This is a genomic window from Streptomyces cinereospinus, assembly GCF_042430725.1.
GTDB lineage: Bacteria > Actinomycetota > Actinomycetes > Streptomycetales > Streptomycetaceae > Streptomyces > Streptomyces cinereospinus.
Genome location: NZ_JBHMCY010000052.1, coordinates 1 through 54,575, shown reverse-complemented (window position 1 = coordinate 54,575; position 54,575 = coordinate 1). Strand labels below are relative to the sequence as shown.

General features: G+C 73.0%; 48 protein-coding genes and 3 pseudogenes. 15 read left to right on the top strand and 36 right to left on the bottom strand.

The features are described 5' to 3' along the window. Positions 1-377 precede the first annotated feature (377 nt). Both ACFF45_RS24390 and ACFF45_RS24385 read right to left on the bottom strand, forming a co-directional pair. The gene (locus ACFF45_RS24390; RefSeq protein WP_381348587.1) at positions 378-1,100 is read right to left on the bottom strand and encodes an SDR family NAD(P)-dependent oxidoreductase; all 723 of its coding nucleotides are present in this window, start codon (positions 1,098-1,100) and stop codon (positions 378-380) included. Positions 1,101-1,241: 141 nt separating this feature from the next. Beyond that, positions 1,242-2,729, bottom strand: a complete 1,488-nt coding sequence (locus tag ACFF45_RS24385; protein WP_381348586.1) for an aldehyde dehydrogenase family protein — start codon at positions 2,727-2,729, stop codon at positions 1,242-1,244. A gap of 639 nt (positions 2,730-3,368) precedes the next feature. On the opposite strand from ACFF45_RS24385, the pseudogene ACFF45_RS24380 reads away from it, so the two are divergent. Continuing rightward, positions 3,369-3,559, top strand: a pseudogene (locus ACFF45_RS24380) (aldo/keto reductase); the annotation flags it as partial. A 45-nt stretch (positions 3,560-3,604) separates the two neighbouring features. Then, positions 3,605-3,751 (top strand): SRPBCC family protein, encoded by a 147-nt coding sequence (locus tag ACFF45_RS24375; RefSeq protein ID WP_381348585.1) that lies wholly within the window; start codon positions 3,605-3,607, stop codon positions 3,749-3,751. 201 nt (positions 3,752-3,952) lie between these two features. Here the strand turns inward: ACFF45_RS24375 and ACFF45_RS24370 are convergent, their stop codons facing one another. Beyond that, entirely contained in the window at positions 3,953-4,546 is a 594-nt protein-coding gene (locus ACFF45_RS24370) for a dihydrofolate reductase family protein (RefSeq protein ID WP_381348584.1), read from the bottom strand. A gap of 63 nt (positions 4,547-4,609) precedes the next feature. Here ACFF45_RS24370 and ACFF45_RS24365 point away from each other — a divergent pair, with 63 nt between their 5' ends. After that, positions 4,610-4,918, top strand: coding sequence for a hypothetical protein (locus tag ACFF45_RS24365; protein ID WP_381348583.1), 309 nt, complete (start codon positions 4,610-4,612; stop codon positions 4,916-4,918). Between the two features lie 320 nt (positions 4,919-5,238). Continuing rightward, positions 5,239-5,685 carry a hypothetical protein gene (locus tag ACFF45_RS24360; RefSeq protein WP_381348582.1) on the top strand — a complete coding sequence of 149 codons (447 nt, stop codon included), beginning with the start codon at positions 5,239-5,241 and terminating at the stop codon, positions 5,683-5,685. 19 nt (positions 5,686-5,704) lie between these two features. Here the strand turns inward: ACFF45_RS24360 and ACFF45_RS24355 are convergent, their stop codons facing one another. Continuing rightward, a complete protein-coding gene (locus ACFF45_RS24355; RefSeq protein WP_381348581.1) occupies positions 5,705-6,268 on the bottom strand; it encodes a dihydrofolate reductase family protein in 564 nt (187 codons plus the stop codon). A 734-nt stretch (positions 6,269-7,002) separates the two neighbouring features. Between ACFF45_RS24355 and ACFF45_RS24350 the strand changes: the two genes are divergently transcribed. Further along, complete coding sequence (locus tag ACFF45_RS24350; RefSeq protein ID WP_381348580.1) at positions 7,003-8,205, top strand: alpha/beta hydrolase; 1,203 nt, start codon at positions 7,003-7,005, stop codon at positions 8,203-8,205. A gap of 87 nt (positions 8,206-8,292) precedes the next feature. Here ACFF45_RS24350 and ACFF45_RS24345 read toward each other — a convergent pair whose 3' ends face one another. Continuing rightward, a complete protein-coding gene (locus ACFF45_RS24345) occupies positions 8,293-8,925 on the bottom strand; it encodes a response regulator transcription factor (protein WP_381348579.1) in 633 nt (210 codons plus the stop codon). Continuing rightward, complete coding sequence (locus ACFF45_RS24340) at positions 8,925-10,196, bottom strand: sensor histidine kinase (protein WP_381348591.1); 1,272 nt, start codon at positions 10,194-10,196, stop codon at positions 8,925-8,927. Before ACFF45_RS24340 ends, ACFF45_RS24345 begins: the two co-directional genes overlap by 1 nt. A 199-nt stretch (positions 10,197-10,395) precedes the next feature. On the opposite strand from ACFF45_RS24340, the gene ACFF45_RS24335 reads away from it, so the two are divergent. After that, positions 10,396-11,133: an ABC transporter ATP-binding protein gene (locus ACFF45_RS24335; RefSeq protein WP_381348578.1), complete on the top strand. Its 738-nt coding sequence runs from the start codon at positions 10,396-10,398 to the stop codon at positions 11,131-11,133. Beyond that, complete coding sequence (locus tag ACFF45_RS24330) at positions 11,127-13,583, top strand: ABC transporter permease (RefSeq protein ID WP_381348577.1); 2,457 nt, start codon at positions 11,127-11,129, stop codon at positions 13,581-13,583. The genes ACFF45_RS24335 and ACFF45_RS24330 overlap by 7 nt, the downstream gene beginning before the upstream one ends. Positions 13,584-13,793: 210 nt before the next feature. Here the strand turns inward: ACFF45_RS24330 and ACFF45_RS24325 are convergent, their stop codons facing one another. The 4 genes from ACFF45_RS24325 to ACFF45_RS24310 form a co-directional block, all read right to left on the bottom strand. After that, positions 13,794-14,180, bottom strand: coding sequence for an SRPBCC family protein (locus ACFF45_RS24325; RefSeq protein WP_381348576.1), 387 nt, complete (start codon positions 14,178-14,180; stop codon positions 13,794-13,796). A 45-nt stretch (positions 14,181-14,225) separates the two neighbouring features. Then, the gene (locus tag ACFF45_RS24320; protein ID WP_381348575.1) at positions 14,226-14,489 is read right to left on the bottom strand and encodes a hypothetical protein; all 264 of its coding nucleotides are present in this window, start codon (positions 14,487-14,489) and stop codon (positions 14,226-14,228) included. A gap of 98 nt (positions 14,490-14,587) precedes the next feature. Further along, on the bottom strand, positions 14,588-14,941 hold the full coding sequence (locus ACFF45_RS24315; RefSeq protein WP_381348574.1) for a nuclear transport factor 2 family protein: 354 nt from the start codon (positions 14,939-14,941) through the stop codon (positions 14,588-14,590). A gap of 135 nt (positions 14,942-15,076) precedes the next feature. Continuing rightward, complete coding sequence (locus ACFF45_RS24310) at positions 15,077-15,871, bottom strand: SDR family oxidoreductase (protein WP_381348573.1); 795 nt, start codon at positions 15,869-15,871, stop codon at positions 15,077-15,079. Between the two features lie 81 nt (positions 15,872-15,952). Here ACFF45_RS24310 and ACFF45_RS24305 point away from each other — a divergent pair, with 81 nt between their 5' ends. Together ACFF45_RS24305 and ACFF45_RS24300 are read left to right on the top strand one after the other, a co-directional pair. Further along, positions 15,953-16,756: a MerR family transcriptional regulator gene (locus tag ACFF45_RS24305; protein ID WP_381348572.1), complete on the top strand. Its 804-nt coding sequence runs from the start codon at positions 15,953-15,955 to the stop codon at positions 16,754-16,756. A 208-nt stretch (positions 16,757-16,964) separates the two neighbouring features. Next, on the top strand, positions 16,965-19,142 hold the full coding sequence (locus tag ACFF45_RS24300) for a pentapeptide repeat-containing protein (protein ID WP_381348571.1): 2,178 nt from the start codon (positions 16,965-16,967) through the stop codon (positions 19,140-19,142). A 423-nt stretch (positions 19,143-19,565) separates the two neighbouring features. Here ACFF45_RS24300 and ACFF45_RS24295 read toward each other — a convergent pair whose 3' ends face one another. The 5 genes from ACFF45_RS24295 to ACFF45_RS24275 form a co-directional block, all read right to left on the bottom strand. Next, positions 19,566-21,020, bottom strand: a complete 1,455-nt coding sequence (locus tag ACFF45_RS24295) for a cellulose binding domain-containing protein (RefSeq protein ID WP_381348570.1) — start codon at positions 21,018-21,020, stop codon at positions 19,566-19,568. 35 nt (positions 21,021-21,055) lie between these two features. Next, on the bottom strand, positions 21,056-22,663 hold the full coding sequence (locus ACFF45_RS24290) for a beta-N-acetylhexosaminidase (protein ID WP_381348569.1): 1,608 nt from the start codon (positions 22,661-22,663) through the stop codon (positions 21,056-21,058). 80 nt (positions 22,664-22,743) lie between these two features. Then, complete coding sequence (locus ACFF45_RS24285; protein WP_381348568.1) at positions 22,744-23,679, bottom strand: carbohydrate ABC transporter permease; 936 nt, start codon at positions 23,677-23,679, stop codon at positions 22,744-22,746. After that, complete coding sequence (locus ACFF45_RS24280) at positions 23,676-24,659, bottom strand: carbohydrate ABC transporter permease (RefSeq protein ID WP_381348567.1); 984 nt, start codon at positions 24,657-24,659, stop codon at positions 23,676-23,678. Before ACFF45_RS24280 ends, ACFF45_RS24285 begins: the two co-directional genes overlap by 4 nt. A 29-nt stretch (positions 24,660-24,688) precedes the next feature. Next, positions 24,689-25,957 (bottom strand): extracellular solute-binding protein, encoded by a 1,269-nt coding sequence (locus ACFF45_RS24275; protein ID WP_381348566.1) that lies wholly within the window; start codon positions 25,955-25,957, stop codon positions 24,689-24,691. A gap of 269 nt (positions 25,958-26,226) precedes the next feature. Here ACFF45_RS24275 and ACFF45_RS24270 point away from each other — a divergent pair, with 269 nt between their 5' ends. After that, positions 26,227-27,201, top strand: coding sequence for a GntR family transcriptional regulator (locus ACFF45_RS24270; RefSeq protein WP_381348565.1), 975 nt, complete (start codon positions 26,227-26,229; stop codon positions 27,199-27,201). Between the two features lie 165 nt (positions 27,202-27,366). On the opposite strand, the gene ACFF45_RS24265 is transcribed toward ACFF45_RS24270, so the two are convergent. Continuing rightward, positions 27,367-29,766: an RICIN domain-containing protein gene (locus tag ACFF45_RS24265; RefSeq protein ID WP_381348564.1), complete on the bottom strand. Its 2,400-nt coding sequence runs from the start codon at positions 29,764-29,766 to the stop codon at positions 27,367-27,369. Between the two features lie 423 nt (positions 29,767-30,189). Here ACFF45_RS24265 and ACFF45_RS24260 point away from each other — a divergent pair, with 423 nt between their 5' ends. Together ACFF45_RS24260 and ACFF45_RS24255 are read left to right on the top strand one after the other, a co-directional pair. Then, positions 30,190-31,287, top strand: a complete 1,098-nt coding sequence (locus tag ACFF45_RS24260; RefSeq protein WP_381348563.1) for an alcohol dehydrogenase catalytic domain-containing protein — start codon at positions 30,190-30,192, stop codon at positions 31,285-31,287. Continuing rightward, positions 31,280-31,957 carry a helix-turn-helix domain-containing protein gene (locus tag ACFF45_RS24255; protein ID WP_381348562.1) on the top strand — a complete coding sequence of 226 codons (678 nt, stop codon included), beginning with the start codon at positions 31,280-31,282 and terminating at the stop codon, positions 31,955-31,957. The genes ACFF45_RS24260 and ACFF45_RS24255 overlap by 8 nt, the downstream gene beginning before the upstream one ends. Positions 31,958-32,021: 64 nt before the next feature. Here the strand turns inward: ACFF45_RS24255 and ACFF45_RS24250 are convergent, their stop codons facing one another. Together ACFF45_RS24250 and ACFF45_RS24245 are read right to left on the bottom strand one after the other, a co-directional pair. Continuing rightward, on the bottom strand, positions 32,022-32,594 hold the full coding sequence (locus tag ACFF45_RS24250; RefSeq protein ID WP_381348561.1) for a pyridoxamine 5'-phosphate oxidase family protein: 573 nt from the start codon (positions 32,592-32,594) through the stop codon (positions 32,022-32,024). 338 nt (positions 32,595-32,932) lie between these two features. Continuing rightward, on the bottom strand, positions 32,933-33,358 hold the full coding sequence (locus ACFF45_RS24245; protein WP_381348560.1) for a universal stress protein: 426 nt from the start codon (positions 33,356-33,358) through the stop codon (positions 32,933-32,935). A gap of 53 nt (positions 33,359-33,411) precedes the next feature. Between ACFF45_RS24245 and ACFF45_RS24240 the strand changes: the two genes are divergently transcribed. Next, positions 33,412-34,287: a universal stress protein gene (locus ACFF45_RS24240; RefSeq protein ID WP_381348590.1), complete on the top strand. Its 876-nt coding sequence runs from the start codon at positions 33,412-33,414 to the stop codon at positions 34,285-34,287. A gap of 88 nt (positions 34,288-34,375) precedes the next feature. On the opposite strand, the gene ACFF45_RS24235 is transcribed toward ACFF45_RS24240, so the two are convergent. The 4 genes from ACFF45_RS24235 to ACFF45_RS24220 all read right to left on the bottom strand — a co-directional run bounded on the left by ACFF45_RS24235 (position 34,376) and on the right by ACFF45_RS24220 (position 37,244). After that, positions 34,376-34,792 carry a lasso peptide biosynthesis B2 protein gene (locus ACFF45_RS24235; RefSeq protein ID WP_381348559.1) on the bottom strand — a complete coding sequence of 139 codons (417 nt, stop codon included), beginning with the start codon at positions 34,790-34,792 and terminating at the stop codon, positions 34,376-34,378. A gap of 89 nt (positions 34,793-34,881) precedes the next feature. After that, the gene (locus ACFF45_RS24230) at positions 34,882-35,139 is read right to left on the bottom strand and encodes a lasso peptide biosynthesis PqqD family chaperone (RefSeq protein WP_381348558.1); all 258 of its coding nucleotides are present in this window, start codon (positions 35,137-35,139) and stop codon (positions 34,882-34,884) included. Continuing rightward, entirely contained in the window at positions 35,136-37,007 is a 1,872-nt protein-coding gene (locus ACFF45_RS24225) for an asparagine synthase-related protein (RefSeq protein ID WP_381348557.1), read from the bottom strand. Before ACFF45_RS24225 ends, ACFF45_RS24230 begins: the two co-directional genes overlap by 4 nt. A 129-nt stretch (positions 37,008-37,136) precedes the next feature. Then, positions 37,137-37,244: a keywimysin-related RiPP gene (locus ACFF45_RS24220; protein ID WP_110635242.1), complete on the bottom strand. Its 108-nt coding sequence runs from the start codon at positions 37,242-37,244 to the stop codon at positions 37,137-37,139. An 802-nt stretch (positions 37,245-38,046) separates the two neighbouring features. Here ACFF45_RS24220 and ACFF45_RS24215 point away from each other — a divergent pair. Next, the gene (locus ACFF45_RS24215) at positions 38,047-38,403 is read left to right on the top strand and encodes a hypothetical protein (RefSeq protein WP_381348556.1); all 357 of its coding nucleotides are present in this window, start codon (positions 38,047-38,049) and stop codon (positions 38,401-38,403) included. Between the two features lie 25 nt (positions 38,404-38,428). On the opposite strand, the gene ACFF45_RS24210 is transcribed toward ACFF45_RS24215, so the two are convergent. From ACFF45_RS24210 to ACFF45_RS24160, 11 genes and pseudogenes are all read right to left on the bottom strand, one after another. Next, positions 38,429-38,563 (bottom strand): hypothetical protein, encoded by a 135-nt coding sequence (locus tag ACFF45_RS24210; RefSeq protein ID WP_381348555.1) that lies wholly within the window; start codon positions 38,561-38,563, stop codon positions 38,429-38,431. Between the two features lie 81 nt (positions 38,564-38,644). Next, entirely contained in the window at positions 38,645-38,866 is a 222-nt protein-coding gene (locus ACFF45_RS24205; RefSeq protein WP_381348554.1) for a hypothetical protein, read from the bottom strand. Between the two features lie 20 nt (positions 38,867-38,886). Then, the gene (locus tag ACFF45_RS24200) at positions 38,887-40,143 is read right to left on the bottom strand and encodes an acyltransferase family protein (protein ID WP_381348553.1); all 1,257 of its coding nucleotides are present in this window, start codon (positions 40,141-40,143) and stop codon (positions 38,887-38,889) included. Between the two features lie 201 nt (positions 40,144-40,344). Further along, positions 40,345-42,477 carry a HelD family protein gene (locus ACFF45_RS24195; RefSeq protein ID WP_381348552.1) on the bottom strand — a complete coding sequence of 711 codons (2,133 nt, stop codon included), beginning with the start codon at positions 42,475-42,477 and terminating at the stop codon, positions 40,345-40,347. 53 nt (positions 42,478-42,530) lie between these two features. Continuing rightward, entirely contained in the window at positions 42,531-43,175 is a 645-nt protein-coding gene (locus ACFF45_RS24190; RefSeq protein WP_381348551.1) for a TetR/AcrR family transcriptional regulator, read from the bottom strand. A 186-nt stretch (positions 43,176-43,361) separates the two neighbouring features. Continuing rightward, positions 43,362-44,968, bottom strand: a pseudogene (locus ACFF45_RS24185) (ABC-F family ATP-binding cassette domain-containing protein). 76 nt (positions 44,969-45,044) lie between these two features. Further along, positions 45,045-46,679, bottom strand: coding sequence for a ribosomal protection-like ABC-F family protein (gene abc-f / locus ACFF45_RS24180; RefSeq protein WP_381348550.1), 1,635 nt, complete (start codon positions 46,677-46,679; stop codon positions 45,045-45,047). Between the two features lie 609 nt (positions 46,680-47,288). Then, positions 47,289-47,597, bottom strand: a complete 309-nt coding sequence (locus tag ACFF45_RS24175) for a hypothetical protein (RefSeq protein ID WP_381348549.1) — start codon at positions 47,595-47,597, stop codon at positions 47,289-47,291. 172 nt (positions 47,598-47,769) lie between these two features. Further along, complete coding sequence (locus tag ACFF45_RS24170) at positions 47,770-48,540, bottom strand: GNAT family N-acetyltransferase (RefSeq protein ID WP_381348589.1); 771 nt, start codon at positions 48,538-48,540, stop codon at positions 47,770-47,772. A 114-nt stretch (positions 48,541-48,654) separates the two neighbouring features. Then, positions 48,655-49,572, bottom strand: a complete 918-nt coding sequence (locus tag ACFF45_RS24165; protein ID WP_381348548.1) for an RNA polymerase sigma-70 factor — start codon at positions 49,570-49,572, stop codon at positions 48,655-48,657. 92 nt (positions 49,573-49,664) lie between these two features. Further along, a complete protein-coding gene (locus tag ACFF45_RS24160; RefSeq protein WP_381348547.1) occupies positions 49,665-50,873 on the bottom strand; it encodes an NAD(P)/FAD-dependent oxidoreductase in 1,209 nt (402 codons plus the stop codon). A 429-nt stretch (positions 50,874-51,302) separates the two neighbouring features. Between ACFF45_RS24160 and ACFF45_RS24155 the strand changes: the two genes are divergently transcribed. Then, positions 51,303-51,647 (top strand): thioesterase family protein, encoded by a 345-nt coding sequence (locus tag ACFF45_RS24155; RefSeq protein ID WP_381348546.1) that lies wholly within the window; start codon positions 51,303-51,305, stop codon positions 51,645-51,647. Here the strand turns inward: ACFF45_RS24155 and ACFF45_RS24150 are convergent. The 3 genes and pseudogenes from ACFF45_RS24150 to ACFF45_RS24140 all read right to left on the bottom strand — a co-directional run. After that, a pseudogene (locus ACFF45_RS24150) lies at positions 51,628-53,082 on the bottom strand (aldehyde dehydrogenase family protein). The gene ACFF45_RS24155 and the pseudogene ACFF45_RS24150 sit on opposite strands and share 20 nt — an antisense overlap. 69 nt (positions 53,083-53,151) lie before the next feature. Beyond that, complete coding sequence (locus ACFF45_RS24145) at positions 53,152-54,111, bottom strand: amidohydrolase family protein (RefSeq protein WP_381348545.1); 960 nt, start codon at positions 54,109-54,111, stop codon at positions 53,152-53,154. A 335-nt stretch (positions 54,112-54,446) separates the two neighbouring features. Further along, positions 54,447-54,575, bottom strand: a 129-nt coding sequence (locus ACFF45_RS24140; RefSeq protein WP_381348588.1) for an amidohydrolase family protein, incomplete at its 5' end; no start/stop codon positions are given.

The window sequence follows — 54,575 nt, the reverse complement described above, 5'->3', positions numbered from 1 at the left end:
CGCGCGTCCAGGAACGCCTGGTAGGCAGGGGGAATGACGTGCTGGTGCACATCGATGCGGTGGGTCATCCGGTCTGCTCCTGTCAGAGTCGGGAAAGGGGGGTCGGGCCGGGAGGCGGACGCGGGCCGGCGCGGGGCGTTCCGCGAGGTGGGGCGTGCCGCGCCCCGCGCCGGGCATGCGCCGTTTCGCAGAGGTGTGAGGCACGTGTCCCAGAGGTACGCCAGGCATGTGTCCCACAAGCGCGCCAGGCACATGCCTCACGGACGTACTAGGCGCATGTCTTACAGACGTACTAGGCGCATGTCTTACAGACGTACGAGGCGCATGTCTTACAGACGTACGAGGCGCATGTCTCGCAGACGTACGGGACACGTCTGTCACAGACGGACGAGACCGCCGTCCGTCATGATCGTCTGCCCGGTGATGAAGGAACTGTCATCGCTGGTGAGGAAGGCGACGGTGCCGACGATGTCCTGGGCCACGCCGACGCGTTTGATGGCCTGCATGCCCGCCACGTCCTGGAGCATCGAGTCCCCGATGTTCACCTGCCCCCCCGGCGTACGGGAGGCGGTCGGCGACACCGCGTTGACCGTGATGCCGAAGGGCGCGAGGTCACTGGCCAGGGCCCGTGTCAGGCCGATGACGCCGCCCTTGCTCGCCATGTAGTGCACGAGGCCGGGCACCGCCAGGCCCAGGGAATTGGAGGCGAGATTGACGATCCGGCCCCATCCTCCGTCACGCATCCCGCCCATGACCGCCTTGGCCATGAGGAACTGCGAGTCGAGGTTGATCTCCTGCGTGCGCTTCCACTCGGCGAAGTCCAGCTCGAAGACATCGCGGAAGGGGAAGATGCCGGCGTTGTTCACGAGGATGTCGACCCGGCCGGACAGGGTCGTCATCGGCTGGACCAGCGCGGCGACCTGTTCCGGGTCGGAGACGTCGGCCTTGAGCGCCAGGGCCCGCCGGCCGAGCGATGTCACTTGCGCGACGGTGTCGTCGGCTTCCTTGAGGTCGACGGAGATGATGTCCGCTCCGCGCCGTGCCAGTTCGAGCGCGATGGCCTGGCCGAAGCCACCTGCCGCTCCGGTGACTACAGCCACGCGGCCGTCATGCGAGTTCATGGTGGTCCGTTCCCGGGCTGCGGAGGAAGGGGATTCCTGCCCCGCTGCACGTATGTGCCTGTGCGTGAGTGCCTGTGCGTATGTGTGGCTGCGAGATGATGTGTGGGCCGGGGCGTCCGGTCACAGGGGGAGCTGGCGTGTGCCGGTCTCCACGGTCATCCAGCGCAGCTCGGTGAACTCCTCGATGCCGTTCAGACCCGACCGGCCCCAGCCGCTGTCCTTGACCCCGCCGTTGGGCGACTGGGGTTCGTCGTTGATCGTCGGCGTGTTGACGTGCACGGCCCCGGAGTCGATGCGCCGGCTGATCGCCATGCCCCGGCCGACGTCCGAGGTCAGTACGGAGAAGGACAGGCCGTAGGGGTTCTCGTTGACGAGCCTCACGCCCTCGTCGTCGTCGGCGATCGGGCGCACGACGACGACCGGGCCGAAGGTCTCCTCGCAGGACAGCGACGCGTCGTCGGGGACATCGACCAGGACGGTGGGCTCGAAGACGCGGCCGGTGTGGGCCCCGCCCGTGAGGAGCTTGGCCCCCTGGGCGACCGCGTCGGCCACGGCGGCCTTGGTGCCGTGCAGCGCGGCGTCGTTGATCAGCGGTCCGATCACCGTGGCGGGGTCGGAGGGGTCGCCCAGGGGCAGTGCGCGGGCAGCGTCCACGAGCTTGGCCGTGAAGGCGTCGTAGACGCTGTGGTGGACCAGGATCCGGCGGGCGTTCATGCAGATCTGGCCCTGGTGGAAGAAGGCGCTGAACGCGGCGGTCCGGGCGGCGTGGTCCAGGTCGGCGTCCTCGGTGACGATGATCTGGTTGTAGCCGCCCAGTTCCAGCACGGTCCGCTTGAGGGAGGCGGCGGCGCGCGCGGCCACCACCCTGGCGGTCCTCGCCGAGCCGGTGAAGTACAGACAGCGCACGGCGCGGTTCTCGTACAGCTCCTCGGCGATCTCGGCGGCGCCGCCCGGCGCGTGGGTGACGACGTTCACCGTGCCCGGCGGGAAGCCGGCGTCGTGCAGGACCTCGCCGATCAGCAGCCCGGCCGTGACCGGGGCCTCCTCCGAGGGCTTGACGACGACCGTGTTGCCGGCGGCCAGCGGGGCCACCACCGCACGCCACGCCAGGACGTGCGCTCCGTTCCACGGCGTGAAGCTCGCGACCACGCCCAGCGGCTTGCGCTCCGCGGTGGCGAAGGTGTGCGGGAAGTCGGTGCGGAGCATCTCGCCGTGCGGGTAGTAGACCCAGCCCGCCGCCTGACGCAGCAGGTTGACCGACCACTGCACCTGGAAGTGGGCGAAACCGGCTCCTGAGCCGCTTTCGCGGGCCAGTGCTTCCACCACCTCCGCGGTGCGCTCGTGCAGGAGGTCGGCGGCCCTCAGGAACAGGGACTGCTTGGCCGCCGGGGCAAGGGCCGCCCACTCGGGCTGGGCGGCGGCGGCCGCGGCCACCGCGTGGGCCATGTCGGTGCGGGAACTGGCCGGGACGCGGGCGACGACGGAGTCGTCGTAGGGGCTGGTCACCTCATACGTCGCACCGTCGGCTGCCGCGGCCCACGCTCCGCCGATGATCTGCGTGTGTTCGCGGATTCCCGACGGGGACTCGATGGGCGTGCTGCTGGTCATGTCTCTCCTTGCAAGGTCCGTCGTACGAAAATCTGCGGGAGTCCGCAGGCTGCGGGCGATGTGCCGGATGGATCGGGCCGGGCGGCACGCGAAGCGCTCGTGCCCTGGTCGGCCGTGCCATGCGCATGCGCGGTGCGCCCTGCGCATCGGCGGGTGCCGCGTACCAGCCGCAGGGCGGTGATTCAGATCGCCGCCGGGGCGAGCGCTCCCCGTACGAGCACCGCACCAGCCACATCCGCGGCGCCGGCGGAGTGGGGTGCTTCGGCTGCGCTGGGTCCTGACATCACGACCTCCGACGAGTAGTTCGGTTGCGGCAGAGTGAACTAGGCATCACTCGGCGATGACATGGCTCCGAGGTCCAAAGCTCCGTCCAGTGGCGGGCCCGCGAGCGCTGCCACCGCCCCTGCATGGCTCCGCAGGTCAACGGCTGCCGCAGATGTTGTGCCGGCGGTACCAAACACACCGGGGCGGTGGGCGGCACCGCCTCACGCAGACCGACCTCGCCCTGACGCTGCGTACCGGCCCGGACGTGGCAGCGCCTGGCGGCATCGTGGGTACGGCATCACCGAGGGTGTCACCCCGGACACGCGGGGGGGGGGACGGTGTCCGTCCGGCTCGGTGGCGTACGCGCTCGCCTGCTCGGCCGACGCCACCGTCGGTTCCGTCGAGGACAGCCTCAAGCGGCTGGGGACGGATCCCCGCGACTGCGTGTGGGTGACGCCATCGCGCAGGACTTCTACGGCGACGAGTGGCTCGCCGCCCGCGAAAGCGCCCGGACCGGCACGTTGCGGGTGCCGCAGAGCGTGCGGGACGAAGGCCTCATCCGGGCCTGAGGGCGCGGAGCCGACAGGTCGGGCCGTTGGAGCTGACGCAGCGTGCACGAGGTGTCCGGCGGGCAGAGCCGTGTACGGTGGTCCGGCGTCTTCACGCCCGCCGGGACGAGCGACGAGGAGGCGGTCGCCCTGCTCCGCGGCATCCACGCCGCAGGACCGGCCGCACGGAAGAAGACCCTGGACGGATGAGCCCGGGCCCGGGAGGCTCGGCGGCGCGCCGTCCCTTCGCACGGCGGCGCCGACCGCGGCACGGCATCGCGACGCCGTGCCGGTACGGGCCGCGCGGCCTGGCCGCCGCTGCGACAAGTCCGCCACCGTCCACCGCGCCGGACTCCGCCTCGCCGCCGTCTTCGTCCGGTCGGCGTCATGACCCGATGCGCGACGGCCTGGCTAGTGCCGGACGAGGCGGGTGAGAGTGACCCCGTTGGGGAAGGCGGTGCGCTCGGCCACGTCGAAGACGGTGGGGTCGAAGGCGCCGTCGACCGCTGGGACACCGGTCCCGGCAATGACCGGATAGGTCTTGATCATCAACTCGTCGATCTCGGGCAGCAGGGTGCCCGCGAGTCGACCGCCCCCGCAGAGCCAGATGTCCAGGCCGGTGTCCACCTCGCCCTTGAGCTCGCGGACGAGGGCCAGCGGGTCGCTCGGCACGACGGTGACGGCTGGGTCGGTGTCCGGCTCGAGAGTGCTGGACACCACGTACTGGCGCAGGTGCGCGTACGGGCTGGTGATCCCGTTGTCGAGGGCGGGGCGGTAGGCGCCGAGGCCCATGACGACGGTGTCGAAACGCCGGTTGGGCGCGTCCGCGAGCCCGACGGCGGCGCGGTAAGCGGTCGGGACGGTGTCCGGGTACAGCGCGTTCATCCACGCCGAGTAGGCGGCGGCCTGCTGGTCGTCCCCCTGCGGGAAGAAGTCGAACTCGCCGCCGGGACCGGCGATGCGGCCGTCGAGCGAGACGCCGACGTAGTACACGAGCTTTCGCATGACGATCCCCCACACGTAGTACTCCAAGCGAAGTGGTCTCAACGTAGTACTACATACGGAGTGGTGTCAATCGTGGGACGCGGCGCCCGGTGGCGCTCGGCCCTCGTCCACGCGGCGATCGAGGCGCCGGCCCGAGCAGGCGAACGCGGCCTGGCGTTCCGGGCCGTGGATGCCGAGGGCACGGTTCCGGTCGGCACGGGGAACCACTGCGCCAGCCGCGACGACGTGTGGACCCGGGCGGACGCCCGGGTCCACATGCGACTCCAGCCCGACGAGGCCGCGGTCGTCCGCCGGCAGGCGGGCCACCGCGCCAGAGAGACCGGGGCCTCCGGCCTCCTGGCGACGCCACCGCCGTCAAGCTGCCCATGCTGACGCTGAACTGGCCGCCGACTGGACGACTTGTCCGCGCCGCGCGCTGTCGTCGTCCACCGCGTTCCCGGCCCTCCTGGTCGGCACCTGCTCACCGTCCGCCAACTGGCCGCCTCCTCGGGCCTCCTCGGAGGTTGCTGCGGCGTCCCGAGATGCAGCGGAGGAGATCCGGAGCGAACCTGGTGACAGGGGACTCTCCATGAGGCCCACGCCAGGGGTGCGGGACGTGCACAGCCTGGCTCCCAGCATTGCGAGGCTTCGGCATGCGGTTCGGACGCGCCCTGGCGACTGCCGTGTTGTCGGCTCCCCTGCCCTTCGCCGGCATGACGGAGCCGGCCTCAGCGGCCTTGCAGCACATCATCGTCCTCCAGGGCAAGGTCGGGGCGCGCGACGGGGTCGATGTCTGGGGAGGCGGCTCCGTCCAGAACGAACTCCCGTTCCGCGAGACGTTCGTTCTCACGCACAACGACCGGCAGAAGAAGATGACCTTCAGAGTGTGTGCGGGCGGGGAAGCCAGAGCCGTTCTGTACCTGCGGGCATATCTGCGTGACGACGAGCAGGTGTACGTGCGGCCGAACGTGTGGCTGTATGAGGGCGCGAACTGCGACACCAGTGACCTCGATGCGAATTTCTGGCCCGAGGCTCAAGTGATGCCCGGGGGTCGGGGCAGCCGCTCGTGGCAGATATGGCTGCCTTCCGAGGAGACCAATCTCGGTGGGCGGGACGCGGCCTACGCGACGATCACGTTCACCCACGCCCTGTTCCCGTGACGGCTGTCCAGGACACCCGCTAACGCGTCACGCGGTAGCGGAGGTGGACGACCCCCGGGGCGTACGTGCGGGTCTCCACGAGTGCGAGATCCACCCGGCGCTCGCGGTGGGGGAAGAACGGGATGCCACCGCCCACCAGCACCGGGTAGACCCTGACCCGGTACTCGTCGATCAGACCCGATGCGGCGGCCTCGGCGGCGAGCGTCGCACCGCCGATCGCGATGTCGCCCTCCCCCGGCCCGGCCCGCAACCGCTCGATCTCCTCCGCCAGGCCGCCGCAGGCCAGGCGGGCGTTGCCCTGCACCTCCGACAGCGTGGTGGAGAACACCACCTTCGGCAGCGGCTTCCAGAGTGCGGCCCACTCCAGCTGCGAGTCGTCGAGCGAGGGATCCTGGTCGGCGGTCTCCCAGTACAGCATCGTCTCGTACAGCCGTCGTCCCAGCAGGTGGACGCCGACCTGCCGGATCTCATCGATCCAGGATCGGAAGACCTCCTCGCCCGGCGCCGTCCAGTCGAAGCCGCCGTCCGGCCCGACGATGTAGCCGTCGAGTGAGACGCTCATCGAATAGGTCACGCTGCGCATCAGAAGTCCTCCTCCGTGACGGGTTCGACGATAGGACCGCCGGACGCCGCAGAACTCGTCGCGGCTCGCGCAAGCCCTCGGAGTTGCTCACCTCATCGCCTCATGGGCCCGGCCTTCCCGCGCGTACGGCGGGCAGCCGGCTGCTCACTGGATCAGTCCGGTGTGCGGGTGATCGGGGGAGGCCGGGCAGGCGTGGCGTCGAGCCCGGTGCACCGGCAGCGCGCCAGATTCCTGCCGACGGTCCCCAGCACGAACTACGACACCTCCCCAGGCGTGACCGAAGAGTGCGCGGTTCGTCGTTTCCCGCGCCGGGGAGGTCGGAGCCCGGTCGGCGCCGGCCGTCGCCGTCGCAGGGCCGCCACCGCCGCCGCAGGCTCTGCCGGGACCGGCACGGACAGCGGGGCGGGGAGGTCCCGCCGTTCGCGAGCCGCCGCCAGGCCTGCGTACCTGCCGGGTTCGTACGGGCCCGCCCGCCGACGGGACACCGACGCGTGCGGTGGCCGCCCATGCCGCGCTCGCCGATGCCTCTTCTCCGCGTGCGTGCGCTCTCGCTGAGGAACACAGGAGCGAGGGGAACAGGCCAACGGCACATGCCGCGCCTGCCGAACACCACCCGTGCGGGCGCCACCAGATGGAGTGAAAACGCAGCTCAGTGAGGCGATACGCCTGAAATGTCCCCCATGATGACGTTGTCTCGTCCCCCCCCCCTCTCGCACAGCGCAAGGAGTACGACCATGTCCGAGACGACCGAGCCCAACGTCGGTTCGTTCACCCTCGGCGGTCCGCTGACCGCCGAACCCGCCGTGCCGATCGAGGTGCCGGAGCACGAGGAGTGGCAGCTGCCGAACGGCTTCGCCTGGGTGTTCCCGGGCGAGAACAACCGTGGTCTCGTCCGGCCGGTGATCATGGCGGACGGCTTCAACCTCGGCCGGAGCAGGCTCGACGTGCTGTACCAGGGGCTGGAGAGCGGCTACCCGTTCGTCTCCGAGCTGCGCCGGCGCGACAGGGACGTCATCCTGCTCGGCTTCGAGGAGCGCAGTGCGTCGATCCTGGACAACGCGCAGGCGGCCAAGGCCGCCGTCCAGCGGGCCGTCGCCGAGCGGCTGGGCGGCGCCCCCCTGGTCGTCGGCGGCTTCAGCATGGGCGGCATCGTCACCCGCTACGCACTCGCCGAGCTGGAGACGGAGGGCATCGACCACCAGACCGCGCTGTACTTCTCCTACGACAGCCCTCACCGCGGCGCTTCCATCCCGGTCGGTGTGCAGGCCTTCTCCCACTTCATCCCGCTGCCGAACAACTTCGCCCGGCAGATGAACAGCCCGGCCGCGCGCCAGATGCTGTGGCAGCACTACGACAAGGACACCGGCAAGACCGGCGTCGCGCCGGAACGCACGGAGTTCCTGGCCGCCCTGGACCGGATCGGCCACTGGCCGCGGCGCCCGCGCATCGTCGCCGTGGCCAACGGCCGCGGCGACGGGGTGGGGCTGCCGGAGGTGAAGCCCGGCGAGGTCGCGCTGCGGATCGACCAGATCTACCCGGGCACCACCTTCTACGTCCAGGCCCAGGGCGACGACGTGACGGCCGCCTACCTGAACCGCAGGTTCCCGAAGGCCGAGAAGACCATCACGACCAGTGGCTTCCCCGAGCTGGACGGCGCGCCGGGCGGCACTCTGCACACCTACGGGATCCTCGCCGAGGCGATGGAAAAACTCGGCGGCCGCGTGGACCTGCGGCACGAGGACGTGTGCTTCGTCCCCTCGGTCAGCGCGGTCGCGGTCCGCGACATCGCCGAGCAGGCCGATCTCTACGTCGACATCGACGAGCTGAGCCCGGAGGAGAGCGAACTGGACGACTTCCTCTGCTCGTCCACGACCACCGCTCACACGGCCATCACCGAAGAGCTGTGCGGCTGGCTCATGGACCGGCTCCCCGACTGAGCCCCTCCCCCACCGTCCGGGTACGCCGTCCGCATCACACCGCGGACGGCGGCCCCTTGGTGACGTCGGGACGCCGCCCGCTCGGGGTCAGGCCCGCAGGTAAGTGAGGACGGCCAGGACCCGGCGGTGGGTCTGGTCGGCCGGTGGCAGGTCCAGCTTGGTGAGGATGTTGCCGATGTGCTTGCCGATCGCGGCTTCCGAGACCACCAGATCCTGGGCGATCGCGCCGTTGGACTTGCCTTCGGCGATCAGTGCGAGCACCTCCCGTTCGCGCGGGGTGAGCCGCTCCAGCGGATCGCGGCGGCGGCGCAGCAACTGGCGTACCACCTCGGGGTCGACCACCGTCCCGCCGTCCGCCACCCTGTGCAGCGCCTCCACGAACTCCTCGACCTGGCCGACCCGGTCCTTGAGCAGATAGCCGACGCCTGACCCGTCACCGGAGTCGAGGAGTTCGGCGGCGTACGTCCGCTGCACGTACTGACTGAGGACCAGGACCGGGAGAGCGGGGTGCTGCTCGCGCAGCCGCACCGCCGCGTGCAGGCCCTCGTCCTGGAAGCCGGGCGGCATGCGGACGTCCGTCACCACGATGTCGGGGGCGTGCTCCGCGACGGCGGCGATCAGCGCCTCGGCGTCGCCGACCGCCGACACCACCTGGTGGCCGCAGCGGCCGAGCAGGCCGACGAGCCCTTCTCGCAGCAGCACGCTGTCTTCGGCCAGCACTACGCGCAGCGATCGGCCGCCTCGGTCAACTCGCAAGGAAACTCCACACGCAACAGAGTCGGCCCACCCGGCGGACTGGTCAGGGCAAGTCTGCCATCCAGGACCGACACCCGGTCAGCGAGTCCGGTGAGGCCGCTGCCCGCGGAGGGGTCCGCGCCACCGCGGCCGTCGTCGCGCACTTCGAGGAACAGGCGCCCGTCCCGGTGACCGCCGCTGACCCGCGCGCGGCCGGCCCGGCTGTGCTTGGCGACGTTGGCCAGCGCCTCGCAGACCACGAAGTACGCCGCGGACTCGACCGCGGGCGCCGGCCGGGCCGGCAGTTCCAGGTCCACGTCGACGGGGATCGCGCAGCGGTCGGCGGCGTCGGCGACGGCGGCTTCCAGGCCGTAGTCCGTGAGGACCTTGGGGTGAATGCCGTGGATGAGCTCGCGCAGCTCCGCGAGCGCCTTGCCCGCCTCCTCGTGGGCCTTGGTGAGCTGGTCGGCCAGCGGTCCTGGCGGGGCGTCGAGGCGGGCCAGCCCGAGGGCGATCGTCAGGGCCACCAGACGCTGCTGGGCGCCGTCGTGCAGGTCGCGCTCGATACGGCGCCGCTCGCCCTCGAAGGCGTCCACCAACCGGGCACGGGAACGGGCCAGTTCCACCACCTCGGCGTCGAGCTCGCCCTCGCGGGAGACGATCAGCACCCGGGTCAGCCCGGCGCGGGCGCCCGCCGTGGCGCCGAGCAGGTAGGCCCCCAGGCCCACGAGGAGCAGGCCCAGGGCGGCGACGCCGAAAGCGGCCGGCCATGTGGTGACCGTCCACAGCTTGAGCACCTTCGCCTCGTGGCCGTCGCCGACCGTGCTCATCAGCAGCGGGGTGGCCACCATGGACAGCGGGAAGAGCAGGGCGACCGTGAGCGCCAGGGCGTCGACCGGCCACAGCAGCCCGGCGAACAGCAGCGCGTACCCGAGCTCCCGCCAGGTCGCCTGTTCGCGCAGCCGGGTGGTCAGCCAGGCCCACAGACCGGGCGTGGCCGGCACCTGATGCCGGCCGGACACCGGGTCGCGGTCGATCAGGCGCAGCCTGCGCCGCTCCGCCCAGGCCACCGGGATCCCGGCGAGGGCGACCATGACGAGCAGGGGCAGCCCCACCAGGACGAGGGCGAGCGCACCACAGACCACCGCCATCGTCACGATCCCCACCAGGGCGGCCATGCCGGTCACCGCCCCGGTGAGCAGGTACGCGGCGGAGCGCAAGGGCCAGACCGACAGCAGGAAGCCCGGCCGGGACATGGCCTGCCACACATTCCGAGAGTGCATGTGCATGACCGTACGGGGACTGCCTCGGCCGGTGCCATCGGCCCGGTGCCCCTATCGGGGGTAGGCCTGGCCCTACCCCAGGTCTCGGTCCCGCGTTACTGCGTCACGCGGGGCGCCCGCGGTTTCGTGGAGGCGTCAACGAACCGAGAAGCAGACGCTGATGGGGGACCCTATGAGCAACGACGCGATCCGATTGCGCTCCGTGACCCGGCGGTACGGCCCGGGCGCCATGTCCGTCACCGCCCTCGACGACGTGTCGCTCGCCTTCCCGAGGGGGACCTTCACCGCCGTGATGGGCCCCTCCGGGTCCGGCAAGTCGACTCTGTTGCAGTGCGCCGCGGGCCTGGACCGGCCCACGTCGGGCTCGGTCACCGTGGGCGGCACCGAGCTGACCGGGCTGAGCGAGACCCAGCTGACCCTGCTGCGCCGCGAGCGCATCGGCTTCGTGTTCCAGGCGTTCAACCTGCTGCCCTCGCTGACCGCCGAGCAGAACGTGGCCCTGCCGCTGCGGCTGGCCGGCCGCCGCCCGAAGAAGGCCCGGGTGCGCGAGGTGCTCGAACAGGTCGGCCTCGGCGACCGGGCGCGGCACCGCCCGGCGGAGATGTCCGGCGGCCAGCAGCAGCGGGTGGCCCTGGCCCGCGCCCTGATCACCCGCCCCGACGTGCTGTTCGGCGACGAGCCGACCGGCGCGCTCGACTCGCGGACCGGCCGCGAGGTGCTGACGCTGCTGCGCGGCATGGTCGACCGGGACGGCCGGACGATCATCATGGTCACCCACGACCCCGTCGCCGCCTCCTGCGCCGACCGCGTCGTCTTCCTCGTCGACGGCCGGGTCAACGGCGAGCTGACCGGCGCCTCCGCCGAGGACATCGCGGCGCACATGGCCAAGCTGGAGGCGGCGCCGTGCTGAGCACCACGCTGCGCACCCTGCGCACCCGCTGGGTCACCTTCGCCGGCAGTTTCGTCGCCCTGTCCCTGGGCGTGGCGCTGATCGCCGTGATGGGGCTGGCCCTGGCGTCCTCGCTGGACGCGCCCGAGCGGGGGCCGGAGCGGTTCGCCGCCGCGCCGGTCGTCGTCAAGGGCCAGGACACCCTCGTGGTGTCCACCTCGATCGGCGACCGCACCCAGAAGCTCGCACAGCCGCGTGCCGTGCCCGACGGCACGGTCGCGAAGCTGCGAGACCTCGGAACCGTCGTCGAGGACCGGTCGTTCGCCGTGCGGGCCGAGGACGGGCCCGCCGATCTGGTCGGCCACCCCTGGTCCACCGCGGCCTTCGCCCCGTACCGGCTCGACGCGGGACGGGCGCCCGAGGCCGCGGACGAGATCGTCGTCAGCGGTGACTGGGCCCGTCCGGGCACCCGGGTGCGGACCGGTGACGGCACGATGCGCGTCGTCGGCACGGTGACCGGGCTCGGCTTCGAGAACGCCGTGTTCTACACCGACGCCCGCGCCGCCGAACTGTCGCCGCGCAGCCTGCAGCTGGTGGTCGACGCCGATGCGGCGGCCGTGCGCGAGGCGGTGCGCGGCAGCGTGGGCGTCCAGGTCCTCACCGCGGACGCGCGCCGGTACGCCGACGCCGACCCCGACCGGGACAGCGAGGCCCTCACCGCGATGAACGCCATGTTCGGCACGGCCGGAGGCGTCACCGGGTTCGTGTCGGTGTTCGTGGTGGCCTCGACCTTCGCGTTCGCGGTGGCCCAGCGGCGCCGCGAGTTCGGGCTGCTGCGCACCGCCGGGGCGACCCCGGGGCAGCTCCGCCGCATGGTCGTCGCCGAGGCGCTCGCGGTCGGTGTGGCGGCCTCCGCCGCCGGCTGTGTGCTCGCTTCCTGCGGCGCCCCCGCGCTCGCCGAGTGGGCGGCCGGCGAGCGCCTCGCGCCCCGCTGGTTCACCATCGGCGACTACACCTGGCCCTACCACCTGGCGTTCTGGACGGGCCTGTTGGTGGCCCTGTGCGGCGTGCTGGCCGCGTCCTGGCGGGCCGGGCGCACCGGTCCCACCGAGGCGCTGTGCGAGGCGTCCGTGGAGACCCGGCCGATGACCCCGGGCCGCCGGCTGTGCGGCGCGGCCCTGCTGATCACCGCCGCGGTGACGCTGGCCCTGGCCCTGGTGACGAACCCGGGCGACCTGCTGCACCGCAAGACGTACGTGGGCCGGCCGATGCTGCTGATCAGCGCGGCCGCGCTGCTCGCCCCGGCGCTGGTGCGGCCACTGGCCCGGCTGATCGCCTGGCTGCCGGCCCGGCTGCCGGGGGCCGGGGGGATGCTGGTCCGGGAGAACGCCGCCGCCGGGGCGCGCCGCACCGCCGCCGTCGCGGCGCCGGTGCTGGTCACGGTCGCGCTGGCGGGCTCGCTGCTCGGGGCCACCGCCACCCTCGGCGAGGCGAAGGCCACCGAGGTGCGCGAGCGGACGGCCGCCGACTTCGTGGTCACTTCGGCGGGCGACGCCGGCTTCGACGAGGCGACGCTGCGGCGGCTCCGGGCCGTGTCCGGGGCCGAGGTGTCGGCGAGCTCGGCGAGCGCCGTGTACGTCCTGGAGGACGGCGTGGCGCTCGTCAGGTCCGGTGCCAGGGCCGCCGAGCCGGGACCGCTCGCGGCGACGGCCCGGCTGCCGCTCGCCGCCGGGAAGGTGAGCGACCTGGACGACGGCTCGATCATCGTCAACGAGGAGTGGGAGAAGCACACCGTGGGCGAGCGGGTGGAGGTGTGGCTCGGCGACGGCACGAGGAGGTCCCTCAGGATCGCTGCGGTCATGACCACCGGCACCGGCGACAACGGCGTCTACGTCACCCCGCGCAACGCCCCCGCGGCACCCGTCGACCGGGTCGACGTACGCCTCGCGGACGGTGCCGACGCGGGCACCGTGGCCGCCGGTCTGCGCCGGGCGGTCCGGGTGTCGGGCGGGGAGGTCCTCGCCAGGGACACCTGGGTGCGGGCGACGTACCCCGAGACCGACCGGACGACCCGGGCGGGCTTCCTCCTGGTCCTCGGGATCGCCCTGCTCTACACCGGCATCTCGCTGGCCAACACGATGGTCATGGCGACCTCCGACCGGGTTCGCGAACTGGCCGCGCTGCGGCTGGCCGGCGCCACCAGGTGGCAGGTGCTGCGGCTGGTGGGCGCCGAGGCGCTGGTGGTCGTCATGGTCGGCGGCCTGCTGGGGGCGCTGGTCGCCGGACTCAACCTGGCGGGTCTGTGGGGCGCCCTGGGCCTGCTGTCGGTGCGGACGTCCATCGAGATCCCGTGGGCGACGCTCGCGGCGGTCCTGGGCGCCTGTGCGGTGGTCGCCGTGCTCTCGGCGGCCGCTCCGGCCGGCCTCGCCCTGCGCCGTGGGGCGGTGGAGCTCGCGGGCGCACGGGAGTGACCCGCTGACACGGTGCCGGGCGGTCGGCGGCGGTGTCGGCGGACCTGACCCTGGACCCGCCGGCGACCAGGATCATCGTCGCGCGCTCGCCGGCCGGGCCGCTGGTCAGTTCCTGCTCGGGCCGGACGGCGCGCCACAGCGGCTCGGCGGGCGGGCGGCGGAACGGGCCGCCCGCGTCGTGGGTGCGGTCCGCGACGCGGCTGTGCCGCATCAGGGCCGTACGAGACGGCGCAGGGCCAGGTGGGCGAGGGGGGCATAGGCCAGGACCGCGAGCCTCGGGCCGGTCATGGTCAGACTCGTGGTGCTGCCGCGCGCGTGTGCCCGCACCTCGTGGTGCAGGCGGAGCCGGACCGGGCCCAGGCGGACGCGCCAGGCCCACGTGCGGCGGTCATGGTCGACGGCTTCCACGACGAACGCGGCGCGGATGCCCACCGGCGACTGCACCGTGCCGCGCAGGCCGGCCCTCAGCCGGCGGTCGGCGGCCTGCACGGTCTTGACCTGCGGGGACCACGAGGCCCACTCGTCGACGCGGGCGTAGCGCCGCCAGACCGTCTCCGGGGCGGCCGGACCGGTGGCGTGGAGGGTCAGGTGTCCCATGACGATCGCGGCAGCCGCCGGGCGGCCCGGTGGTCCGCGCACCGGTCACCGGATCTGATCGCGCAGGTACTCGGTGAGGGCCGTGCCCGGCCGGAACGTGGCGGTGCCGTCGGCGGTCTGGAAACTCCCGAAACTGCCGAGGACGACGGTCTTCTGGGCCTTGAGTGCCTCGGCGATGGTTCCCGCCCGCTCCACGGTGCCGAAGAGCAGGTCGATGATCCGGCTGATGTCGTCCTCGGTGAGCTGCGGGCCATCGGGGCCGTCAGCGGCACGGCGAGCGGTCATCTCGGTGAGCTGCGACTTGTCCACGTCAACGTTCCCGTCGAGTCCTGGTGGCGGTGCTACGACACTTCCACCATCGCAGCAGGCCGGACCCGCCGCACGCCCGCCGTCCCCGCCCGGAGCAGCTACGCGGGGCCGATGACGAGGGCGGTGATGAGCGCGTCGTCGATCGTGAAGTCGTACGCGAGGTCGGCGGCACCGCCGGGGAAGTCTCCCGTGAGGCGCTGGACCACGTTCCAGTGCCCCGAGCCGCGGCGGACGGCGGCGGTGGGAGTGGCCGTCCAGGTGTACTCGGTGGAGGAGCGGCCGAGCCAGTCGCGGATCTCCTCGCGGCCGCGACAGGTGCTGCCGTCGTCCACGACCACGGCGGCCGGGGTGAAGCACTCGGCCGCCGCGGTCACGTCGCCCCGGGCGTGCGCGGCGAGGTAGTCCCGGACGACACCTGGCAGGTGTCCGAGGTCGGTCGGGGTCGAAGCCATCTCTGTCCTGTTCTTTGTGGGATGTCGTTGCCGTGGGATGTCGTTGCCGTGGGATCGCGGCCCCGGGAGATCGCGTTTCCGGGGACGGTTCCCGGGGGTTGCGTTCCGGTGGGACCACCGCCGGCGCGGGCGGGTCTAGACGGTGGGGACGGTGCCGCCGTCGATCGTGTGCTCGGCGCCGGTGATGGCGCCGGCCCGGTCGGACACGAGGAAGGCGACGAGCTCGGCCACCTCCTCGGGGCGCGCGGGGCGGCCGAGGGGGATTCCGCCGAGGGCCGCCAGGATCTGCTCCCAGGCCGCTGCGTGATCCATGGCCTGGGACCGGGCGATGCGGGCGACGAGGGCCGTGGCCGCCTCCGTCTCGATCGCGCCCGGGGAGACGACGTTGACGCGCACCCCGTGAGGGGCCAGCTCACGGGCGAGCCCCTTGCTGTAGGTGGTCAGCGCTGCCTTGGCCGCGGCGTAGCCCAGTGTGGCGTCGAAGAGCGGCAGCCGGCGCTGGATGGACGAGACGTGGATGACGGCACCGCGGCCGGCCTCGCGCATCGCCGGCAGCAGCGCGCGGTCCAGGCGGACCGCGGCCAGCAGGTTCAGGGCGAGCTCGTGCTGCCAGTGCTCCTCGGTCAGGGCGGCGAACCCACCGGCGGGCGCCCGGGATCCGCCGAGGGTGTGCACGAGGACGTCGAGGGCGCCGAGCCGCTCGTGCACGGCGGTGACGACGGCGTCGACGCCCTCGGGCGACGTCAGGTCGGCAGCGACGAAGGACTGCTCGTGGGCGGCGTCCGCGGGCGCGGTGCGCGCCGTGGCGAGCACGGTGGCGCCGGCCGCGCGCAGGCGTGCCGTGATGGCGGCGCCGGTGCCTCTGCCCGCGCCGGTCACGAGGGCGAGACGCCCCGCGAGATCGAGAGGAGGGGATGTCGTGCTGGTCATGCAGGGGAGCGTGCGGCCTCCCGCGCCGGCAGGGTCAAGCTCCTCGACCCTCCCCCCGGGGGAGGGTGCACAGTAGGACGCGTGCTGACGATCGGTGAATTCGCGCGGATGACCCACCTGAGCGTCCGGACCCTGCGCCGCTACCACGAGGCCGGGCTGCTGGAACCGGCCCGCGTGGACCCGTCGAGCGGCTACCGGTACTACGACCCCGCCCAGATCCCCGGCGCGCAGGTGATCGCCAGGCTGCGGGAGCTGGATGTGCCGCTCGCGGACGTCCGGCAGATCCTCCTCACCCAGGACCCGGCCGCGCGCGCGGCACGCGTGGCCGAACACCTCCACCGGCTGGAGGACCAGCTGGCACGCACCCAGGCGGCCGTCGCCTCCCTCCAGCGGCTGCTGCGCCCGGAGCCGGCCGGTGTCGCCGTCGAGCTGCGGCAGGTGCCCGCGCGGCTCGTGGCCGCGGTGGAAGCCACCGTCGCCCACGCGGACGTGCTCGCCTGGTACGCGGGCGCGATGGCCGAACTCGACGCGGTCGTCCGCGAGCCGGTGGGACCCGTCGGCGGGCTCTACGACAACGCGCTGTTCACCCACGGGCGGGGACACGTTCTCGTGCACGTCCCGATCTCCGCGCCCGTACCGGCCGTGGGACGGGTCCGCAGCGTCCGGCTGCCGGAGGCGGAACTCGCGGTAGCGGTACACGCGGGCGCCCATGACACGATCGACGTGACCTACGGCGAGCTCGGCAGGTGGGTGGCCGACCATGCCCTCGCCGTGGCCGGGCCGGTACGCGAGACCTACCTCGCCGGCCCGCGCGACACCCCGGTCGCGGCCCACTGGCGGACGGAGATCGGCTGGCCGGTGTTCCGCGTCACCGGCGCGGTGTGAACGGCCGCCGTTCGCCGTACGGCGTGGAGCACGGACGTGCGCGTGTGACGGATGCCTGCGGTGTGGCGGGGCGGCACCGACGCCGCCCTCGGTGCGCCGACCGGCCCCGGCACGGGCGACCGGGCGGGCGACGGGAACTGAACCGGCCCACCGCGCGTCTTGTCGGAACAATCAGGGAACTGGTTCGCAGCAGCGGAGCCGCCACCTCATGAGCTCTCCCCCGTCCCCCGTCCCCCGGGCGCCTTCCTGGCCGTACTGCGCGCACGGCGCCGATCCCGCCGTCGACCCGGCCGGCTGCCGCGGCATCCACGTCCCCGGCCACACCGCCTGCCTCGCCCACCTCTCCGATGCCGACCGCGACGCCTACCTGGCCGGCCTGGCCCCCGGCAACGACATCGACCACCGCGGCACGCCCTTCACCCACTCCCTGCTCGCCGCGCTCCTCGACGCCCTCCGCGATCCCGCGACCGGGCACCCCCGCGTCGGCGTCACCCGGTTGGAACACGCGCGCTTCACCGGCGACGCCCGGTTCGACGCGGTGGTCTTCGAGCAGGTCGCCTGGTTCGAGAAGGCGACCTTCGAAGCGGTCGCCGGGTTCGAGACAGCGGTCTTCCAGAGCGTCGCCTGGTTCGAGGAGGCGACCTTCGTGGCCGTCGCCCGGTTCACGTCGGCGGTCTTCCAGGGCGTCGCCGGGTTCGAGCGCGTGAGCTTCAGGGGCCGAGCCGAGTTCAGTTCGGCGGCCTTCCACAGCGGTGCCGGGTTCCGGTCGGCGGACTTCGGGCGCGTCGCCGGGTTCGAGCAGGCGGTCTTCAGGGGCGTCGCCGGGTTCGAGCAGGCGGTCTTCCAGGACCTCGCCCGCTTCCAGCACGCGGGTTTCCATGACCGGGCCCGGTTCGGGCACGCGACCTTCCGCGCCGACGCCCGGTTCGGGTCGGTGGTCTTCGCCGGCGTCGCCAGGTTCGAGCACGCCACCTTCCGGACCAACGCCTGGTTCGAGCAGGCGGGTTTCCACGACACCGCGGTGTTCGAGTCGACGGCCTTCAGGCGCATGGCGGTGTTCGAGTCGGCCGTCTTCCATGACGCGGCCGACTTCAGCTCGACGACCTTCCAGGACACGGCGGATTTCAGCGCGGCGGCCTTCGAGCGCATCGCCGGGTTCGAGTCGTCGACCTTCCAGGGCACAGCCGAGTTCAGCTCGGCGGTCTTCCAGCGCACCGCCGGGTTCGAGTCGGCGATCTTCGAGCGCGACGCCCAGTTCGAACAGGCGGTGTTCGAGGCGGCGACCAGCCTCGGACCGTTGGTGTGCGCCGGGCAGATGACCCTGTCCGAGGCGGTGTTCAGCGGCCCGGTGACCCTCATGCTCGCCACGCGCCGCCTGGCGTGCCGGCGGACCCGCTGGTCGTCGACGGCCGAGTTGCGTCTGCGCCACGCCACGGTCGACTTCGCCCACGCGGTCTTCGAACACCCCCTCACCATCGCCGCCGAGGCCGACCCCTTCGTCCTCCCCGACGGACAGGCGGTGGCGGAGGAGGCACTCGCGGACACGCCCGACGCCAGGACTCGGGTGAACTCGCTGCGCGGGGTGGACGCGGCCCATCTGGTCCTCGCCGACGTCGACCTGTCGGGATGCCTGTTCACCGGGACGGTGCATCTGGACCAGTTGCGGCTGGAGGGCACCTGCACCTTCGCCGAGGTGCCGCCCGGCACGCACTGGCGGCGCCTGCGGCCCGTACGGTTCACCCAGCGCCGCACGCTCGCCGAAGAGCACCACTGGCGCGCGGGACAGCCGTCCGCGGTACGGGGGTGGCGCTCGGCGGGGCCCGGCGCCACCGGACACGTCACACCGGCCCAGCTGGCGCCGGTCTACCGGTCGCTGCGCAAGGCGGTCGAGGACGCCAAGAACGAGCCGGGGGCGGCGGACTTCTACTACGGCGAGATGGAGATGCGCCGCCACGACCGCACCGGCACCGGCCCCGCCGAACGCCGGCTGCTCCACTGCTACTGGTTGCTGTCCGGCTACGGCCTGCGCGCGTCCCGGGCCCTGGGCTGGCTCGCCGCCGCCATGCTCGTCACGGTCGTGCTGCTGATGGGCTTCGGGGTCCCCCGGGACTCTCCGGAGCAGAAGGCGACAGGCACCGTGCCGCCCGGCGGCGGCAGGGTCACATTCGAGATGACGAAGGGCGACCCGCAGAACCCCACCGGGAACAGATTCACCGGTGAGCGTTTCGAGCAGGCCCTGAACGTCACCCTCAACTCGGTGGTGTTCCGCTCCAGCGGACAGGACCTGACCACCGCCGGCACCTACATCGAGATGGCTTCCCGCCTCCTGGAACCCACCCTCCTCGCCCTCGCCGTCCTCGCCCTCCGTGGACGCATCAAACGCTGACCGCGCCGTCGCCGTCGCCGTCGCCGGGTGGCTTCGCCGCTGCGCAACGGACGGGAGATCGCCCGGGCGGTGGCACGCACGGCCGGTGCGCAGGGTGCACGGGGAGGACGTCGGGCAACAACGTCGGAGTTCTGGTGGTCCCGGGCGCCCGGGTCGGCATCGCGGTGCACTGGTTCCGTCCGGAAGAGACGGGAGAGCTGACCTTGAGCGGCTGAGGAGTTCGCACACTCCTCAGCAACTGACCATCCCCTACCGTGCGGTCCTCGGCATGACCGCCCAGGTGCACACGGCGCGGATTCCCCCCGCGGGGGGAACGCCTCATCGCGCAGGGGCCTGCGTCGGCGGGCACCGCGGCGTCCCGCCGCGCGCGGGAAACAGTCGGAGGGCCGGTTCCGTCCGGGATACCGGCCCTCCGACCGGTGGTCAGGTCGTGGGCACCGTGTCCTCGAAGGCGGTAGCGGCCGACCGGTAGGCCGTGATCTTGGCGTTGACCTGGTCCGGGGTCAGGACCTGGTCCTTGACGTGGAGGACGTAGTCGACCTGCTGCTCGTAGGCCCGCGGTGTGGTGGAGGTCTGGCCGTTGAGGTCGATCAGCCACTGGTTGAAGTTGATGGACATCGGGCGCTCGGGCAGGTAGGCGGCGTCATGGGTGCCGAAGAGCCGGCCGTCGACGTAGTACGTGACGGACGTGCCGTCGATGGTGAGGACGAGGTCGTGCCAGCCGGCGTAGCTCTGGCGGCTCTCGGTGTGCTGGTTGACCGCCTGCCACGGGTCGGGGTTGTAGGTCTCCCAGGAGGTGGCGTAGAGGATGTTGGCCGGCTCGCCCCACCCGCCGTTGGGGAGGTACTCGAAGTCGTACTCGGCGTAGTCGTCGGCCATCGGGGCCTTGAGGTCGTTGATGGTGAAGAAGGTCTGGACGAGGCGGTCGCCGTCGGGGCCGGAGCGGGGGGTGTCGCTGAACCTCACGCGGGCGGCATAGGTGCCGTTCCTGAACTTGGTGGCCTTGGTGAGGACTTCGGTGTGCTCGGTGGTGGCGGCGGTGCCCGCGGTGGAGGTCTCCATCGTCATGACGGTGTTGCCGCCGCTGGTGGAGAACGTCACGTTGGAGGGGTCCCAGGTGGCGCCGGGGACGCCGGGGCCGCCGGAGTTGGCGCGTACCGACCAGCCGTTGGCGGAGATCTTCGGGTCGGTGTGGGAGGTGTAGCTGAAGTCGTCCCAGAGGGTTCCCGAGCCGCCGGGCGGGGGTGTGGTGGGCGGCGGGGTGGTCGGCGGGTCGGTGGGGGTGTTGCCGGCCGGGGCGGTGCCCCAGACGAGGCCGCCGGCGCGGGTGGCGGTGACCTTGGTCCAGTCGCCGTAGGAGGTCTGGCTCGCGCCGAAGGAGTAGTCGTCGCTCTGCCGGAGCGGCTGCCAGGTGGACTGGTGGAAGCGCAGCTGCATGTCGCCGGTGTCGGTGCCGGGGGCGAGGGAACCGGCGCCGGCGGTGAACCCGATCTCCAGGTAGCGGTCCGCGGTGTCGGTGGGGTTGGCGAGGGTGCCGAAGGTGCCGGTGATGTTGGCACAGCCCTTCGCGGCCCAGGAGCAGGCGAAACGGTAGGCGGCGCCGGGCGAGTCGGCCTTGAAGTAGTAGCGGAGCTTGACCTCGCTCAGCGGCAGCGGGGCGGTGGAGGTGTTGCGCACCTTGAACCAGGGCTCGCTCTGGTCGGCCGTGGCGCCCGCGGCGCTGGTGCGGTACTGCACCGTCAGCCCGCCGGCGGCGGTGGCGGTGCCGGGCAGGGCGGCGAGGGCGGTGGCGCCGAGAGCGGTGACCGCTGCCGTCGCGAGGACGACGCGCAGCCTGGTGCGGCGTCGCTGCGACGGTCGGTTGTCGTGACTGGTCACGGTGGTGTCCTCTCCGTGATGTGGGGTGGGTGGGGTCACGCGGAGGGCGCTGTACGGGCGGGCGCCGCGCTGGGCGGCGGCGCGGTCGGGGGGCGGTGACGGCGGACGCCGAGGGCGTCCAGCCGCGGGGTGTGCGCGGTCAGCCGCCTGGTGAAGTCCGTCCAGGGGGTGGGACCGGTCCAGGCCCGCTCGGCGAGCGCGCACAGGCGGGGATAGGCGAGGCGCTCCAGGTCGGCGGCGGCGGGGGCGAACTCGGTCCAGATCTGTGCCTGGGTGCCGAGGATTCGTCCGCCGCCGGATGCCGGGGCCGTCGGTTCGGGGTCGCCGCGGTGGACGGTGCGCAGGTCGACGACAAGGCCGGGCTGGACGGGCGTACCGCCGGGGGCGTCGTCCTGGGCGTAGTCGAGATAGGTGGTGCGGTGGTGGGTGAGGACGACGTCGTGGCCGCGGCGCAGGGCTTCGGCGGCGTGGGCGGGTTCGCGCCAGCTCATCGCGGTGAAGCCGGGCGGGAGGGCGGTGCCGGTCTCGGCCCAGGCGACGGGGTGGCGGCCGTGCTCGCTCAGGTACGTTCCGGCCCGGCCGAGAAGCCAGCCGTGCAGGTCGGCGGGGCGGCTGAGCCCTTCCGCGGCGGCGCGGGCCCGTGCGTCGGGGCTCTCCTCCCACTCGGTGGTGGGGCACTCGTCCCCGCCGAGGTGGACGTACGGCGAGGGGAAGACGTCCATCACCTCACCGAGGACGTCGTGGACGAAGTCGAGTACGGCGTCGTGGACGCCGAGGACGGTGTCGCACACCCCCCAGCGGGTCCATACGTCGAGGGTGCGGTCGGGGTGGTTGCCGAGGTGGGGGTAGGCGGCGAGGGCGGCGCGGACGTGTCCGGGCATTTCTATCTCGGGGACGACGGTGACGCCCCGGCGGGCGGCGTAGGCGATCAGGCCGGTGAGTTCGGCGCGGGTGTAGGCGCCGCCGTGCGGGCGCTCGTGGAAGCCGGTGGTGCCCGCGGGGCCGGTCATGGAGCGGGCGCGGCGGGCGCCCACCTCGGTGAGGCGGGGGTAGGAGGGGATTGGCATCCGCCAGCCCTGGTCGTCGGTGAGGTGGAGGTGCAGGACGTTGAGCTTGTGCAGGGCGAGCAGGTCGACGTGGCGGCGCAGGGTGGCGGCGTCGTGGAAGTGGCGGGCCACGTCGATCATCAGGCCGCGCCAGGGCCGGTGCGGCACGTCGGTGATCTCGGTGCAGGGCAGTTCCCAGCGGTCGCGGCGCGTGCGGTCCGCGCTGCCGGCGGGGGTCAGTGCCTGGTCGGGCAGGAGCTGGCGGAGGGTCTGGACGCCGCGGAGCAGTCCGGTGGGGTGGGCGGCGCGCAGCAGGACGGAGTGGGGGGAGACGGTGAGTCCGTAGCCTTCCCGGCCGAGGCCGCGCAGCCCGGCGTCGACGGCGAGGGTGATGTCGCCGGACGGCGAGGGGGGTAAGGGCAGGCCGGTGGCGGGGGTCAGGTACGCGCGCAGCAGCTCGGCCGCCCCCTCGGCGTCCGGGGTCGTCCGGACGCGCGTGCCGGCGTCGAGTGCGAAGTGCCCGGAGCGCAGGGACATCCGGGTGGGCCTGGGCAGCAGGGCCTGGTCTCGGCGGGGTGCGGGTGCGGGTGCGGGCACGGGTGGGCGGCCTTCCGGGAGGGGGCGCGGGACGGGGCGCGAGGGGGAGCGGGCTTCTCGGGGCGGGCGGTGCGCTCGTCTCACCCCTTGACCGCGCCGGAGGCGAGGCCGGAGGTGACGTGGCGCTGGAGGAGCAGGAAGACGGCGAGGGCGGGGAGGGCGAAGAGGGTGGAGGCGGCCATGGTGGCGCCCCAGTCGGTGCCGAAGGTGTTCTGGAAGGAGGAGAGCCAGACGGGCAGGGTGCGCTGGTCCTGGTTCTTGATGATGAGGAAGTTGGCGTAGGCGAACTCGTTCCAGGCGGTGATGAAGCCGAAGAGCGAGGTGGCCATCAGACCGGGGGCGAGCAGCGGGAAGGCGACGCGACGGAAGGCGCCGAACCGGGTGCAGCCGTCGACCTGCGCGGCTTCTTCCAGTTCCGGCGGGATGGTGGCGATGAAGCCGCGCAGCACGATGACGGTGAAGGGGAGGGTGACCATGAAGTACACCAGCGTCAGGGTGGTGAGCCGGTCGAGCATGTGGGTGTCGCGGGCGATGATGTAGACCGGGATGATCAGTGACTCCCACGGCGCCATCTGGGCGATGAACACGGCGAGGACGAAGGGGCGGCGGCCGCGCCACCGCATCCGGGCGACGGCGAAGGCCGCCGCGAGCGCGACGAGCAGGGACAGCAGGACGGCGCCGGCCGTGACGAGCAGGCTGTTGCGCCAGAACTGGGCGAACCCCTCGGCGTTCACGGCCGTACGGAAGTGTTCGAGCGTCCAGGTGTGCGGGACGAGCCGCGGTTCGGAGGACTGGATGTCACGGGACGGCTTGAGCGCCGTCGTCGCCATCCAGTACACGGGGAAGAGGCAGACCAGCACCGTGAGGGCGGCGGCCGCGTGGAGCGGCAGGCGCCGCAGCCGGCGCAGGGCCGGCGGGCCGGTCGTGGCGCGGGGGGCGCCCGTGGTGGCGTGCACGGCGCCGGCGGTGGCACGGGAGGCGCGGCTCATGGCTCGGGAGGCGCGGACGCCGCTCATCCTTCGTTCTCCTGTCGGAACATCTGCCGGAAGTACAGGACGAGCACGCCCGACATCAGCACGACCGTGATCATGGACGCCGCCGAGCCGAGGTCGTAGCGCTGGCCGGAGAGGGCGGTCTGGACGGCGTAGACCGGCAGGATGGTGGTGGCGTCGCCGGGGCCGCCCTTGGTCATCACCCAGATCTGCACGAACGCCTTGAAGGTCCAGATCACCTCCAGGCAGAGCACCAGCATCACCATCGGCCGGATCATCGGGAGGGTGACCGAGCGCAGCACGGCGAACGGCCCGGCTCCGTCGATGCGCGCCGACTCGTGGAGTTCGGCGGGGATGGTGGTGAGCGCGGAGTAGAGGGTGACGGCGGCGAACGGCACCGACTGCCACACGACGAGGGTGACGAGGATGGCGAAGGCGGCGGTGCCGTCGGCGAACCACGGGTACCGCTCGAAGGATTCGGCGCCCAGCGAGGTCAGTGCCCAGTTGACGATGCCGTACTCCGAGTGGAACAGCCACTGGAAGACGGTGGTCGCCGCTATCACCGGCATCGCCCACGCCAGGACGAGGGAGCTGAGCACGACGGTCCGCCACACCGTGCCGAGCCGCTCGGTCATCAGGGCCACGAGCAGGGCGATCACCATGATGAGGACGACGTTGACCGCCATGAACAGGAACGTGCGGCGTACGACCGTCCAGAACCGCGGATCGGTGAGCAGGGTGCGGTAGTTGGCCAGACCGACGAAGTCGGCGTCGCCGGAGATGAGTTCGCGGAGCCTGAAGTCCTGGAAGGAGATCAGGACCGCGCGGGCGAGCGGGTAGAGGAGCAGGTAGAGCATGCCGATGACGGCGGGGGCGATCAGCAGGTAGGGCCAGGGGCCGGAGCGGTCGCCGGTGCCGCGGCGGGCCGGCGGCGGGACGGAGGCTCCGGTCGGCCGGGGACGGTGGTCGGGGTGCGGGACGGCTCGTTCCTCGGTGGCCGACACGCCTCCTCCTCTCGAACGGGAGTGACGGATCAGGAGGCGCTGTTCATCGCCCGGGTGATCTCCTCGGACGCCGCGGCCGCCTCCTGCTCCATGTCGCCGCCGGTGAGCACGGCCGTCATGTAGTCCTTGATCGGGTTCTCCGCCTCGACGGCCGCCCAGCCCGGGGTGTTGGGCGTGGCACGGCCTTCGGCGGCCCCGACGGCCATGGCGGCGGCTCCGGGGTCGGAGGCGACGGCGGGGGCGAGGGAGGTCTTGTTCGGTACGTAGCTCATGGCGGGGGCCAGCTTCTTCTGCCAGGCGTCGCCCGTGAGTTCCTTGACGAAGGTGTAGGCGGCGTCCTGGTGCTGTGAGGCGGCCGGTATCACCAGGTCCGAGCCGCCGGTGAAGACGGCGCCGGGTCTGTCGGCGGTCTTGCCCGGGATGGGGAAGAACCCGAGCTTGTCCTTGAGTGCGGGGTTGTGCTCGGCGATGACGTTCGCCCCGCCGGGGACGGAGATGATCTGGGCGACCTCGCCCTGTGCCATGACCTCGGCCTGCGGCGGGTTGGCCTCGTCCGCGTCCTTCGGTCCCTTGCCGAGCGCCTGGAGCCGTTCGTAGAACCGCATCCCGGCCAGCGCCTCGGGGGTGTCCAGCGCGCCCTTCCACCTGCCGCCCTCCTCGACGGCGAGGTCGCCTCCTTCGTCCCAGATGAAACCGGCGAGGGCGTACCAGGTCTGGCCGGTGAGGTAGATGCCCTGCTGACCGCCCCGGTCGAGTTTCCGGGTGGCGGCGAGCCACTGGTCCCGGGTCTCGATGTCGGCCGGGTCGACACCGGCCTGCTGGAAGAGGTCCTTGCGGTAGACGACGACGCGGTTGGCCGCGTAGTACGGGATGCCGTACTGCTTGCCCTCCCAGGCGCCGGGCTCGGCCAGTCCCTTCAGCCAGGTGTCGCCGCCCAGGTCGGCCTTCTTGTCGGTGAGGTCGGCCAGGCCGCCGCTCTGCGCGTACTGGGCGACCTGGGTGTTGCCGACCTCGATGACGTCGGGCGCGTCGTTGCTCGCCAGCGCGGCGGTGACCTTCTGCCCGATGCCGTCCCACTCCTGGATCTGGATCTTCAGGTCGATGTCGGGATGGGCCTCGGCGAACGCCTCCGTGAACTGCTTCTGGAACGCGGCCGAGACGCTGTCCCGCATCAGCCAGACCGTCAGTTCGGACCCGCCGCCACCGTCGGCGGTCTCGCCGGAGCCGGAGGAGCAGGCGCTGAGGAGGGCGGTCAGGACGAGGAGGGACGACGCACCGGAGAGCATGCGGAACTTCACGGTTCACCTCGGAGATGCTCAGGGATGACGCGGGGCAGGAGGAGCAGCACCCCGGACACCTGACCAGTTGCCTCACTGGACAAGCGACCTGTTGGTGATGGAAGAAACTGGCATGGACCAATGGGGCCGTCAACCCCTCGTAGCAGAAGGAAGTTTGTCGGAGGCCGGCGCACGTGATCGCGTTGCCGTGCGTGATCCGCACACCGTCGGCAGCCACGAACTGGTCATTACCAGTGGCCTCTTGCGGTCGGCGGACGCAAGCTGGTCAGATGCGTGCACGCGATGCGGGCGCGGAAGAGGGGACGGCGCGGATGGACGACAGGGAACCGGGCACGGCCGGGAGGGCCGGCGGCGCGGAACCGCGAGAACCGGGAACGGCGGCGGCTGCCACGGCACCCCGGGCCGGCGAGCCGGGCGGCATCCGCCCCGGTGGCGTGCTCAAGCGAGAGCGGGTCCGTGACGCGGTGCTGAACATGGTCGAGGAGCGCAGCCCGGGGGACGCGATCCCCTCCGAGCGGACGCTGTGCGTCCGACTCGGCGTCTCCCGGCCGACGTTGCGGGCGGCCGTCGACGAACTGGTCACCGCCGGGATCCTCGTCCGCGAGCACGGGCGGGGCGTGTTCGTCGCTCCCGAGAAGATCACGCAGGAACTCGTGCAGGACCGGCACTCGCTCAGCGTGCCACAGGCGTCGGGCACCTGGACCAGCCGGCTCCTGGAGTTCACCACCATGCCGGCGGGCGCCCGGGTGGGCCGCAAACTGCGCCTCTCCCCCGCCGCCGAGATCGTCTACGTGGCCCGGCTGCGACTGGTCGACGGTTCCCCCATGGCCATCGAGCACCTGCACATCCCCGCCGCCCTGGTCCCCGGCCTCACCGCCCGCGAACTGGAGCACGGCGACCTCTACCAGCACCTGCGCACCCACCACGGCGTCCACGTGAGCGAGGCGACGCAGGCCATCGAGCCCACGGTGGTGACGCGGGCCGAGGCGGAGGTGCTCGACGTGCCCGAACTCTTCCCCGCCCTCCTCTTCGAACGCCTGACCAGCGACTCGACCGGACGCCCCGTGGAGTACGTCCACTCGCTGTACCGCGGCGACCGCTACCGCATCGTCTCCCGCCTGAGACTGGCAACGGACCCGGCATCCGCCGAGCCGCCGACCGGTCACCATCCCGGCATCCCGCCCGGCGACTTCGCCCACGGCAACCCGGTGGCGGCCTCGACGCTGGGGGACGTCCAGGGGTAGGGGCGGAAGCCGTCCCTCGCGGCACGGTTCCGCGACACCGCCCAGGAGCCGCCGCGATCGACCCGGACCGGCAGCGAGAAGCCCTCGACGAACAGCATGACCGGAGGGCGCGGCCGGGAGGGCCGCGCCCTGAGGGTGACGCCGCCGGGCCGCCGCCTCAGCGGATCACAGGAAGCGCCACAGGTGGTCGGCGGTGCCGTTGTCGTCGAACTGGACGACCTGCGCGCTGTTGCCGGTGGACATGCCGTCGACGCCCAGGACCTTGCCGCTGTGCCGGTTGCGGATGCGGTACCAGCCGTCCCCGTCGTCGACCAGCGTCCACAGGTGGTCGGCGGTGCCGTTGTCCTCGTACTGGACGACGCGTGCGCTGTTGGCGGTGGACATGCCGTCGACCCCGAGGACCTTGCCGCTGTTGCCGTTGCGGATCAGGTACCAGCCCTCGCCCCGGTCCACGAGCTGCCAGGCATGGTCGCTCGTGCCGGTGTTGTCGAACTGGACGACGCGTGCGCTGTTCTCCAGGGACATGCCGTCGACCGCCAGGACCTTGCCGCTGTGCCGGTTCGCGATCCGGCGGAAGGGCGGCTCGGGCGTCCAGGGCCGGCCGTCGGGCGACGCGGTCGGGAAGGCCGTGACGCGCAGCCGCGCCGCGCCCATGGGGATGAGGGTGACGGTCTCCACGGGGGCCGCGCTGCGGGCGGGGCTGTCCTGGAGGGGCGCGACGACGTGCTCGTCGTCCGCGATCCACTCCTCGATGCGCCGGGCCTCGGCGGTGATGCGGACCGGGGTGGTGTCGTGGGTGAAGGGGTTGTCGGGGACGGCGCCCGAATCGCGGGTGAGGGTCAGCCGGGGTGACGGGGTGAGGCCGTAGTTCCACGGGGAGGTGGCGTGCACCTCGTAGGAGGGGACGGCGTCGTCGCCCGCGTAGCGGTCGTACCGCTCGCCGATCCTCAGCGAGTACGTCAGGGGGCCGTGCTGGACGCTGACGGCGTCGTGCTGGCCGGGCCGGCGGTGCAGCTCGGTGCGTTGCGGCAGCCGCAGGGTCACCCGGTCGCCGTCGCGCCACGTGCGGTCGACCGAGGCCCAGGCGGGTCCGTCCGGCGCGGTCACGCGGGCGCCGTTGACCCGCAGTTCGGGTCCGCGGCACCAGCCGGGCACGCGCAGCCGCAGCGGGAAGCGGACCGGCCGCGGGGTGGCGACGGTCAGCGTGACCGTCTCGGTGAAGGGGTATCCGGTGTCCTCGGTGACGGTCACCGTGGCGCCGCCCGCGACCTGCGCGCGCACCGTGCACGGCGCGTACATCGCGGCGGCCAGACCGCCGTCGGGACTGGCCACCCACAGCTCCTCGGTGAAGTACGGCCAGCCCATGCCGTAGTTGTGCGGGCAGCAGCGGTACTGGTCGACGCCGGGGTGGAAGGCCTGCATGGCGAAGCCGTTCTGGAACTGGCCCTGGGTCTTGGCCCGGTTGTCCAGGTCGACGCTGTTGGCACTGGTGATGTAGTGGATGGACCTGCCCTGCGGATCGAGGGAGGCCGGCAGCATGTTGAACGCCAGGTCCTCGCAGCGGTCCGCCCACACCGGGTCGCCGGTGATCCTCGTGAGCAGCTCGTGGCTGGCCATGAACTCGACGATGCCGCAGGTCTCGAACCCCTGCCGGGGGTCGGTGAAACCGGGCCGGTAGTTCTCGTCCCCCGCCATGCCGCCGCCGGGGAACTGCCCGTAGACGTTCATGACCCCGTCGTAGGCGCGGTAGGTGGCCCGGGTCAGCTCCGGGGAGCCGGCGACCTGCGCGTACTGGGCGGGTTCGCGGAAGCCCTGGGCGATGTTGACGTTGTGCCGCGTGGGGGTGGGTCCCGTCCAGTCCGCGCCCAGGGTGTGCATCTTGGCGGCCAGGTCGAGCAGGAACGCCTCCCCGGTACGACGGTGCAGCCATACCGCGATGTCGAGTCCGTCCCCCCAGCGGTAGGAGATCCAGCTGCTGTCGAAGGCGCCCGGGCCCTGGGCGTTCATGAACCGCAGGAACCGGATCAGGAACGGCACGACGCGCGGGTCGCCCGTGAACTCCTCGTGCGTGCGCAGCGCCTGGAGCAGGGGCAGGAAGGGCCAGAAGTCCGGCCCTGCGTTGAGTGACGTCCGCAGGGCGCGCGGGCCGAAGAAGCCGTCGCTCTGCTGGGTGGCGAGTATCGCGTCGATCCACTGGCGCGAGCGGGCCAGGGCGGTCCGGTCGCGTGTGGCGACGGCCAGCGGCACGTAGCCGCGCAGCCAGTACGGGACCTCCTCCCACCCGCCGCGCTCCGGGTGCACCCACCCGGTGGCATCGAAGTCGAGGAAGTGGGAGACGCTCTCGTACCGGCCGCACAGACCGTCGAGCTGGAGCCTGAGCTGGCCGGCGAGCCAGCCGCGCGCGGTGACGCTGCCGGCGGGCAGCTTGTGGAAGGCGTCGGGCAGGAGAGTGTCCTCGGGCCGCCGGGGGGCGGCCGACACGGAGGGGGCGAGGGGGCCGCCGAGGGCGGCGGCGCCGATGCCCAGGGCGCCGGCACCGAGAAGTGTGCGTCTGTTGACGGGCATGCGGGAGCTCCTGTTCCGGGCCGGAGACGTGCCGCGCGCGCAGCAGCCGGGGCCGTCCCGGCCCACGTCCGGCTGTAGGACGCGGCAGGCGTGCGGAGGGGGTGTGGCTTGCTCACTGCTCGGTCTGTACAACGTTGGAAGACTCAGTCGGGATCACAGCACGACACGAGCCACACTGTCCATAGACATGACAAAACGAGAGGACCCGACTTTCGCGGACCGTCGAAAGGAGGGCCGGACGGGGCGCCCTTCGACAGCCGTACGGCCCGGTTCGGGGGCGGCGGAGGCCGCGGACCGGCCCTGGACGGCCTGGCACGGGGGCCGACCGGCCCAAGCGGACTGGGCGGCGGCGGGTGAACCTGGGCGTGTAGGGCCTTCGCGGCACCGTGTCCTTGCCCCGAGGAGGGAGGGGAGGAGATCGTCATGAAGGGCTATGTCTTCCACGGTCCCGGACAGTCCGCCTGGGAGGAGGTCCCGGACCCCGCCGTCGAGGACGCGACCGACGCGATCGTGCGGGTCGACGCCGTGACCGTCTGCGGGACGGACCTGCACATCCTCAAGGGGGATCTGCCCGAGGTGCGGCCCGGCACGGTGCTGGGCCACGAGGCGGTCGGCGAGGTCGTCGAGGCCGGCGGCGACGTACGCACCGTCCGGCCGGGCGACCGGGTGCTGGTCTCCTGCATCAGCGCCTGCGGCCGCTGCCGCTGGTGCCGTACGAGCATGTACGGCCAGTGCCGGGGCGGCGGAGGCTGGATCCTCGGCCATCTGATCGACGGCACCCAGGCCGAGTACGTCCGCGTCCCGTACGCCGACCTGTCCGTGCACGCCCTGCCCGGCGCCCTGGACGGCAAGGACGCCGTACTGCTCGCGGACATCTTCCCGACCTCGTACGAGGTGGGCGTGCTCAACGGACGGGTACGGCCCGGAGACGTCGTGGTCGTCGTCGGGGCCGGTCCGATCGGGCTGGCGGCGATCGCCACGGCACGGCTGTTCGCACCCGAGCGGATCGTCGCCGTGGACCTGGCCGCCGCCCGCCTGGACGCCGCCCACCGGCTCGGCGCGGACGCCGTCGCCGACGCCGGCGAGAGCCCCGAACAGCTGATCGCCGATCTCACCGACGGGCTGGGCGCCGACGTGGTCATCGAGGCCGTCGGCGTACCGGAGAGCTTCGAGCTGTGCGCGCGCACGGTGCGCCCCGGCGGGCACGTCGCCAACATCGGCGTCCACGGCAGGCCCGCGACCCTGCACCTCGAAGACCTCTGGAGCAGGAACGTCACCATCACGACCGGGCTGGTCGACACGTACTCCACTCCCCTGCTGCTGCGGATGGCGGCCGCCGGCCGGCTGCCCACCGCGCAACTGGTGACGCACACGTTCCCGCTGAAGCAGATGGAGGAGGCGTACGACGTCTTCGCCCGGGCCGCCGACACCGGCGCGCTCAAGGTGGTGCTCGGCGAGCCGCAGCACGACGTCGTCGCGGTTCGGCCGGCTGACGGAGAGGACGTGGGCAGCCATGCCTGAGCGGGCGATGGGGAAGAAGGCGGACAGCTCCCCGCGCGGCGACCTGGGGCGGCGGATCGCCCAGCGGCGCGCCGAACTCGGTCTGACCCGGCGGCAAGCGGCCGCCGGGGCGGGCGTCTCCCCCAGCTACCTCCGCCACCTGGAGGAGCACCCGGCCGCCGCACCGAGCGCCGGGGTCCTGCTCAGGCTGGCCGGAGCCCTCGGGACCACCGTGACCGAGCTTTCCGGCGGCAACGTCGATCTGCCACCCGGTCCGGGCCGGGCCGCACGGCACCGCCGGTTCGCCGAGCTGAGCGTGACGGAGTGCCGGACGCTGATCGGCACGCACGGCGTGGGACGGGTCGCCGTGCCCACCTCCGCCGGTCCCGCCATCGTTCCCGTCAACTACAGCGTGGTCGACGGGAAGATCGTCTTCAGGACGGCGCCCGGCACGACGCCTTGGCAGGCCCGGGAGAACCTGATCGCCTTCGAGGTCGACCGCATCGACGACGGGCTCAGCCAGGGCTGGAGCGTGCTGCTGCGCGGCCACGCCGAGGTCGTGACGGAGCCGGAAGAGGTGCGTCGGCTGGAGGAACGGGCGTACAGCATGCCGTGGGTCGGAGGGCGACGCGATGTGTGGGTGCGCATCGACCCCGTCGGCATGACCGGCCGCCGCATCGAGTCCCGCTGACACGGTGGGCCGTTCGTGCGCACGCACGGGCCGTTCGCGCCGGTCCTCACGGGTCTGCCGGTCCTCACGGACCTGCGGTGCCGTCCGGGACGGTGAGCCGGATACCGGTGATCAGGTCGGGGCGGATGCGGACCGCGTAGTCCATGGTCTGCTGCACCCACGGGTGCAGCAGCGACCGGTAGCGGGCCAGTTCCCGGGCGTCGGTCACCAGGCTCGCGTAACCGGTGACCATGACGCTCCAGCCGAGGTGGGTGTCCGGGTCGATGGCGTCCGCCTCGTAGGCGACGACGACCCCCCGGGCGTCGCCTGCGCGGGCGTGCAGGGTCAGCGCGGCGCCCTCGTGGGTGCGGATGACGATGTCACCGCCGTCCAGGACGTGGTTGACCGGGCGTACGGTGGGCAGCGCACGCCGGGTGAAGACCACTCTGCCCACGGAGACGCTGCCCAGCAGCCGCAGGGCGTCCGCGCCGTCCAGGGCGACGCTCCGGCGCGGACCGGCGGCACTCGGCCGACGTCCGCCGGGACCGTCCGCGTCACGCCGGGCACGCACGGACGCGCCCCGGACCGGACGGACACCGGCCGGCGGGCCGGCCGTGCCGCGGCCGCCCTCGGCGAAGTCGTCCATGTGACCAGCCATGAGCCTCTGCCCTGCCTTCCGTGTCGGCCCAATCCGCGCCGGCGCCGGCGGAGTGCACGGCCGCTGCCTCCGTCGGGGTGCTGCTCGCGTTCGCCGGCCGGCGCATCGGTCCGGTGCCTCTCCAGCGTCGGACGCGCGCAGGCGCGAGGCCAGGTGCCGGCCGGCCCCGAGATGCCGCGAAGACAGGGCCGGCCGGCCCTGGCCCTTCCACCCGGACGGCGACCTGACGACCGGCGTGGCCGTCCGGCCACGGGCCGGCCGCGGCGCCGAACCCGTCACCGCCCCGGACGTCCGCGTCCGGCTGCTGCCGGCCCGAGCAGCGGGCGTGCGCGCGAGGGTCAGTGCGCCGGGTCCTGGTCCTGCCGGACGACGACCACCGGGCACGCCGCGTGCCGGGCGCGGCGCTGGCTGACCGGGCCCAGCATCGCCCGGGCGAAGCCGCCTCGCCCTCGGCTGCCGACGACGAGGAGTTCCGCTCCTTGCGAGGCCCGGATCAGCACTTCGGAGGGATCGCCCGCCACGAGCACCTCCCCGCAGTCCCGCGTGGCCTCCCCGGCGAGCTCGTCGTCGGTCCCCGGGAACACCTCGAGCGCTCCGGCGTTCAGCCCTCCCGCCTCGGCGCGGCCGGCGAGGCGGCGCATCCGGGTGAACGGGCCGGGGTCGCTGTCGCGGAACTCCTCCCCGGCGTCGCCGGACACGTCGGGTCCCGGGGCGGACCTCCCCCATCCGTGGCCCAACTGCCCTACCTCCCCGGAGGGAGGCATGCGACCGTGACAGTGGGACCCGGAGAGCTGCCCGATGGAAGGCGGTGGGGACGATGGAGCTGCCCCTGGTCGTGGGCGTCGACGGATCGAACGGCAGTCTCGATGCCGTCGACTGGGCGGTGGACGAGGCCGCCCGGCACGGACTGCCGCTGAGGCTGGTCCATGCCTCCCTGTGGGAGCGGTACGAGGGTGCCGTTCCGGTGATGAGCGTGGAACGCCCCGCGGAGCAGGTGCTCGCGGAGCACATCGTCGGCTCCGCCGCCGAGCGCGCCCGGCGGCGCAACCCCGACGTGAAGACCACCACCGATGTGATCCCGGCGGACCCGGCGTCCGCCCTCGTGCAGGAGGGCGATCACGCCGCCGCCGTGGTGACCGGCTCGCGTGGCCGCGGCCGGCTGGCAGGGCTGCTGCTCGGCTCGGTCGGCCTGGCCGTCGCGGGGCGCGCGAACTGCCCGGTGATCGTGGTCCGCGGCGACCGGGCCGGCCAGGCCGGCACCCACGGGCGGATCCTGCTCGGCGCCGGTGAGCCCGGGGAATGCGGCGAGGCCGCGAGGTTCGCCTTCCGGGAGGCCGAGGCGCGCGGATGCGCCCTGGACGTGATACGCGCCTGGCGCTGCCACGCGTACGGGACCGGCGACCACGCGGCGGAGGAACGGGAGCCGGCGCACCGGCACGAGGAGCAGGCCTCGGCGCTGCTCGACGCGCTGCTGGCCGAGGTGACGGCCGACCGCCCGGCCGTGCGGGTGAGCCGCACGCCGATCGAGGGCCCGGCCCGCAAGGTGCTGGTGCACCGCTCGGCCGCCGCCGACCTCGTCGTCGTCGGCGCGCGGCGCCGGTCCGGCCACCACGGTCTCCAGCTGGGCCGGGTGAACCACACCCTGTTGCACCACTCCGCGTGCCCGGTGGCGGTCGTACCGCAGCGGATGTGACCGCCGGGACGGCGTGCCGGACCGGTGGGGCGTGCCCGCGACGGCCCGGCGGACAGGCGAACACGCCTCACATCGCTCAGTTGACCGGTCAGTCCACCGTGATGAACCGCTGGAAGTAGTCGGCGGGCGCGCCCTCGCCGACCAGCACGCCTTCCGCCTCCACCCAGGCGTGCGCGGCGAACGGCGGCTGGGTGCGCACGCCGACGCACCAGGCCGGCCACTGGCCGCGCAGCCGGCACAGCAGCACGGTGGCCAGGGAGCGGGGCAGGCAGCCCTGCTGGCCGCCGGCGGCCAGGCTGACGGCCAGGACGGTCCGCCGGGCCCGGGCGGCCTCGGCGAGGGTCGCGGGCCTCGCTCCCCTGCGCAGCCGCAGGAGCACCGTACGGATGCGGCCGGGAGGCTGCCGGGCGAGCAGATGGGCGCAGCCGACGGCCAGCCGGGTCACCAGCCGCGGGCCGAGGGGCACCGAGCGGGGGTCGTGCGGGACGACTTGCGAGGTGGACACTGCGGCGATTCCTCCGGGACGGGACGGGACGGAACGGGGAAGAGAGGGGACGGGGCAGGAAGGGCGCGGGGGTGGTGGTGTGCGCCGGGTCAGACGGCCAGGAGCTTCGCGGCGCGGAGTTCGTCGAGGATGCGGGTGATGTCCTCCTCGACCTGCTCGGCGCTCACCTCGTACCGGTCGGTGAGCGCCGTCACCGCCTGCTGCCTGCTCGTGCCGTCCAGCAGGGTCCGTACGATCAGTGCCGCGGTGGGGTTGAGGGTGTAGTACTCGCCGCTGCTCTGGTCGAGCAGGGCCATGCCGTAGTCGGTGTCGGCCGTGACCACTCCGGGGCGCAGGGTCATCGTCATGCCGTGATACCTCCCATGTCGGTTTCCGCCGGTCGCAGCGGGCCGCGGTGCCGTTCGCGGGTGCGCAGCCACACCTCGCAGCCGACGGTCGGATGCAGCAGGGCGCTTTCCAGATCGGCGGCGAGCGGCCGGTGGCACCAGTCGCGCAGGGCCGGCACGTCGATCAGGCCGAGCTCGCGCAGGCGGGAGTCCTCCCACAGGGCGAGCAGTGCGCCGCGGTGGCGGCGCAGTCCGGTCTCCTCCTCGTAGGCGGCGTGCGCCTTGGTGGTCCGGTGGCGGCTGGCCTCGGGCACGACGCCGCGCATGGCCTGCTCGATCAGCGGTTTGTACCGCCAGGGCGTCACCCGGTCCTGGGGGCGGACGGCGAGGGCGGCTTCGACGAGGAGGTCGTCGTAGTAGGGGGCGGCGAAGGTGACGCCGAGCGGTTCGGACATCTGCTGGACGTGCCGGGCGAAGCGGGCCAGGGTGCGCAGGGTGACCAGTTCTCGGTGTCCGCCGTGGCCGGGACTGAGCGGCTGGGCGTCGCGCGCCTGCTCGTGGATCAGTTCGCGGGCGGCCTCGACGGCCCGCCGGGTGGCCCAGGGCGGCAGTCGCGGCGGGGTGCCCCAGGTGAACAGGGGGACCGACATGGGGGGTTGCGGTTCGGTGAGGTCGTGTCCGACGCGGGCCAGCCAGGAGCCGTAGGGGCGGCGGTCCAGCAGCTGCGCCAGGGCGGTGCGGCGGTTCCAGCGGTGCCGGGTGGTGAAGCCGCGGGCGAGCCGCCAGGCCGTGCGCGGATGGCGTGGCAGCAGGCCGTGGACGTGGGCGCTGGCGCCGCTGAACAGTTCGTCGCCGCCCATGCCGCTCAGGTGCAGCGCGGAGCCGCGCTCCGCGGCGCGCTCGACGATGTACATCCGCCGGTGGCGGTTGACCGCGTACGGCGAGGGGATGTCGAGGACGTCGTCGAGCGTGTCGACGCGGTCGAAGGTCAGGGGGACGGCGGTCGCGGGCACCACGTGGTGCTCGACCGCGCCGAGCGCCTCCACGGTGCGCCGCGCGTAGGTGACGTCGTCGCCGAGGACGTCGTGGACGGCGGCGGTGTAGGCGACGGTCTTCGCGCCCGCGCGGGCGGCTGTGGCGACCACGGCGGTGGAGTCGACGCCGCCCAGGTCGGCGCTGACCGGTTCGCGGCCGGTGATCCGTACGGTGACCGCGTCGGCGAGCCGTTCCCCGACCAGCCGGGCGCCTTCGGCCAGGGACAGTCCGGCCGGGGGCGGGCTCCAGCAGCGGCTGGTGCGCAGGTGTCCGTCGCGGTCGAGGAGTACGCGCCGGTCGCCGGGGACGACGTCGACGCCGCGCCAGACGGTCTGCGTGGTCAGCGGGTGCAGGATCTGCGGGCTGAGCAGCTGTACGGCCAGGCGGCCCTCGTCGAGGTCCGCGCCGGTCAGGTCGGCCAGGACATCCGCGCGGTCGGAGACGAGGTGGGCGCCGTGGGTGCCGGGCGCCACGGCGGTGAAGACGCTGCGGACGCCGGTGACGGTGCCGCGGACCAGGGTCCTGCCGTCGCGGGAGGCGATCAGGTGGTGGCTGCCGGGCCAGGTCCTCGCGTGCGCCTCGGCGGCCTCGGGCGATCCGGTGCGGGCCGCACGCGCCGCCTCCCGCCCGGTCACCGCGTGCTGTCCGAGCACGACCAGCCGGACGGGTCCGCACACCGCCGTCGTCACGGCGTGGTCCGGCCAGCGGCCGATCAGCCAGGGCCGGCCGGACGGGTGCGGGATCCGGCACGTCCCGTGCGAGCGGGCCCGCGTGGCGAGCTGCGCGACGGCGTCGGTGTCCGGGAAGACGAGGAACCAGCAGGCCCCGGCGGGAGACGACGGGCCGGTCACCATGGGCGGGTCCTTCCGGTCGGATGCGGTCGGCGGTGGGGGACAAGGGGCGTGGGCGGCACCCGCGGCGCCGCCCACGCTGTTGACCCCGCCCTCTTTTAGGTGTGCATGACAATCAGAGGGCGGAGAAGGTCAGAGCAGGCTGTGGCCGCCCAGCAGGTCGGGGCTGCCCGTCCCGGCCAGGCCCGTGACCTTCTGGAAGTCGCCGACCTTGGTGAGAGTGGGACGCTCGTAGGCCATCGTCGTATCCCTTCGTAGATGGATGTGCCTCGGACGCGAGTGGAGTGTCCCGCTGGAACGGCGGGGGCACTCCCCCCGGTGCAGGAGCCGGCGCCCCGCACCCAGCGAGCGGGGCGCCGACGCAGTGGACAAACTAGGCGTGCGGTTTCCGGCGCCACAACGGGGTCCGCAAGCCATCCGGGACACACACCGGTCCTGTCCCTCCCGTCACATCGACCTCACAGCTCACTGAATGCAGGCGTCCGGTCATGTTTCTGACGAGACGGGGTACCCGCGATGCTCCCTTCGGGCGGTGACAGGCCTTTTCGGACGGGCCGCACCGGCAGCCGGGCGAACACGAGCCACTACGGCCACTGCATCACCTCGCGCGATGCCTCGGCGCCCCCTTCCCTCACCGGCACCGGCCGGCCAGACACCACCGCCATGGCCGGGAACCCGCCCTTGCGGCACCGCGAACGCCGGACGGCGGAAAGCCGACGGGGACGGCGGCGCGCAGCGTGAACCCTCCGCACGGGGATCAGGACGGGCCGCCGCGGCGAGGACCAGCTTCGTGCGCCCGGCGCGTCGCGATGCCGGCGGAGGTCCGCGAGTGGTGCCCCGCACAGGCGACTTGGTGACGCACCCGTCCGGGCGACCGGGGAGCGGCGCCGGTCGTGGCGGGTCACGGGCGTCCGAGCCCGTGGAGGCGGCCGCCCCCGCTCCCTCGCCGACCGGGCCGCGTGCCGACGGGACGTGCGCATCCCGCCCCGGCACGGCCGGTCGGGCGCGCGTGACTCCCGTCGGCGAGGGTCGTTCGCAGCGTATGAACAGCATCTTGCGGGCTCTCACCGTCGCGGTGGTCGCCACGGTCCTGCCCCTGACACTCTCGACTCCGTCCGCCGCGGCCGTCGGTGAGGTGTGTTTCTCCACCGAGCCCGGCTACAGGGGCGCATCCTGGTGCTACCGCCCATGGGGCTACGCGGACGTGCCCGACTACATGCACGACAAGGCTCGCTCCTTCGAGTCCAACGCGGACGTCATCGTCTACGCGATCGACCACGCGCAGGGAGGAAGGTGCTACCACCGCAAGATCTGGGTGGGCGACCGGTCCGCCGACTGGGCCTGGGGCAGCAGGATCGACGGCGTCGGTACCGACTCCCAGGGGTGCGAGGTCAGCTGAGCCGCGCCTCGCGCCGCCGGGGGGCTCATGAGCGGGTGACGGCTTGCTCCAGCGGGCCTTGCAGGACGCGCTGGTGCGGGGTGAGGCCGGCCAGCGGCGAGTTCTGGCTGACAAGTTCGCGGAGCCGGCCGCGGAGGTCCCGGCCCTCCGCGGTCAGCACCAGGTGCTTGGCGCGGCGGTCCCCTGTTATCCCCGGGACGCCTGACAGCCGGGGACACCGGAGCTCCCGGGAGGCCGGCCGTCAGCTGCCGTAGGCGCGCAGGCAGTCGAAGTACGCGGTGGCGCCCGCCATGTTGAGGGAGACCAGGCCGATGCGCAGGCTCTGCTCCTTCGGCAGGGTCCAGGTGCCGGTCCAGCTCCAGTGCGTGCCGTCGGTGCCGTACTCGGGCTTTCGGCCGGTGCGGGGAGAGTGCGTGCCGGGCGTCGCGACGGGGCGAACGTCGCCTGCCGCGGCACTGGGCACGGCGGCGGGCCGGGCCGGTGTCAGCTCCGGGGCGAGGCCGTGACGGCCGACCGCGAGGAAACCGGCTCCGAGGCGGCCGGCTCCGGGACCGGCCGGCCGGAGTCACCGGATGCCGGCGGCGTGGTAGCGCCCCGGGGCCGGTCGCCGCCGGTGCCGTCGTCGGCCCGCACCTGCGCGAAGGCCGCGTTCAGACCGCGCTTCAGCCTCTTGGCGACCGGCCTCTCCACGAGGCGGTGCACCAGGTGGGCCAGCAGGAGCATGCCGGCCACGGTGCCGAGGAGCAGGGCCCATCGGTCGACCCGGTACTGCAGGTGGTGGAAGATCTCCCAGCCGATGGACTCGTGGAGCAGGTACAGCGGATAGGTGAGGGCACCGGCCGCCGGCAGCCAGCGCCAGTCGATCAGGCGCAACCAGCCCAGCGAGACGCCGGCCATCACGGCGAAGAAGACCGTGATCAGCACCGCCACGCCCCAGCCGGGGACGTTGTGCCCGACGTACTGCAACGTCCTCCGCCAGGTCTGCATGGCGGTGTGCTGTCCCATCGCGAAGCACAGGCCGACGATGCCCCACAGCAGCAGGTTCGGCCCGAAGCGGTGGATCAGGTAGAAGGCCAGGCCGGCGATGAAGAACCAGCAGTACTGGGCCATCACGAGGTCACCGACCGGGCCCGGGCCGTAGCCCTTGGCCAGCAGCGCGGCGGTCGCCCAGACGCAGCAGAAGGCGACCACCCGCCGGTAGGTGAGGCCGCGCCGCACCACGAGGGCGAACAGCAGGTAGAAGCGCAGTTCGGCCCAGAGCGTCCAGTACACCCCGTCGACGTGCTCCACGTCGACGGGCCACTGCAGCATCGTCAGATTGACCAGCACCTCACGCCACGCGTGCGGCGCGAGTCCCCCCGGAACCAGGGCGACCACCGCGGTGGTCGCGAACACGGCCAGCCAGTAGGCGGGGAACAGCCGGATCACCCGTGAGGTGAAGAAGTCCGCGAGGCTGCGTCCCCAGCAGCTCATGCAGATGACGAAGCCGCTGATCATGAAGAAGAGGTCGACTCCCAGCCACCCGTAGGCGGACGGCCGGAAGATGACGGGGAAGAGCTGCGCCTGAGGGCCCTCCCACCCCTCACCGAAAGCGACATAGTGATAGAAGACGACCATCAGTGCCGCGATGAGCCGCAGCGCGTCGAGGACGACGATCCGGCCGCCCCGCTCCTGCCGCTCGCGCGGCGCGCCGCGACCGCCCGTCGTCCCCGGCCTGACGGGTCTTCCACCTCTGCGCACGCACTTCTCCAGGGCTGCATCTCGTGACAACGGGTGACAAGCACCCCCGACTGCGGGGCAGCATCGAGTGCCGCTCCCTGCGCGTGGGGTGAGGAGCGCCGGAGCGGTGTCATGTCCGCGAGCACGGCGCGATCATCCTAGTTGCCGGCCGTACCGGACACACAAGTGTCACCGACCACGCTCTTCGGCTTTCCGTTACCCTCAGTCCACCCGTCGGCCAACTCCCTCACCCCGGGGCCCGAGTGCCGGGGGCAGGGGCTCGGAGTGGACGATGTGCAGGCGTGAGACGGCTCGGGTGAGCGCCACATAGAGGCGGCTCATGCCGCGGGGCTCGGCCTGGACGATGACCGAGGGCTCGACCACGACCACGTGGTCGTACTCCAGTCCCTTGGCCGCCGAGGCGGGGATCACCGCGACCCGCGCTCCGGGAGTGTCCGGGCCCGCTGCGTGGATTCCGGCCACTCGCAGCGCGTCACGCAGCCGGTCCGCCCCGGTGTCGGCCGCGATGACGCCGATGGAACCCGCCTGCTCCAGTGCGGTGTTCACGGCCGCCACCGTCGCCGCGGCCGTGTCCTGCGTCGCCTCGACGACCACCTCGCCGTCGCGGCGCAGGGACCGGGCCGGGGGGACTTCCACATCGAGGTGCTCCAGAAGGCCGTTGGCGAGTTCGGCGACCGCGCGGGGAACGCGGAAGCCCGTGGTGAGCGGGGCCACGACGGCGTCCGGCTTGCCCAGATGGGCGAGACACGACGGCCAGTCGCGCGCGGCCCACGGGGTGGTGCCCTGGGCGAGGTCCCCGAGAACGGTGAGGGACCCGAACAGCGAGCGGCGGGCGACGGCGCGGCACTGCATGGCGGACAGGTCCTGCGCTTCGTCGATCACGACGTGCCCGTAGCCGGCGGGGTGCTCGATCAGACCCGCGAGCTCGTCGAGCAGCACCAGGTCGGCCGGCGACCAGCGGGCCGACCGGAAGGAGCGCGGCGGTTCGGGCCAGAGCAGGGCCTTCTGCTCCCACGCGTCCAGCACTCCTTCGGCCGCGGCCGCCAAGGTGTCCGCATCGGTCAGCAGGTCCGCGAGCACCTGCTCGGGGCGTACGCCGGGCCAGACGGCGTCGAGCAGGGTCGTGACCGGGCGAGCCCGGGAGACCTTCCGCGTCCAGGCGTTCGTGCGAGGACCGGCGCGGCGCTCGGCCTGCCGCTGAATCGCCTGGACGATGCGCGTACGCACGCGCTCGCGCCCCACGGCATGGGCGGGCTCCTCGGTGCGCACCTCCCGGACGATCCGCTCCAGTTCGTCGGCGGGCACCCGCCACCGGTAGGAGCCGTCCGGCAGGACGAGCGGCTGCACACCGTCGGTGCGCACCCGCGCGTAGAGCGCGCGGCGCAGGACCTGAGCCATACGGATGTCGTGCTTGACGATCGCCGCGGCGTCGCCGTCCTGAGCCCCGACGGGGTGCCGGGCGATCTCCTCGTCGAGGGTGGACTGCCGCACGCCCGTCTCACCGAGCGCGGGCAGGACCGCGGAGATGTAGGAGAGGAAGGCGCGGTTGGGGCCGAGGACCAGCATGCCGCCGCGCTGGACGCGCTGCGGCCAGGTGTAGAGGAGGTAGGCGGCGCGGTGCAGGCCGACTGCGGTCTTGCCCGTGCCGGGGGCGCCCTGGACGCAGAGGGACGTCATGAGGTCCGCGCGGACGAGGTCGTCCTGCTCGGGCTGGATGGTGGCGGCGATGTCACGCATGGGTCCGATGCGGGGGCGTTCGATCTCGCCGGTGAGGATGGCGCCGTCCCGCGCCTCACCGCTGCCGGGGGGCACGCTGCCGAGGTGCCCGCTGCCGCCGCGGTGCGCACCGCTGCCGAAGTGCTCGTCCTCCAGACCGGTCAGGTCGGCCGAGTCGCCGCGGCCGGCGGGCGACCAGCCGAAGCGGCGCCGGACGGCGACGCCCTGCGGGTCACGAGGGCTCGCCTGGTAGAAGGCGCGCGCGACCGGTGCGCGCCAGTCGATCACCAGTGGTGGGGCGGACGGATCACGGGCGATGCGCATGCGCCCGATGTGGTACTCCTGCCCGGCGTGGCCGCCCGCGGTCCGCGGGTCCCGGGTGAAGTCGAGGCGTCCGAAGAACAGCGGTCCGTCGGGCAGTTCCCGCAGTTCCCTGGCCTGGCTGCGCAGCTGGTGACCGAGTACTTCGGCGTCGGCGCCGGAGGCGGAGGCGTTCTCCCCCACGACCACCTGTTCCTGCGCGCCCTCGATCATGGCGTCAAGCGCCGCTCGGCACTCGTCGTGGTAGGCGCGTTCCCGCACGAGGGCGTCCTGGAGTAAGGGCTCGGAGCGTTGCATCCCTCCACCATAGTGCAACCAAGTAACATTTTTGACTTGGTATCGGTACCGGCTCAGGCGAGGTCGGGCAGCCCGACTCCGAGCTGCGCGAAGGCCGACTCGGCCACGGCGACCGCCTCGGGGCAGAGGTCGTCCGCGCTGCGGCCGGTGCTGATCTGCCGCCAGTTCTCCTGCCCGAGGATGCGCTGGACGGCGATGATCTGCCCGGCGGCCAGGCGCGCCTGAACGCCACCGCCGCCACCGCTTCCACCGGCTTCGCCGCCGAGGACCGCGGCCAGCGCGGCCTCGTCCCGCTCCCCATGGGCGTACAGGCGCGCCACCAATGACGGCGTCGCGTACAGCAGCTGGTGGAAGGCGAGCACATCGGCCTCGTCGTTCAGGCCGGTCACCGGATCGCGCCGGGCCAGCCCGTCCAGGAAGTGGCGGCGCAGCGCCTCCAGCGGAGAGCATCCGGCCGGGCGCTGTGCGACCACCCTGCCGGCCTCCCCCTCGTGGTCGGCCAGCCGGTGCAGGACCAGATCCTCCTTGGCCGGGAAGTACCGGAAGAGCGTCGGCTTGGAGATGTCGACGGCTGCCGCGACATCAGCGACGGTCACCTGGTCGAAGCCCTTCTCCAGGAAGAGCCCGATGGCCGTGTCCGACAACCGTCGGTACATCTGCTGCTTCTTGCGCTCGCGCAGTCCGCCCGTTCCACCCATGCCACGGAGCCTACGCAGTGGCGCCGGCACTGCCACTGCCGGTGCGGGACACGGCGTCGCGGGAGCGGGCGGACCCGCACGGACGCCGTCAGGGCCGAAGGGAGCGGCGACCGCTTCACCCCGGCGCGGGGGGCGTGGCCTGACGTGACACCGCTTGCGGCCGGCCCGGACGGTGGACGAGTGCGGTCAGGAGCCGGACGAGGCCGCGGCCCTCCCCCGCCGCTCGCGTCCGCCCTCCAGCCGGAGTTCGCGGCCCTGCCATCGGCGGCGCAGCCAGCGGTCGTGGCTCGCGACGACGATCGCGCCGGGTCCGGGCCCCAGCGCCTCCTCCAACTCGTCGCACAGCACGGGAGAGAGGTGGTTGGTGGGTTCGTCGAGCAGGAGCAGATGCGGCGGACAGGCCACCAGGAGGGCCAGCGCGAGCCGTCGGCGCTGGCCCACGGACAACCGTCCCACCGGTTGGTCCCAGTCGGTCTCGTGGATCAGCCCGAGCGCGCCCAGCGGGACCGTCTCGGACCGCTCCGGACCCAGCGACAGCGCGTAGGTGTCCCGTACGGTGCGGTCGGGCCGCTCGAAGACGGTGTCCTGGGTGAGCAGCCCCACCGTCAGTCCGCGTCGCCGGTGCACCTCGCCCGCGGCCGCAAGACGCCCGGCCAGCACGGCGAGCAGAGTCGACTTGCCCGTCCCGTTGCCGCCCGTGACCAGCAGCCGGTCGTTCGCCGGCACCTCCAGGCTGTCCAGCGTGAGCCGGCCGGGCACCCGTACGTCCCGCAGGGACACCAGCGGCCGCGGTCCTTCCTCGGCCGGCGCGGCCAGATCCCCGGGCGTGAACCGCAGGGGGCGCGGCGGCGCGGCGACCTGGGTGCGCTCCAGCTCGTCCAGCCGCCGGACGGCGTTGCGCACCCGGCGGGAGATCTGGTTCTGCACCCGGCCGGCGCGGTGGCCGTACCCCATCTTCTCGTTGTCGGTACGGCCCCGGTCCGGCGCGACGCGACGGGCGGTGACGCCCGCCGAGCGGCGCAGTTCCTCCCGTTCCTGCTGTTCCTCGGCGAACCGGCGTTCCCAGCGTCTCCGCTCCGCCTGTTTCTCGGACAGGTAGGCGCTGTAGTCGCCCCCGTAGCGGACCGGGCCGTCCACCGCCGGATCGAGGTCGATCAGGTCGGTGCAGACCGCGTCGAGGAACGCCCGGTCGTGGCCGGCGATCAGCACGGTCCCGGGCTGGCCGCGGACCTGCTCCTCCAGGAAGGCGGCGGCATCGTCGTCCAGGTGGTTGGTCGGCTCGTCGAGGAGCAGCGCGGAGGGGCGCCGTACCAGCAGCGCGGCCAGGGCCAGTCGGGCACGCTGCCCGCCGGAGAGCGATCCGAGCGCGCGGTCGTGCCCGACCGTGCCGAGGCCCAGGCCGTCCAGCACCAGCGCTGCGCGGCGGTCGGCGTCCCAGGGTGGCCGGGATCGTCCTCCGGCGCGCGGGCCAGCCGCGCGCCGAGCAGGTCCAGCTCGGCGAGGTCCTCGCGGGCCTCGCGCAGCGCCTCGTCCAGCACCGCGGCGACGGTCGCCTCCGCGTCGTACGGCATCTCCTGGTGCAGGAAGCCGAGGTCGCCGGGGCGGGTGACGCTCCCCGCGTCGGGTTCCTCCACACCGGCGAGCGTCCGCAGCAGGGTCGACTTCCCGACGCCGTTCTCTCCGATCAGGCCGATGCGGTGGCCGGGGGCCGCGGTCAGGGAGACGCCGTCGAGGACGCGGCGGCCGCCCAGGGTGCGGACGAGGTCATGGGCGAGCAGGGCGGGCTGGGGCACAGGAATCCGTCCAAGGTGATCGGTGGTCGGCCCGCCGGGCGCACGGCCTCGGGCGCGGGCCACGGCACACCGCGGCTCACACCGCGGGCGCCGCCGTCTCCGTCAGCACCCCGTCCGCCAGCCGCAGCCAACGGCTGGTCCCGATCTCCGCGAGGAAGCGCTCGTCGTGGCTGACCACCAGGAAGGCGCCCTGGTAGGAGTTGAGCGCGCTCTCCAGCTGGCCCGCGCTGACCAGGTCGAGGTTGTTGGTCGGCTCGTCGAGCAGCAGCAGATGGGGGGCGGGGTCGGCGCACAGTACGCAGGCCAGGGTGGCGCGCAGTCGTTCGCCGCCGGAGAGCACCCCGACCGGCAGGTGTGCCCGCGGGCCGCGGAAGAGGAAGCGGGCGAGCAGGTTCATCCGCTCGGCCTCGGGCCGCTCGGGGGCGAACGCGGCGAAGTTCTCCGCCACCGTGCGGTCCAGGTCCAGCAGGTCCAGGCGCTGCGACAGGTACGCGATCCGGCCGTCGTTGCGGTTGATCTCCCCGCTGTCCGGAGCCAGGTCGCCGGTGATCAGGCGCATGAGGGTGGACTTGCCCGCGCCGTTGGGTCCGGTCAGGGCGATGCGCTCGGGCCCCCGGACGGTCAGGTCGACGCCGCCCGCGTCGAACACCTCCGTGCCGCCGAGGCGCACCCGCAGCCTCTCGCCGAGGAACAGGTTGCGGCCGGCGGGCACCCGGGTGTCGGGCAGTTCGAGGGTGAGGCGCTGCTCGTCGCGCAGGGCGCGTCCGGCCTCGTCCAGGCGGGCCTGGGCCTCGCTGACCCGGGAGGCGTGCGTCTGCCCGGCCCGGCCCGCGGACTCCTGGGCGCCCCGCTTCATGTTGCCGGCGAAGATACGGGGCAGACCGGCGTTCTTCAGGTTGCGGGCGGCGTTGCTCGCACGGCGCTCGGCGCGTTCGCGGGCCTGCTGCATCTCGCGCTTCTCCCGCTTCAGCTCCTGTTCGGCGTTGCGGACGTTCTTCTCGGCGACCTCCTGCTCGGCGCGGACGGCCTCCTGGTACTCGGTGAAGTTGCCGCCGTACAGGCGCAGTTCGCCGCTGCCGAGTTCGGCGACGCGTTCCATGCGGTCGAGCAGCGCGCGGTCGTGGCTGACCAGGAGCAGGCAGCCGGTGAAGTCCGACAGCACGTCGTACAGCCGGTGCCGGGCCCCCGCGTCGAGGTTGTTGGTCGGCTCGTCGAGCAGCAGCACGTCGGGGCGCTTGAGCAACTGGGCGGCGAGTCCGAGGGAGACGGCCTGGCCGCCGCTGAGCGTGCTCAGGCTGCGGTCCAGGGCGAGGTCGGTCAGGCCCAGGCGGTCGAGCTGGGCGCGGGTGCGCTCCTCGATGTCCCAGTCGTCACCGATGGTGGCGAAGTGCTCCTCGCCCACGTCCCCGGACTCCACGGCGTCCAGGGCGCGGATCACGTCGGCGACGCCGAGCACCTCGGCGACCGTGAGGTTCCCGGTCAGGGGCAGGCTCTGGGCCAGGTAGCCGAGGGTGCCGCTGACGGACACCGAGCCCGCGGCGGGTCGCAGTTCGCCGGCGACCAGCTTCAGCAGGGTGCTCTTGCCGGAGCCGTTGGGGGCGACCAGCCCCGTGCGGCCCGGCGTCACGGAGAAGGACAGGTCGTGGAAGACCTCGGTGTCGTCGGGCCAGGCGAAGGAGAGGTTCGAGCAGATGACGGCGGCGTCGGACATGGAAGGGACCTCGGAGACACAGAGGGCAGAGCATGGACCTCTGCCCTGGGCAGACGTGGGAGAAATGGGTACGACGAAGCGGACCACCTCAGCAGCGCTTCCGAGCGCCGGCCGGTGGCCGTCAGATCCGATCTCACCCGGAGATGTCGTCTTCACCCACCACGTCTGTGACTCCTCGATGGACGGTCTACCTGTCCGGAAAGCCTAACAGGTGGTCTCACCCGCCGGCCCGGCCGCCGGTGCGGCCTCGTCAGCGGGACGGCCATCGGCAGCGGACTCGTCCGCTGGATGCCGAACGCCGACGACGACGAGCGCCGTGCGGGGACCGGCAGGCTGGGTTACGGCGTCGGCGCCGCGTTGGGAGCGGTGCTCGGGTACCGGGCCGGCACGACCGGCATCGACCGGCCGCCGCCGGCGGGCTTCTTCGGCGGGCTCGCCCTGGGTGCCGTCGTCGGGCTCACCGTCTCTCCCTGCCCGGCACGCACTCACCGGGGAGCTTCACCGGCTACGACAGCACGTGGTACGTCGACGGGCGCGACCCTGCGAGTCGCGGGCGGAACTCCGCCACCGATGCGTCGGCCGGGTACGTCGAGGAGAGCGCCGGGTTCTTCAGACCGGATGTCCCCGGGACCGCAGCCAGCGGTGCACGGCGTCCTTGTCCGCCGGGGTGATCCGTACGTCGCCCTCGACGTACGGGCCCTCGTCCTCGTTGAACGCCGTGTCCGTGACCCGGGCGGTGACCCACGTGGCCAGGTCCTGCGCGGCCTGGGATGACAGGGAGCCTCGTTCCCAGCCGGCGCGGGCCTCGCCGGCCGCGTCGCGGTCATGGCGTTCGGTCTCCGCGAGCCAAGCCCGTACGAGCCGCTCCACGGTCCCGCGCCGCTGATCGCCGGTCTTCTGCGGGTTGCTGTCGTCCATGCCGCACGAGTGCCCAGACCACGGCGCCGCCTCCCCTCTTCCTCCGAAGATGCCGTCACAGCGGCCCTCGGACCGCGGCCGCCGGGCCTGCCCCTGCGCCGCCCTCACTCCCGGTCATGCGTTCGGCAGGCCGGGGAGCCACGCACCGCGGAGTCCGCGGGGCCGGCCCGTGTCAGCTCTGCACGGCGAAGAAGTGCAGGGGCGTGTTCGGCTCGAAGCCGATCCGTGGGTACACGGGTGCTCCGGCGGCGGTCGCGTGCAGCGTGGCGCGGGTGAGTCCGGTGGCCCGGGCGCCCTCGTACAGGGCCTTGCGGGTCACCGCCTCCCCGTACCCCCTGCGTTCCCACCGCGGGTCCGTGGCCACCAGGACGACGAAGAGCCGGCCGTCCGCTGCCACGGTGCCCGCACACGTCACGGGAACGCCGTCCCGCAGGCCCAGGTAGGCGTGCACCTCCGTCTTCCACAGCGCCGAGCCCACGAGGCCGTCACGGCCGTCCTCCAGGGGCATGCCGTACGCGCGCGCGTTGATCTCGGCGTAGGCCCGCAGGTGCTCGTCCGTGCCGACCCGCACGAACGTCAGGTCCGGGTGCGCCGGTGCGGGGACGGGCAGCAGGTCGCCGGCCATGCCGGTGCCCGAGAAGGCGTGCGCCAGACCGGCCCGTCCGGCCGCCTCCCTCAGGGTGCCGCGCGCCTCGGCGCCGATGAGGTCCTCGAACACCCACAAGTAGCCCGCGCGTCCCTTCGCCCGCATGATGTCGGCCGCCTGGCCCAGCCGCTTCTCCGTGAGGCCCGCGTCCGCCTCGGCGTCGGTGAGCGTCACGCAGTTCCAGAAGGCGAACCGGGACTCCGCCCAGCGCACCGCGATGCCCGGCAGGTCCCGGACGTCCGCGCCCGGATCCCGGTCGAGCACCATGGCACGCCAGACCGTGGCGAGCTGCTCCATCGATTCGACCGCGTCGGCGAGACTCCGCGTCACCCTGACTCCTTAACTCGTCCAGCCGGTAGGGCACATGTCTACACGCCGACAGCCCTGACCGTCGCGCCCGTCGGCCGGAGTTCACCCGGACCTCGACGACGTCCTCAGCGCAGGGTCAGGGGGTCGCGGTGGTGGCATGGGACGGTTCTCCGGGTTGCGGACGTAGTAGAGGCCGGTGATGCGGGCGTCCTCGACACGGAGTGCCAGGACGCCGTCGACCGCGCCGTCCAGGCGGACGAGGAACGCCGGGTTGCCGTTGACCACGGCCGGTTCGGCGGTGAGTCCGCCGGCGATCTCATGCAGGCCGCCGACGAACATACGGGCCACCTTCTCGGCGCCGGTGACCGGCCGCAACGCTGCGTGCTCGACGCCGCCGCCGTCGCTCACCAGGACGACCCCGGGGGCGAGCACGTCGAGGAGGACCTCGGGGTCACCGGTTTCGATCGCGCGCCGGAACGACTCCAGGACCGCCCCCGTCTCACCGGACGCGACCGCCCGTCGCGGGCGGCGGGCGTCGACGTGCCGGCGGGCGCGGTGCGCGATCCTGCGGACGGCCACGGGGCTCCTGCCGACGGCGGCCGCGATCTCGTCGTGGCCGACGTCGAAGACCTCACGCAGGACGAAGACCGCGCGCTCGGTCGGCGACAGCGTCTCCAGGACGAGCATCAGCGCCATCGACGCGCTCTCGGCGAGCTCGGCGTCCCGGGCCACGGCCGGCGCGGTCAGCAGCGGCTCGGGCAGCCAGGGGCCGGCGTACGCCTCCCGGCGGCGCTGGACGGTGCGCAGCCGGCCGAGCGCCTGCCGGGTCGTGATGCGGACCAGGTGGGCGCGCCGGTCGCGCACCTGTGCCTGGTCCGCCCCGACCCAGCGCAGCCAGGTCTCCTGGAGGACGTCCTCGGCGTCGGCCGCCGATCCGAGCATCTCGTGGGCGACGGTGAAGAGGAGGTCGCGGTGGGCGAGGAACGTCCCGGTCGCCCGGTCGGTGGCGGCGTCGCTCATCCCTCGGGACCTCTCCTCGTCCTGCGCGGTCGGCCCCGGCGGCCGACCGCTTGCGCGTGCGTCCACCGCGCGGTCCTCGCGGCACGTTCCGGTCAGGCCGTCCGGTCGGCGGCGGCCGGTGCCTCGGCGCCCTTGGCCCGCAGCATCAGCCGGCGCCTGGTCACACCTCCCGGCATGCGGTGCAGGCTGTACGAGCCCGGCTTGTGCGCCTCGTGGGCCAGGTGCCGGGGGATGGACTTGCAGGCGATCTCCTTGAGGCCGGCGGCCAGCCGGTCGCCGATGTGGAACCCGACCGCCACGTCGGACCTGTTGGCGAGCTGGTAGACACCGGCCTGCCGGCCCAGGCTGACGCACTGGGCGTAGATCGCCTGGTGGATGGTGTCCGGCTGCTCGCCCGCCAGCCGGCTGAGCACGGTGTCGGCGGCCCGTGCGCCCTGCGGCATCGCGGTCTGGCAGCTCATCCGCTGCGGCAGGTCGGAGGGAGCCGCCGCGTCCCCGGCCGCGACGATGCGCGCGTCGTCCACGCTCGTCAGCGTCTCGTCAGTGAGCAGGCGGCCCACGGCGTCGGTGCTCAGCCCGCTGCGGGCGGCCAGGTCCGGCACGCCGAAACCGGCGGTCCAGACGGTGACCTGGCTCGGCAGCTCACGGCCGTGGGCGAGCCGTACGGCGTCGCGGGTCACGGCCGTCACCTTGGCGTCGGAGCCGTCGACGACCGTCACACCGAGCTTGGCCAGCCGCTTGGCGACGGCGCGTCGGCCGCGGGTGTGCAGGTACGGGCCGAGCACGCCGCCGCAGACCAGGGTGACCGTGCGGCCGGCCTCGGCCAGCTCGGCGGCGATCTCGATGCCGGTGGGACCGGCGCCGACCACCGTCACGGGGGCCGTCGCGGGCGTGGCGTCGAGGACCGGGCGCAGCCGCTGCGCCTCCTCCAGGGTGGCGATGGGGTAGGCGAACTCGGCTGCCCCGGGCACGCTCGGTTCGGCGCTGCCGCTGCCCACGGCGTAGACCAGGTAGTCGTAGTCGAGCGTGCCGGCGGCCGCCAGTGTCACATGGCGCCCGGCCGCGTCGATCCGGGTCACGGTGTCGACCACCAGGCGGACACCGTCGGCCAGGACGTCCTGGTAGGCGCCGACCGCGTCGTCGGAGCCGCCCACCAGCTGGTGCAGGCGGACGCGGTGGACGAAGTCCGGGCGCGGGTTGACCAGCGTCACGGTCACGTCGGCGCGCTGCGTCAGCCGGTTCGCGGCCATCACGCCCGCGTATCCGCCGCCGATCACGACCACGTCGGTGCTGTCGGTCATGGTGCCTCCTCCGTTGTCAGGTGTGCGGCATCAAGACTCCGCGTAGGCGGTCGGCGTGACAGGACGTGACTCAGATCACTTCTCGGCGTCGTCCGCGGCCTGCTTCGCCTCGTCGGAGCTCTCGCCGGCGGCGATCGAGCCGGCGTGGGCCCTGTCGGCGGCGGTCCGGGCGCTGATCGCCGCGTTCGCCGCGGACCGGGCCGAGACGGTGGCCTGGTCGGCCCTGTCGCCGGCCCGGCGGCGCGCGGCGCGGGCAGCCGGGGCCGCGTTCGCGGCGGGCCACTCGGCGGGACGTCGTCGGCTTCCGGGAGCGCCTGTGCGGTGGGGAGGTCGATCAGCTCCACGAGGATCCGGGGGCAGGAACGGGCGTGGCGGCTGTCGAGCAGACGGGCGGCGCCCTGCCGCGGCCACCCGCCCGCCCCGATGCCGATGCCCGACTCCGCCAGCAGGTCGGCGGGCGCGCCGGTCACCGTCTCGGCGACCCTGACCGGCGTCGACGGCCACACAGTCGTCTTCGACGTCGAAGCCCACGACGCCGCCGCCGTCCTCAGCGGACAGCACAGCCGGGCCCTGGTCAACCGTGCCCGCTTCACGCGACGGCTCGCCCCGCGTCCGGACTCCACCGGCCGGCAGACGCCGGCACCCCCGCACATGCCGTCGTGCGGTCCCGCCCTGAACACACCTCGGTGCAGGCCCGCCGGTACAGCGGCACCGAGCGAAGAGCGGGGCTGCTCGGTGCCGCGGACCAGCGAGGTCACCGGTAGTTCTGGGTGATCTGCTTGTACTCGGTGAAGTCGTCGAGGCTGGCCACACCCCCGAGTCGTCCCAGGCCGCTGTTCTTCCAGCCGCCCTCCTCCGACTCGACGGCGAGGTTGGCCCAGCTGTTGACGGAGATCAACCCCGCGTGGAGCCGCTGGGCGACGCGCAGCGGACGGCGCGCGTCCTGGCTCCACACGGAGGCGCTCAGACCGTACTCGGTGTCGTTGGCCAGCGCGATGGCTTCGTCCTCGGTGCGGAAGCGCTGGGCCACCTGCACGGGACCGAAGACTTCCTGCTGGACGACGGGGAGAGAGGAATCGGTCACCTCCAGCAGGGTGGGGTGGTAGAAGGCACCGCCGGCCAGCCCCGGGTCGGTGGCCGGTCCGCCCCTGACCAGTGCTGTGGCGCCGCCCGCGAGGGCGTCCTGAACCATCGCGTCCACGCGGGCCACGGCGGCCTTGTCGATCATCGGGCCGATCTGGCTGTCCGGGTCGGCCGCCGGGCCGAGCCGGACCTGGCTCAGGCGCCGGGCCAGTGCTTCCAGGAAGCGGTCGGCGATCTCGTCCTGGACCAGGACGCGGCTGCCGGCCATGCAGAACTGGCCGGCGAACACCGTGCAGGAGTGGACCACGGTCTCCAGGGCGGCGTCGAGGTCCGCGTCGGCGAACACCAGGTGCGGGTTCTTGCCGCCGAGCTCGGCACCGACCCGCTTGAGGGAGGCCGCGGCGTTGCCGAGGATCACTCGTCCGACGGACGTGCTGCCGGTGTAGCTGATGACCGGAACCTGCGGGGAACTCACCAGGTGGCTCGCTCCCCCGCTGCCCGACTCGATGAACACGTTGACCAGGCCGCGCGGAAGCTCTTCCACTCCGGCCAGGATCTCCGACATCACGCGGGCGGTCTGGGCGGCCTGGGCCGGCATCTTGACGACCGCGCCGCACCCGGCGGCCAGGGCCGGGGCCAGTGAGCGCACCGACAGATAGGCGGGGGAGTATCACGGTGTGATGATTCCGGCCACGCCGACCGGTTGGCGGATCGACATGGTCTGCTGGCCGGGCTTGGCCCCGGTCACCCTGCCGAAGCTCTGGACGGCCAGTCCCGCGGCGAAGCGCAGAGCACGCGGGATGAAGTGCACCTCGTAGGCGGCTTCGTTGCGCAGCTTGCCGTTCTCCCGGCAGAGGGTGTCGACCAACTCGTCGGTGCGCGCCTCGTAGGCGTCGGCCAGGCGGTGCAGTGCGGTGGCGCGGTGCATGGCGTCGTCCCGCCAGTCACTGTGCTCGAAGGCGTGGACGGCTGCCTGGATCGCGGCCTCGGCGACCTCCTGTCCGCCGTCGGTGTAGGAGCCGATGATCTCGCCGGTGGCGGGGTTCGTGCTCGGCGATCCCGGGCTCTCGGGGGCGGCCCATTCGCCGTTGATCCAGTGCCGCGCCTGCGCGAGCTGGGTTTCCATGCGTGCATCTCCGTTCTGGTGGGTCTGTGGGACCGGGTCGGGTGAGGGGGTGCGGCGGCCGAGCCGCGGTCAGAGGCGCAGCAGCGCTTCCGCGTTCTCGCCGGCGATCTTCCGGCGGTCGGCCTCGCTGATCGGTGCGGTCCGCAGGAACCGCGTCGCGGTGGCCATGTCCTCGAAGGGGTAGTCGGTGCCGAAGAGGATGTGGTCCGCGCCCAGGGCGAGCAGGGCGCAGAGCAGGGGCGGTGCGTCGAAGACGCCGCTGGTGGTGATGTAGAGGTTGTGCCGCAGGTACTCCGAGGGGTTGCCGCGGGCGAGCTCTATGCCGTGGTGGTCGTGGAACGCCCACCGCGAGTCCAGCCGCCACAGCACGTAGGGCAGTCCCTCGCCCATGTGGCCGACCAGCAGCTTGGCGTCGGGGAAGTCGTCGAAGACCCCGCCGAAGATCAGCCGCAGCACGTGTGAGGCGGTGTCCGGACCCCAGCTCCACATCGGGCCCGCCATTTCCGGGTGGCCGGACAGGACGTGCGGGGTGTCCACGCCGTTGGCCGGGTGCAGATAGAGCGGGACGTCGAGACCGGCGGCCCGTTCCCACACGACGCGCAGGGCGCGGTCGTCCAGGTAGCGGCCCTGCGTATGGGCGTTGACCAGTGCGCCCCGCAGGCCCAGTTGGGTCACCGCGCGCTCCAGTTCCTCGGCCGCGGCCCGGGGGTCCTGCAACGGGAGGGCGGCGAAGCCGGAGAAGCGGGTGGGGTGGTCGGCGATCACCGAGGCCAGCAGGTCGTTGACGGCGGCAGCCTCTCGCACGGCGACGGCCGGGTCCGGCTCGGCCTGGAGGCCCGGCGAGTTCAGCGAGAGCACCTGGAGGTCCAAGCCCGCGGCGTCCATCGCCGGGAGCCGCTCCTCGGTGAGGTCCAGCAGCAGCCGCGAGGCCGCCGCCCAGGCGCGGGGCTGGGCGATCGAGGCCGATCCGGCGCCGTAGGCGGCCAGTCCGGGAGTGACGAAGTGTTCTTCGAGGCCGATCGTGCGCATCGTGGCTCCTCTGCCATGGCGGGCTTCACTCATACGTGGTGATGTCACGGGCGGGGGAAGGCGAGCCGCCTGGTCGCGGCGGAGGGGACTCGGGCTTCCCGGAAACGGGCGGGACGTCGCAGGGACGGCCCGCGGTCGCGGCATGGGGAAGCGCGGAGCCGAGGCCGGGTTCTGTGACGGGACGTGACCCGGCTGTCGGCGTGCCGACCGGACAACGACCGTCCGGCCGGCTTCCGCGGGACACGGGACCGGGCTGCTGAGGGCTCGCCGGGGCGCGCCCGTCAGCGCGGTGCCGGACCAGGTGGTGTCGGCCGTCCGCGACGGTCAGGGGCGCTTCACAGGCCCAGCAGGCGTGCGGCGTTCTCGTGGGCGATCTTGCGCTTGGCCTGCTCGGGGAGATCGGCCTGTGCGAAGAAGGGCAGGACGCCCTCGTTCCCGGCGAAGGGGTAGTCGACCGCGAAGAC

What these genes read in the sequence shown, in the direction of transcription:
- ACFF45_RS24195 (WP_381348552.1), bottom strand. Translation starts at nt 42,477, where the DNA reads ATGCAACGCTCCGAGCCCTTACTCCAGGACGCCCTCGTGCGGGAACGC.
- ACFF45_RS24335 (WP_381348578.1), top strand. Translation starts at nt 10,396, where the DNA reads ATGAGCAACGACGCGATCCGATTGCGCTCCGTGACCCGGCGGTACGGC.
- ACFF45_RS24145 (WP_381348545.1), bottom strand. Translation starts at nt 54,111, where the DNA reads ATGCGCACGATCGGCCTCGAAGAACACTTCGTCACTCCCGGACTGGCC.
- ACFF45_RS24265 (WP_381348564.1), bottom strand. Translation starts at nt 29,766, where the DNA reads ATGCCCGTCAACAGACGCACACTTCTCGGTGCCGGCGCCCTGGGCATC.
- ACFF45_RS24315 (WP_381348574.1), bottom strand. Translation starts at nt 14,941, where the DNA reads ATGGCTTCGACCCCGACCGACCTCGGACACCTGCCAGGTGTCGTCCGG.
- ACFF45_RS24370 (WP_381348584.1), bottom strand. Translation starts at nt 4,546, where the DNA reads ATGCGAAAGCTCGTGTACTACGTCGGCGTCTCGCTCGACGGCCGCATC.
- ACFF45_RS24300 (WP_381348571.1), top strand. Translation starts at nt 16,965, where the DNA reads ATGAGCTCTCCCCCGTCCCCCGTCCCCCGGGCGCCTTCCTGGCCGTAC.
- ACFF45_RS24240 (WP_381348590.1), top strand. Translation starts at nt 33,412, where the DNA reads ATGGAGCTGCCCCTGGTCGTGGGCGTCGACGGATCGAACGGCAGTCTC.
- ACFF45_RS24360 (WP_381348582.1), top strand. Translation starts at nt 5,239, where the DNA reads ATGACGGAGCCGGCCTCAGCGGCCTTGCAGCACATCATCGTCCTCCAG.
- ACFF45_RS24250 (WP_381348561.1), bottom strand. Translation starts at nt 32,594, where the DNA reads ATGGCTGGTCACATGGACGACTTCGCCGAGGGCGGCCGCGGCACGGCC.
- ACFF45_RS24325 (WP_381348576.1), bottom strand. Translation starts at nt 14,180, where the DNA reads ATGGGACACCTGACCCTCCACGCCACCGGTCCGGCCGCCCCGGAGACG.
- ACFF45_RS24310 (WP_381348573.1), bottom strand. Translation starts at nt 15,871, where the DNA reads ATGACCAGCACGACATCCCCTCCTCTCGATCTCGCGGGGCGTCTCGCC.
- ACFF45_RS24340 (WP_381348591.1), bottom strand. Translation starts at nt 10,196, where the DNA reads ATGTCCCGGCCGGGCTTCCTGCTGTCGGTCTGGCCCTTGCGCTCCGCC.
- ACFF45_RS24175 (WP_381348549.1), bottom strand. Translation starts at nt 47,597, where the DNA reads ATGGACGACAGCAACCCGCAGAAGACCGGCGATCAGCGGCGCGGGACC.
- ACFF45_RS24165 (WP_381348548.1), bottom strand. Translation starts at nt 49,572, where the DNA reads ATGAGCGACGCCGCCACCGACCGGGCGACCGGGACGTTCCTCGCCCAC.
- ACFF45_RS24355 (WP_381348581.1), bottom strand. Translation starts at nt 6,268, where the DNA reads ATGCGCAGCGTGACCTATTCGATGAGCGTCTCACTCGACGGCTACATC.
- ACFF45_RS24220 (WP_110635242.1), bottom strand. Translation starts at nt 37,244, where the DNA reads ATGGCCTACGAGCGTCCCACTCTCACCAAGGTCGGCGACTTCCAGAAG.
- ACFF45_RS24255 (WP_381348562.1), top strand. Translation starts at nt 31,280, where the DNA reads ATGCCTGAGCGGGCGATGGGGAAGAAGGCGGACAGCTCCCCGCGCGGC.
- ACFF45_RS24155 (WP_381348546.1), top strand. Translation starts at nt 51,303, where the DNA reads ATGCCCGACTCCGCCAGCAGGTCGGCGGGCGCGCCGGTCACCGTCTCG.
- ACFF45_RS24245 (WP_381348560.1), bottom strand. Translation starts at nt 33,358, where the DNA reads ATGCCTCCCTCCGGGGAGGTAGGGCAGTTGGGCCACGGATGGGGGAGG.
- abc-f (WP_381348550.1), bottom strand. Translation starts at nt 46,679, where the DNA reads ATGTCCGACGCCGCCGTCATCTGCTCGAACCTCTCCTTCGCCTGGCCC.
- ACFF45_RS24190 (WP_381348551.1), bottom strand. Translation starts at nt 43,175, where the DNA reads ATGGGTGGAACGGGCGGACTGCGCGAGCGCAAGAAGCAGCAGATGTAC.
- ACFF45_RS24285 (WP_381348568.1), bottom strand. Translation starts at nt 23,679, where the DNA reads ATGAGCGGCGTCCGCGCCTCCCGAGCCATGAGCCGCGCCTCCCGTGCC.
- ACFF45_RS24260 (WP_381348563.1), top strand. Translation starts at nt 30,190, where the DNA reads ATGAAGGGCTATGTCTTCCACGGTCCCGGACAGTCCGCCTGGGAGGAG.
- ACFF45_RS24160 (WP_381348547.1), bottom strand. Translation starts at nt 50,873, where the DNA reads ATGACCGACAGCACCGACGTGGTCGTGATCGGCGGCGGATACGCGGGC.
- ACFF45_RS24225 (WP_381348557.1), bottom strand. Translation starts at nt 37,007, where the DNA reads ATGGTGACCGGCCCGTCGTCTCCCGCCGGGGCCTGCTGGTTCCTCGTC.
- ACFF45_RS24270 (WP_381348565.1), top strand. Translation starts at nt 26,227, where the DNA reads ATGCGTGCACGCGATGCGGGCGCGGAAGAGGGGACGGCGCGGATGGAC.
- ACFF45_RS24385 (WP_381348586.1), bottom strand. Translation starts at nt 2,729, where the DNA reads ATGACCAGCAGCACGCCCATCGAGTCCCCGTCGGGAATCCGCGAACAC.
- ACFF45_RS24215 (WP_381348556.1), top strand. Translation starts at nt 38,047, where the DNA reads ATGAACAGCATCTTGCGGGCTCTCACCGTCGCGGTGGTCGCCACGGTC.
- ACFF45_RS24350 (WP_381348580.1), top strand. Translation starts at nt 7,003, where the DNA reads ATGTCCGAGACGACCGAGCCCAACGTCGGTTCGTTCACCCTCGGCGGT.
- ACFF45_RS24230 (WP_381348558.1), bottom strand. Translation starts at nt 35,139, where the DNA reads ATGACGATGACCCTGCGCCCCGGAGTGGTCACGGCCGACACCGACTAC.
- ACFF45_RS24170 (WP_381348589.1), bottom strand. Translation starts at nt 48,540, where the DNA reads ATGGAGCAGCTCGCCACGGTCTGGCGTGCCATGGTGCTCGACCGGGAT.